We start from the raw sequence: 54,974 nt of genomic DNA, 5'->3' as shown, positions 1-54,974 counted from the left end.
GACGATGTCGGGCGACAGGCCCGCTTTCGCCGCGAGCGGCGCATGGGCGTACCACTCCACCTGCGAGCGCCATTGCCGCCCGATGATCAGGATCGCGAACTCGTTGAGTTTTGTCGGGACCGAGGTCTCCCAGCGCAGATAGTGGAATAGGTCGAACAGGCGCTGGCCGAGCACCGGGCTGCGGATCATCGGATTGTAGGGACCGCCGATGCCGACGCTCGAGACCTTCATGATCTGCTCGCCGAGGGGCTTCTGCTTGGCGTCGAGCTGGTCCATGGTGAGCTGAGGAAAGCGCGGCTCCCTGCTGGTGGCGCGACCGGCAAACATCGTGGTGGCGAGCCAGCCGCCTGCGGCGGCAAGCGTGAGCGACGGCAGCCAGAGTGGCGTTGAGTTCATGTTCTCCTCCCGGTTTTTCTTGACCCGGGGGATGCTAGTCGAGCGGCGCCAGCGCGGTATCGCTAGATAGCGCCGATCTCGGCAAGGCAGGCTTGCGTCAGCGGCATGCGCTCTCCGACCAGGCGCGGCTCCTTGCAGTCCATGTTGAGCGCGAACACGGTGTGCGCTTCGCCCTTCTCGGCCCAGCCCACCATCCAGCCAAGCGATGGCTCGCCGCGCTCGGCGCCAAGCAGCCCGGACTTGGCGCGAATGACGCTATCGCCGACCTTGGTCACCGGCAGGATGTCAGCGACGAGATCCTGGCTGCGTTTCGAGATCGGCAGTGCGCGGCGGCGCAGCCGGTCGATGAAATCGACCTGCTCGACCGGATCGATGCGCAAGGCGCCGGTGAGCCAGAACTGATCGATGCCGCCGCCGATGTCGCGATTGCCATAGTCGAACAGATCGACGTACTTTTGCATGCGTTCTTGCCCGATCCGGCGCGCGATCTCCTGATAGACCGGCACCGCGCTGACGAGAATCGCGCTGCGCAGCGTGTGGTCCTTGTTCCAGGCCTCGATCGGACGCTTCACGCCGTCCCAGGGAAATACGTCCTTGTCGGGGTCAGTGACCACGCCGGTTTCGAGCGCAATCAACGAGTTCGGAATCTTGAAGGTCGAAGCCGGCAGCTTCGCCTCGCCCGAACGTTCCTTGTCGCTGGCGACGACCAGATAGTCCTCGACCTTGTAGCCGACGAACGTCCCCGCCGTGCCGAGGTCAGTGAAGCGCTTTGCGAGGCTGTCACGGATTTCATTTCGCGGTGGCGCGACGTGAGCGAATGCACGCGATGGCAGGATCGCGGTTGCGGCGAGAAGGCCGAGAGTGGAACGGCGGGTAAGCACTGGCGATGTCCGTTACGCGATGAAGATGGCCGCGACCATGCAGCCGCTAACGTGGTGAAACGATGACAGCTACCGCCTGCCCGACAGCCGCAGCACGAACACCAGCACCTCGGCGACGGCCTTGTAGAGGTCCGGCGGGATCTCCTCGCCGAGTTCGACCTTGGAGAGCGCACCGGCCAGGATCTCGTTCTCCTCGATCGGGATGTCGTTGGCCTTGGCGATCTCGACGATTTTTTCGCCGATCGTGCCCTTGCCCTTGGCGACGACGACCGGCGCGTTGCTGCCCCTCTCGTAATGCAGCGCAATCGCAAGCTTCGACGGGTCGCTCATGTAGCGCGATCCAGAAAGTGGCCGGCGCGGGCCGGTGCGGGCTGTGGCGGCGTGCCATCGCGGACCAGGATGTCGCCGGGCTTGAGCTCGGCCCTGGTCAGTGCCTGGTTGAGCTCGCCGATTCCGGCGCGAAGCTGCTGTGCGGTCGTCGGCCGCTCCGCCCACATCCGCACGAAGGTCTTGTCACCGTTGAGCGTAATCAAAGCGTGCACGGGGCCGGCCGGCTCGACATTCAGCGTGAAGCGCGCGCGCCAGGCGCGCCTGGCGGGATCGGCGGATTCATTGCCGCCGTCGCGCGAGATCTCGAACTGCGCCATTGCCGTGCCCTGCGGCGTTGCGAATGGAATCTCGAAATTCCACTGCGGCACGCTCGGATCAATCTTGTGACCGCTGGCGTCGGTGCGATCGGGGAGCGAAGCAACCTGGAGCAACGTCTGGCGCGCGAGAGCGGCATCGGTGTCATCGAGCAGGCGATGCACGGTCGCAGCGAGCGGCGTATCCGGTACGAGTGACGGCGAGGCAATGAATTGCGGCGACGGCAGCGCGCCGCGAACCGGTGGTGGCGTCGCGCGCGCGGCGGCTTCGAAAATATGTCCGTCGGGTACGGCCTTGTTCGAGCCCGGCACGTTTCCCGTCATTCGCGGCAGACCTTGCGTGATCTCTTGCAGGAGGGTCGCGGCAAGGCCTGCGGTCATGGCCCGCGGCACCGCGGCCTGCGGAGCACCGCCAGCGATGTCCGACAACACAGAGGCTGCGATATTGACGCTGCGCGGCATTTGCGGTGATTGGGCGATCTCGGGTTCGGTTGCCGGCAATGCGGCCTGCGTCTCCGCGGCAGTGAGCTGCGGTGTCGCCACGGTACCAGCCGGAAGGGCGGCACCTTGCGCCTGTGGCGCAATCGCCTCGAGCGTCGTCAGCGTTTGGCGCAGCACCAGCAATGCCGCCTTCAGGTCTGGCATCGTGCCGGAGGACGGCGTCGCGCCCTCGGCGAGCGAGGCTTCGAGGAATAGGCCGGATTTTTGGAATGCGGATTCAATGTCGCCGCCATCGAGCCCGGTGTTGAGCGGCGTCTGCTGCGCCAGCACGCCCAGCATCGCCTGCTTCAGCCCCGCCGGAAGATCGCTACCGGTGACGACCGCGGCCAGATTGGCGAACAGCGGCGCCTGGCTGCCCTGCTTTGTGACCGCCTCGACCGAAGCTGCGGTAACGGCGACCTGCTCCGATGGCGTCAGCACGTTGCGTCCCGCGCTCGCCGACGGAGCAATCGGCGGGCTGTCAACCAGCGAGGCCGCAGCCGGCGTCAGCGTGACCTGATCGGCGGTCGCCTCGCCTCCCCCGCCCATGACGGCGAGCCGGATGGTGCCGCCGTTCTGCGACACCGCAAGCTGGAGATTCTGGCCTGGTGCCAGCGCCACCTCGGACATCACATCCATCGACAGGTTGGCGATCGCGATCCGCACCAGATTATCGGCGAGCACGCTGACGACTCTTGCGTCGACGATGCTGCCGGCCTGCAGCACAAGATCGGGCGTCACCGCGTCAGCAACAGGGCTGGCGGCACTGACGGGAACGATCGAGCTTATCGGCGTCGGCATGGCGAGGGGCCCGGGGAGCGTAGGCCCTACCCTAAGGCCGCCCTCGTAAACCTCTCGTTAAGGACCTTTGGCCGCCGGCGGGTTCACAGCGGCCAAAACCGTCACGGCGGCCTGAAAGTCCCTGAGGCGGGCGGCGCGGCGGCCGGCCGCTTCCTCGTCCACGCCCCATTTCTCCTCGTTCCAGTCCTCATCGACATAAGCCGCCGCCCAGACCTGGCCGGCATCGCGCACGCCATGGGCCAGCGCCAGCGCCAGCAGGGCCGAGCCGGTCAGGGTGGTGATCACGTGGAGGGCGGCGACCGACCAGGCATCCCCCGGCAGCGCCGCACGCGCGGCCTGGACGGCCGCCTCCGGCTGCGTCACAGGCATGACGCCTTCCGACAGGATGAAATGCGCTCCCAGCGTCTCCGCGGCCCAGAACAACACGGGGTCCCAATGCGCGGCCTCGCGGGCGACGAGCCCCTCGGGATGGCCGGCGCGATAGAACAGCAGATCGGACTGGAGATACTTTGCGAGGTCGTCGCTGACGAGATCGACGCAGTCGACGACGCCCTCGACCACGCTATTGGCGATCCGCGTCAGCGGCATCGTCATGGGATTGATCGTCTCTTTCTGATCCGCCCACTCGGCAGCCACTGCGTCGGCTAGCACGCGCGCAGGGATGATCACCTGGCGGCCGGACGGCGTGCGGATCGCCTTGCCGTCAAGCGTGATGGCAAAGCCGCCCTCAGCCTCAGCGACCCCCACCTCCTTGTAGAAGCGCTTGCGCAGCGGCACGCGCGAGGCCTGGCGGACCAACTCCTGCGGATCAAGCGGGGATCGCCCCGCAGCTTCATCGAACAATTCGCGCATCTGGTTTTCGGCCCTGATCACTCAATGCTAGGCTTGTAAGGTAAGAGCGACGACCGATAAAGCGAGCGGCAGGTATGAGGGAACTTGCGGGCATTGTGGCTCTGGTCGCCGGGTTTTGGCCGGCCGCGGCGCAGGGCGGCTTTCGGACTCCGGAATCGGTGGTCCGCAACGTCTACGCTCATTACGGCCAGGGCGCGCCGGAGCTCTCAAAAGGCCTGCCGCAGGATGGCGCCACCGCCCGGCAATTCTTCGCCCCCTCTTTGCGCAAGGTGTGGTCCGCGCCGCGGGTCGAGCCCTACGATTTCCTGGTGCAGAGCCCGAGCTGGAAGCTCGGCCCGGTCGCGATCGCGGTCATTCGCAGGCAATACGACAAGACCTATGTCGCGGCGAATTTCGACAACCGCGGCCGGCCGGTGACTCTGAACTTCATCCTGGTCAGCGGGCCCGAGGGCTGGTTGATCACGGATGTCGAGAGCCCGCACGATAGCCTGCGGACGTTTCTAGATCAGTTTCGGAATTGAGCGGGCTTCATTATTCGGAGCGCAGCGAAGCAACCCGATTGCAAACTCAATTACTCTTCCGGCGCGTTCTCGATCGGATCAAACCGGCTCGCATCGAGCCCGAGCAGGTTCCATGACTGCTGCATGTGCTGCGGCAGCGGCGCGGTCGCATCAATGAAGCCGCCGCGGGGATGCGGGATGACAATGCGGCGCGCCAGCAGGTGCAGCCGGTTTTGCAGGCCGCCCGGCAGTTGCCAGTTCTCGATGTTGAAATATTTGGGATCGCCGACGATGGGGTGGCCGATATGTTCCATGTGGGCGCGCAGCTGGTGGGTGCGCCCCGTCACCGGCTTCAGCGACACCCAGGTCAGCTTGTTGCCGGCGGTCTCGACCACCGCATAGTACGTGACAGCGTGGCTTGCGCCCTCGTCGCCATGCTGGGCGATGCGCATGATGGTGTCGTCCTCGCTCTCCTCCTTGGCAAGGAATGTCGAGATGCGGCCCTGCTTCGGCTTCGGTAGCCCGGGCACCAGCGCCCAATAGGTTTTTCGCGCCGAACGCGACCGGAACGCGCCGGTCAGATGCGAGGCGGCAAAGCGGGTCTTGGCGACCAGGAGACAGCCCGACGTCTCCCTGTCGATGCGGTGCACGAGGCGCGGCTTCTGGCCCTTCGAATCGCGCATCACCTCCAGCATCTGGTCGATGTGTCGGGTCATGCCCGAACCGCCCTGCACGGCAAGTCCGGCCGGCTTGTTCAGCACGAGAACGTCGTCGTCCTCGTAAATCGTCATCTCCTTCAGCGCCGCAAGTGTCTTTTGCGCCGCCTCCGACTGCGGATTGGGTGCCTTCGGCGTGTCGAGCTTCAGCGGCGGAATCCGGACGCTCTGGCCCTCCTCCAGCCGATCCTTGCTGTCGACGCGCTTGCCGTCGACGCGCAGCTCGCCTTTGCGAACGACGCGCTGAATGTGGGAGAACGACAGGCCGGGAAAGTGCGCTTCAAGGAAGCGATCGACGCGCATGTTGTTCTCGTCGGCCGTCACCTTGACGGTCTGCACCTTGGTCGGCAGCAATGCCTCGACGGGCTTTGCCGGTGCAGCCTTTTCTGGTTCAGCTTTGGGCGCGCGCCGCTCGACGCGCTCGCTCGCAAAGCGCGGCGCCTTCGCGCCCGGCTTGCCGCCCGGCCGCAGCCCAGCAGGCTTCGCGCTGCGCGCCTTGAACGGGCGCGCCTCCTTGCGCTCGTCGCGCGAACGGGGCTTTGGATCGGTTCTTTTGATGCGGCGGCTCATGGTGCCTGCCTAGCTCAAAACCGGCCTCACGTCACGGCGAAATGGCGATTTTGGCTTCAGCCACCCCGCTCCTTGCGCAACTTGGCCCAATAATCCAGCCGCTTCCTGATCTCCCGCTCGAACCCGCGATCGGGCGGGTCGTAGAAGGTCTGGCGGCCCAGGGCTTCCGGGAAATAATCCTGGCCGGAGAAGGCGTCGGGCGTGTCGTGGTCGTATTCGTAAGATGCGCCGTAGCCTTCCGACTTCATCAGCTTGGTCGGCGAGTTGAGGATATGTTTCGGCGGCAGCAGCGAGCCGGCCTGCTTTGCGACCTGCATTGCCTTGCCGAAGGCGGTGTAGACGGCGTTCGATTTTGGCGCGGTGGCGAGATAGACCACCGCCTGCGCGATCGCGAGCTCGCCCTCGGGATGACCGAGGAAGTCGAAAGCGTCCTTGGCTGCGTTGGCGATGACGAGCGCCTGCGGATCGGCAAGCCCGATATCCTCGACCGCCATGCGCACGACGCGGCGGGCCAGAAACAGCGGATCCTCGCCGGCATCGAGCATGCGCGCGAGATAATACAGCGCGGCATCGGGATCGGAGCCCCGCACTGACTTATGCAGCGCCGAGATCAAATTGTAATGGCCGTCTGCCGACTTGTCGTAGATCGGCGCGCGGCGCTGCAATATCTCCTGCAATTGCGCGGCGTCGAAAATCTCGTCCTTGCGCGCGGCGCGCCAGACTTCCTCGACGAGCGTCAGCGACGCGCGGCCGTCGCCATCGGCCATGCGCACCAGCACGGCGCGCGCTACCTCGTCGAGCGGCAGCTTGCGGCCCTCGACCTCCTCGGCATGCGCAAACAGCTTTTCGATCGCGGCCGCGTCGAGCGAGCGAAACACCAGCACACGCGCGCGGGACAGAAGCGCCGCGTTGAGCTCGAAGGACGGATTTTCGGTGGTGGCGCCGACCATCACCACCGTGCCGTCTTCCATGACGGGCAGAAAGGAATCCTGCTGGGCGCGGTTGAAGCGATGCACCTCGTCGACGAACAGCAGCGTGCCCTTGCCCATCTCGCGGCGTGCACGCGCGGCCTCAAAGGCCTTCTTCAAATCGGCGACGCCGGAGAACACCGCGGAGATCTGCTCGAAATGCAAATCCGTGGCGTCCGCGAGCAGCCGCGCGACCGTGGTCTTGCCGGTGCCGGGCGGGCCCCAGAACACCAGCGAGCCTAGCGTGCGCGTCTCCAGCATGCGCGTCAGCGCGCCGTCGGGACCCAGGATGTGATCCTGGCCGACGACCTCCGAGAGCGCGCGCGGCCGCAGCCGATCCGGCAGCGGATGCGGAGCCTCGTGATCGAGCCCCGCCGCGGCGAAGAGAGTTGGCGTCCCCTGTGGTCGTTTCGGACTCATCCGCCCAGCGTGACGTTGATCTGCTGGCCGCCGCGCACCAGCGTGATGCGCCAGATCCGCTGGCGCTCGGCCGCCGCTTTTTCGAGGTCGCTGGTCTTGCTGATCTTTTGGTTGTTGACCGCCAGGATAACGTCGCCCTTCTGGAAGCCGACATTGGCCGCCGCGCTGTCGCCCCCGAGATCGGTGACCACGACGCCTTCGGTATCGGCGTCCAGATGCAGCTCGTCGGCGAGCGCGGGGGTGATGGTCGAGACCTTCGCACCTTGGAGAGGCGAGCGCGCGGTGATGACGAGCTCGTTGCGGCCGGTATCGGGCGCGGCGTCCAGCGCCACCGTCAGCTTGACCGGCTTGCCGCCGCGCTGCACGTCGATCTGCGCCGTGCCGCCGAGCGGCCGTGTGGCGAAGCGATAGTCGAAGGCGTTGGGATCATCCACCGTCTGGCCGTCGATCGAGACGATCAGGTCGGAGGATTTCAGCCCGGCCTTGGCCGCCGGTCCGTTCGGAACGACGCTTGCGACCAGCGCACCGGTCGGCGAACGCAGCCCGAGGCTCTCGGCGATCTCCGGCGTCACCGCCTGCAATTTCGCCCCTAACCAGGGCCGCTTCACCGCTTTGCCGCCGCCCTTGGCGGAGGCGACGACGACGCGCACCATGTTGGCGGGGATCGCGAAGCCGATGCCCTGCGAGCCGCCGGAGCGCGAATAGATCGCGGTGTTGATGCCCGCGAGCCTGCCGTTCATGTCGACCAGCGCGCCGCCGGAATTGCCGGGATTGATCGCCGCGTCGGTCTGGATGAAGAACTGGTAGTCGGTGATGCCGACCTGCGTGCGCGCCAAGGCCGAGATGATGCCGTGGGTGACGGTCTGGCCCACGCCGAAGGGATTGCCGATCGCCATCACGACGTCGCCGACCATCAGCTCGTCTGAATTGGTGAATTCGAGTGCCGGAAACTTCTCCTTGGTGTCCTTCAGACGCAGCACCGCGAGATCGCTGCGAGAGTCCTTCAGCACGATCTCGGCCTCGAACTCGCGCTTGTCCGACAGCGACACCTTGACCTGGTCGGCGCCTTCAATGACGTGGACGTTGGTGACGACGAGCCCGGACGCATCGACGATCACGCCCGAACCAAGCGAGCGCTGCACCTGCTCCTGCTGCTGGCCGGGCACGCCGAAGAAGCGGCGGAAGATCGGGTCGTCGAGCAGGGGGTTGCGGTTCTGCACCACCTTGGCAGCATAGACGTTGACGACCGCCGGCTGCACCCGCTGCACGATCGGCGCATAGGACAGCCGCAGTTCGGCGGGCGAGGACGGCACGCGGCGGTCTTGCGCGGCGGCCGGATTGAAGTTGGCCGAAAAGGCTATGCACAGTGCCGTGACGACGGCGGTCCAGGTCGATCGAAACATTCCTACCTCTTGGAAAAGACGCCGGAATATAGGCGCGTTCGCCCCCCAATAGAAGGGCGCCCGGCGGCCTATTCGACCCCCTTTTTGGTGTGTCCAGCCTGCAAGCTCTGCGTGCGAAATGGCAATTTGCCGGGGCTGCCGATTGGCATGATGTGCGTCATCTTGCATGGTGGTGCAACGCGGATTCGGTTGCGGCGAATTTACACCAGTGGGAACCGCACAACCGGACGCGGCGTCGCGGGGTAGTCATCGATCACACCTAGGCTCTCCGCCAGCGACTTTGGGGAAGTTCGTCAAACGATGGAGTCATGACGTGAGCAGGACAAGAATTGCAGCCACGGCGATTGGTCTCGCCGCCGCACTGGCGGCCCCGCATGCCCAGGCCCAATCGGCCAGCAGCAGCGAGCAGGAGATCGCGCTCCTGAAGCAGCAGTTGAAAATGCTGGAGCAGAAGCTCGACAAGCTCCAGAGCCAGACCGCAGCGAATACCGCGGCCACGGCGAAGGCCAGGCTTGAGGCGAAAGCTGAGGCGCGGTCCGAAGCGAAGGCCGTCGTCGCCAACGCCAACGCGGCGATCCCGCTCAAGGGACCGGCGCCTGCCTCCGGCGTTGTCGTGACGATGCCGAACAACCGGCCGACCATCTGCACTGCCGATGGGGTAAACTGCGTCGGGATCACAGGTCGCGTGCATTGGGACGTCGGCGGCTACGACTATCGGCCCAACACGGCCGCAACCGTGCCGCAGAAACTCGATAGCGGCGAGAATGTCCGCCGCGCGCGCATCGGTCTCGCCGGCAAGTTCTTCAACGACTGGAATTTCGCGCTGGTCTACGACTTCGGCGGCTCCTCCGATGGGTTTGGCGGCGCAGCTCCGGGTTCGCTGCCCGGCGGCGGCGTCTCCGGCGTCGAGAACGCCTATCTCAGCTATACCGGCCTGAAACCGTTCGGCGGTAAGATGGCCATCGAAGGCGGCATCATGGACCTGCCCTACACTCTCGATGAAGCCACGAGCTCCAACGACATCATGTTCATGGAGCGCGCCTCGGCCGGCATCGTCGCCACCAGCATCGCCGCGGGCGACTTCCGCTCGGCTGTCGGCACGCGCTGGTACAACGACCAGCTCTGGATCGGCGGCTATGTCACGGGGCCCTCGACCGGCGCGATCCATTCGGCGTCGAGCGCAGCACCGAACGGTGCCTCCGAGCAGTATGGCGCCGTCGCCCGCGTTGCGGGCCAGGCCGTCAGCGGCAAGGATTACTCGCTGCATCTTGGCGGCAATGCCGAATGGCTGATCCAGCCGTCGCGCAACATGGTGACGGGTGCGCAGACGGTGACGCTTAACGATCGTCCGGAACTGCGCATCGATCCGACGGCACTGGCCACGACCGGCGCAATCGCCAATGCCTCCGGCGCGCAGGTCTACAGCGTCGAAGCGGCCGCCACCTATGGGCCATTGATCCTGCAAGGCGAGTATTTCTGGTACAACATCGATCGCAGCGCCAATACCGGCCTGCCGCCGCTGGGTGCGCCGAGCCTCAAATTCCAGGGCGGCTACGCGCAGGCCGGTTACGTGCTGACGGGCGAGGGTCGCAGCTACAATGCGGCGAATGCGGCCTATGGCGGCGTCAAGCCGGCGCACCCGTTCTCGCTCGAGGGCGGCGGCTGGGGCGCGTGGGAAGTCGCGGGACGCTTCTCCACGATCGACCTCAACGATCAGCTCGGGACCGCCACCGGCATCGCGGGCGGCCGGCAGACCGTCTACACCGCGGCGCTGAACTGGTACGTCAACGGCAACGTCCGTTTCATGCTGGACTATCTGCATGGCACGGTATCGAGGCAGGCCTCGCCGGTCTCGACCGCCGATGTCGGCTCGAAGTTCGATGCGGTCGCGATGCGGACGCAGTTCGCGTTCTAGGTCTCGCCTGTCGTCCCGGGGGCGCGCAAAAAACGCGAACCCGGGACCCAGCACCTGCAACACTATCGAAGGAGACAAGCCATGAAGGCCGTCGGCTACAAGAAATCGCTTCCGATCGAGGATCAGGACGCGCTGTTCGATTTCGAGACCGCCAAGCCCGAACCCAAGGGCCGTGATATCCGTGTCGCCGTAAAGGCGATCTCGGCCAACCCGGTCGACTACAAGGTGCGCAAGCGCGCCGCTCCGCCCGAGGGCGAGACGAAGATTCTGGGCTATGACGCGGCCGGCGTGGTCGACGCCGTCGGTCCCGACGTCACGCTGTTCAAGCCGGGCGACGAGGTATTTTACGCCGGCTCGATCCTGCGCCAGGGCACCAATTCAGAATTCCACCTTGTCGACGAGCGCATCGTCGGCAACAAGCCGAAGAGCCTGTCGTTCGCGCAGGCCGCGGCTCTTCCCCTCACCTCCATCACCGCCTGGGAGCTGTTGTTCGATCGGCTTGGTGCGGTGCCCGGCAAGATTGTCGATCCGCGCACGCTCTTGATCACCGGCGGCGCCGGCGGTGTCGGCTCGATCCTGATCCAGCTCGCCCGCCGCCTCACCGGGCTGACGGTGGTCGCGACCGCGACGCGGCCGGAGTCGCAAAAATGGTGCCTCGATCTCGGCGCCCATGCGGTGATCGACCACGGCCAACCGATGAAGGAGCAGATCGAGAAGCTCAAGCTGCCGCCGGTCGCGCTGGTGGCGAGCCTCACCTTCACCGACCAGCACTACAAGAGCATTGCCGACTTCATGGCGCCGCAGGGCAAGTTCGGCCTGATCGACGATCCCCCGGAATTCACTGTGAGCGCGTTCAAGGGCAAGGCAATCTCGGTGCATTGGGAATCGATGTTCACGCGCTCCTCGTTCCAGACCGCCGACATGATCGCGCAGCATCATCTGCTCAACGATGTCGCCGACCTCATCGACAAGGGCGTCTTGCGCACGACGCTCGACCAGACCTTTGGCACAATCAGCGCGACCAATCTCAAGCGCGCGCACGCGCTCTTGGAGAGCGGCAAGTCGCGCGGTAAGATCGTGCTGGAGGGGTGGTAGGCCGAAGGCTCAAGAGGGCGCCGCATTCGTCTGAGGCGGACGCGTCGCCCGCTCGATAAAGCCCTTCGCGAGCGCGTGGTAGATCCCTTCCTCGCAGATCATCCGCGATGTGGCATGTGCAATCAGGGCGGCGGCCATCAACGGCACCACCATGGCGTGGTTGTCGGTCATCTCGGTCACGATGACGAAAGCGGTGATCGGCGCCTGCACCACACCGGCAAAATAGGAGACCATGCCGAGCAACATGATCGCACCGAGCGGAGCGTCGTGGAAGAAGGACGCGATATTGCTGCCGAGGCCGGCTCCAACGGCGAGTGACGGCGAAAAAATTCCGCCGGGTATGCCACTGATTGCCGCGAAGGTGGTGGCGAGAAGCTTGAGGATGCCGAAGTCCTGCGGCAGTGGTGCGCCCTGCTCCAGGGCCGTCTTTACCTGCTGGTAGCCTGTGCCATAGATCGTATCGCCGGAGACAATGCCGCAGATCGCGACTGCGAAGCCGCACACGAGCGCAAACCACAAGGGGTGGCCCTTGACCGAACGCCCTAGCGGATGGGCGAAGCCGCGCGCCATCACGATGACGATACGGCTGAAGATGCCGCCAGCCAAACCGCCGACCACGCCGCACACCGGAACCGCCAGCCAGTCGACGCCGGGGGCCAGCGCCGTCGCACTGCTGCCGAAATAGGCGTAGTTGCCCATCAGCGCGAGCGAGGTCAGGCCGGCCGCTATCACCGCCGCGATAATGAGACTGCTGGTGCGCGTCTCGAAAGCACGGCTCATCTCCTCGATGCCGAAGACGATCCCCGCCAGCGGTGTGTTGAAGGCGGCCGCGACGCCGGCGGCCGCGCCGGCCAGGATTAATCCGGGCTGGCGGCGTGGCGAGACGCGGCCGAGCGCGAACATGATGGAAGCGCCGACTTGAACGCTCGGTCCTTCCCGGCCGACGGAGCCGCCGCACAGCAGGCCGAACAAGGTGAGGATCACCTTTCCGATCGCGATTCGGATCGAGACCAGGCTCTCGCGCGCCGCCTGGTCGGTCAGATGCCGCGCAGCGATCGCTTGGGGAATGCCGCTGCCCTGTGCATTCGGGAACAGCCGGATGGTCAGATACGCCGAGAGCATGAAGCCGAGAGGTGTCACCGCGAGCACGGCGTAGCGCGACTTGGCCAACAGCAGCGTGAAGGCGTGCTGGGCGAGATCGGCGAGTTGCGCCAGCCCCACCGCCGCGGCGCCAACCCCGATCCCACCGAGCACGAAGATCGCCCGCCGCTGCCATCGCGCGGATGTCAGCCTGAACAGGCGTTTGTGGCGGGTCGACAGGGGCCAGAGCATAAAATCGAGGTTTAGCCGGTCCCGCCGCGAATTGAAGGGGCTATCGAGCAGACCAGCTAGACTGGAACCACGCCCTCGACGAACATCAACCGTCGCTCCAGCGCCGCCTGCCGCAGCTTCAGCGCTTCGGCATATTCCGCCGACGCGTACCATTCCTGCGCCCGCGCCATCGATGGGAACTCCACGATGATGATGGTCTTGGGCCGCGGGCCGCCCTCCACCACCTCAGTGGCGCCACCACGCACGAGATAGCGGCCGCCATATTGAGCGATGGTTGCCGCGGCCAGCTCGCGATAGGCTTCCATCGTGGCTTGATCGCGCGCCTCGACCTCCGAAATCACATAGGCCGGCATGAGTTGATCCTTTATTTTGAGCATGATCTTTTCGGAAAACCGCGTCACACTTTTCCGGATCATGCTCTAGGCAATCGTGTTGACGATGCCGCCCTCCGCGCGCAGCGCCGCACCGTTGGTCGCGGACGCTTCCTTCGAAGCCGCATAAACCACCATGTTGGCGATCTCATCGACGCTGGCGAAGCGCTGGAGCAGCGAGCTTGGGCGATGTTGTTTGACGAAATTGGCCGCGGCCTCATCGACCGACTGGCCGTTCTGCTTGGCAAGATCCTTCACGAACGTCTCGACGCCCTCCGACATTGTCGGGCCCGGCAGCACGGAATTGACGGTGACGCCGGTGCCCCGTGTGAGCTGCGCCAGGCCCCGCGCGACCGAGAGCTGCGCCGTCTTGCTCATGCCGTAGTGGATCATCTCGACGGGAATGTTGAGCCCGGACTCCGAGGAGATGAAGACGATTCGGCCCCAGTTGCGCTTGAGCATGCCTTTCATATACGCACGCGAGAGACGCACGCCGCTCATCACGTTGACCTCGAAAAAGCGGCTCCAGTCCTCGTCCGGAATGTCGAAAAAGTCCCTCGGCTCGAAGATGCCGGCATTGTTGATGAGGATGTCGACGTCTGGCAGCGCCGCGGCCAGCGCCTTGCAGCCCGCCGCGGTCGAGACGTCGGCGGCGATGCCGCGGACCTTTCCGCCCGCCCCTTCCAGCTTGCGCACGGCCGCATCGACCTTGTCCTGGCCGCGTCCGTTGATCACGACGCTCGCACCCGAGCCGGCAAGGCCCTTGGCGATGGCATGGCCGATGCCGGCAGTCGAGCCGGTGACGAGAGCGGTCTTTCCGGATAGGTCGATGTTCATGCGTGATCTCCGTTGATGCTTGCGGAGATATTGGGCGCTGCCGGCACGATAGCAATCGGCACTCACCGACGCGTGAGGAGCGGGACGTAACCAACAGGACGGCCAATAAAAAAGCGGCGCCCGAAGGCGCCGCTTTCTGAAAACTCTCTGCCGGTCGGCTTACGCCGCCTCGGCTTCCTTTTCCTGCACCGGACCGGAATCCAGGCCCTTGGCATCGACATCACGATCGACAAACTCGATCACGGCCATCGGGGCGTTGTCGCCGTAGCGGAAGCCGGCCTTGATGATGCGGGTGTAGCCACCCTGGCGATCCTTGTAGCGGGGCGCGAGCGTGTCGAACAGCTTCCTGACCTGATCCTTGTCACGCATCTCCGAGATGGCCTGACGGCGCATGGCCAGCCCGCCCTTCTTGCCGAGGGTAATCAGCTTCTCGACGATCGGACGCAATTCCTTCGCCTTCGGCAGCGTGGTGACGATCTGCTCGTGCTTGATCAGCGCGGCGCACATGTTGGCGAACATCGCGCGGCGATGCTCAGCGGTGCGGTTGAGCTTGCGATGAACCTTGCCGTGACGCATTTATCTATTCCTTGAATTTCATTCGTCGCGACGGTTCGTCGGACCAGTTGCTCAGGTGGGCTGCCTGCGTTCGCCCGCTAAGGCGCGATGAATTCGCGCCTCAGCCTGTTGTCGTTCGGATCAGTAGTGATCCTCGAAGCGCTTGGCGAGCTCGTCGATGTTCTCCGGCGGCCAGCCCGGCACTTCCATGCCGAGGTGCAGACCCATTTGGGCCAGCACTTCCTTGATCTCGTTCAGAGACTTGCGGCCGAAGTTCGGAGTGCGGAGCATTTCCGCTTCGCTCTTCTGCACGAGGTCGCCGATGTAGACGATGTTGTCGTTCTTCAAGCAATTGGCCGAGCGCACCGACAGCTCGAGCTCGTCCACCTTCTTGAGGAAGGCCGGGTTGAAGGCGAGGTCCGGGATGATCTCCTGGGCGACTTCCTTGCGCGGCTCTTCGAAGTTGACGAACACGTTGAGCTGATCCTGCAGGATGCGCGCCGCGTAGGCCACGGAATCATCCGGCGTCAGTGCGCCGTTGGTCTCGATCGTCATGGTCAGCTTGTCGTAGTCGAGGATCTGGCCCTCGCGGGTGTTCTCGACCTTGTAGGAGACCTTGCGGACCGGCGAGTACAGGCTGTCGACCGGGATCAGGCCGATCGGTGCGTCCTCGGGGCGGTTGCGCTCGGCGGGAACGTAGCCCTTGCCGGTTGCGACCGTGAACTCCATGCGGATCTCGGCGCCCTCATCGAGCGTGCAGATCTGCAGGTCGGGATTGAGCACGACGACGTCGCCCACGGTCTGGATGTCGCCGGCGGTGACGACGCCCGGTCCGGACTTCTTGACGACCATGCGCTTGGGGCCTTCGCCCTGCATCTTGATCGAGATGTCCTTGATGTTGAGCACGATGTCGGTGACGTCCTCACGGACGCCCGCGATCGAGGAGAACTCGTGCAGCACGCCGTCGATGTGCACCGACTGCACTGCCGCGCCCTGGAGCGAGGACAGCAGGATGCGGCGTAGCGCGTTGCCGAGCGTCTGGCCGAAGCCGCGCTCGAGCGGTTCGGCGACGATGGTCGCGAAACGGGTCGGATCGCTGCCGGGCTGTACCTGCAGCTTGTTCGGCCGAATCAGTTCTTGCCAATTTTTCTGGATCGTCACTGTTTCACCCATACAGGCCAGTCAGACTGCTGTTGCAGGCACTGGCGTTGGAGAAAGGCCGCAGATCATTTCCACGGCTTTGCAAAAAATCATCGCGGGCGCCAATGCGCCCGCAATCTGGTATCAAACGCGCCGACGCTTACGGGGACGGCAACCGTTGTGCGGGATCGTGGTCACGTCGCGGATCGAGGTGACGGTGAAGCCCGCGGCCTGCAGCGCCCGGAGCGCCGATTCGCGGCCCGAACCGGGACCGGCGACTTCGACTTCCAGCGTGCGCATGCCGTGCTCCTGCGCCTTCTTCGACACGTCCTCGGCGGCAACCTGTGCGGCATACGGGGTCGACTTGCGCGAGCCCTTGAAGCCCATCGTGCCGGCGGAGGACCAGGCAATCGTGTTGCCCTGCGCGTCGGTGATGGTGATGGTCGTGTTGTTGAACGACGAGTTCACGTGCGCGACGCCGGAGGCGATGTTCTTGCGCTCACGACGACGAACGCGGGTGGCTTCCTTGCCCATAGACTACCTTTCCTGAAGATCTCAACGCCGCCGTAATGCCAGCGGCTACACCTGTGGAACGAAAGGCGCGTGGCGAAAGGGTCATCCCCGGGTCGCCACACGCCGTGATTGGATGCGAAAACTTACTTCTTCTTGCCGGCGATGGCCTTGGCCGGACCCTTGCGCGTACGCGCGTTGGTGTGGGTACGCTGGCCACGCACCGGCAGACCGCGACGATGGCGCAGGCCGCGATAGCAGCCGAGGTCCATCAGACGCTTGATGTTGATGCCGACCTCACGACGCAAATCGCCCTCGACCATATAGTCGCGGTCGATCACTTCGCGGATCTGGAGCACTTCGGCGTCGCTGAGCTGATTGACGCGACGATCCACCGGGATCTTCACCTTCTCCAGAATCTCACCGGCGATCTTCTGACCGATGCCATGGATGTACTGGAGCGCGATCAGCACGCGCTTGTTGGTCGGGATGTTCACGCCGGCAATACGGGCCACGGCCTTCTCTCCTGTCGCCAATCCCTCGTCAGGAATCGGGCTTTAAGTGCTTGGTTTCTCGGGCAGGTGTTCACAAACGCGAACACGACGCCCACCCCTGGTCTTCCTGGGGCCCGGCATCGTTTGAAACTATCCGACTTGGATGCGGGGCTTATTAGGGGATTCAGGGGGCTTTCGTCAACCGCTGCTAGCGCTTAGCTCGCCTTTTCGTGACCTTTTTTGCGGCCTTTTTGGCACCTTTCTTGACAGCCTTCCTGGCGGTCTTTTTGGCTGCCTTCTTCTTCCCCGCCTTCTTGGCGGCTTTCTTGACGATTCTCCTGCCTGCCGTCGTAGCCTTCTTGGCCGCCTTCCTGGATTTGGCAGCCTTTTTGGCCGCTTTCGCAGGCTTTTTGGCCGATTTCTTCGCCGCCTTGGCCTTTCTGGCCGGGGCCGCCTTCGTCGCACTCCGGGCGTGCGTCTTGCCATGCGTCTTGGGCTCGACCGCCCCGAGCGCCAGGAGCTGGCGATGGATGGCGCGGGTGACCTCATCGATGGCCATCATGCCGTCGATGGTCGAGAGCTTGCGCCGCTCGGAATAGTAGTGAATCAGCGGTTCCGTCTGGCTGCGGTAGCTGGCGAGTCGCTTGGTCAGGACCTCCGGGGTGTCATCGAGCCGGACCTCTTCCCCGCGCTCGCGCATCTGGGCGACGCGAGTCTCGACGCGATTCAGGAGCGCGCTTTCGTTGACGCGGAGCTCGATCACGGCATCGAGCTTGAGGTGCTTGTGCTTGAGCAGCTCATCCAGCGCCTCGGCCTGCGGCACGGTCCGCGGGAAACCGTCAAGGATGAAACCGTTTTTGGCATCCGGCTGATCGATCCGATCGGAGATGATCCCCACCACGACATCGTCTGGCACGAGACCGCCGCTGGCCATGATCTCCTTGGCCTTGAGCCCGACCGGCGTTCCGGCCGCCACCGCTGCACGCAACATCTCGCCGGTCGAGAGCTGGACGATGCCATAGCGCTGCACCAGCAGCTGCGCCTGGGTGCCCTTGCCCGATCCCGGTGGCCCCAGAAGTATAATTCTCATCGGCGTACGCCCCCCGATTGGTGCGCGATACGTCGCGCGCCCGTGTTTTGAAGTCCAGTTACAGTGCAAATCATAATCAGCGCCGCACCGCTACCCATATCATAGGGGAGCAAATGGCCGGACGCCAAGAAGCCTTTGAGATCAATGCTTGCACGACAGGAAGAGCGACTCTGCCGAGGCGACCGAATGGCCGGCTCGCCGTCCGCGCGCATTGCACGCGCGGCGAATCGGCGGCGCAATCGCGCCGCCCGAGGGACGCCGCGCTTAACGGCGGCGGCCGCGCAGCTTCGACTTCCGGATCAGGCCTTCGTACTGATGTGCCAGGAGATAGCCCTGCACCTGCGCCACCGTATCCATGGTGACGCTGACGACGATCAGCAGCGAAGTGCCGCCAAAGTAGAACGGCACCGACGCGTAGGAGATCAGGATTTCCGGAATCAAGCAGACGATCGCCAGATACACCGCGCCGAGCACGGTGATCCGCGACAGCACGTAGTCGATATATTCCGCGGTACGCTCGCCGGGACGGATACCCGGAATGAAGCCGCCGTGCTTCTTCAGATTGTCCGCGGTCTCGGTCGGATTGAACACGATCGCGGTGTAGAAGAAGGCGAAGAACACGATCAGCGCCAGATACATGATCAGGAACAGCGGACGGCCGTGGCCGAGCTGGGTGTTGATCCACTGGAACCATTCCGGCCCGCTGCCCGCGTTGAAGTTCGCAACCGTGGTCGGCAGCAGCAGCAGCGAGGACGCGAAGATCGGCGGGATCACGCCCGAGGTGTTGAGCTTAAGCGGCAGATGCGAGGACTGCCCCTCGAACATCTTGTTGCCGACCTGGCGCTTCGGATACTGGATCAAGAGCCGGCGCTGGGCGCGCTCCACGAACACGATGAAGGCGATCACGGCCACCGCCATGATGATGACCACCAGAATCAGGCCGGTCGACATCGCACCCTGACGGCCGAGCTCGAGCATGTTGGCGAGCGCCGCGGGCAGCTCGGCGACGATGCCGGAGAGAATGATCAGGGAGATGCCGTTGCCGATGCCGCGCGACGTGATCTGCTCGCCCAGCCACATCAGGAACATGGTGCCGCCGGTCAGCGTGATCGCCGTGGACAGGCGGAAGAACATGCCGGGGTCGCTGACGACGTTGCCGGCGCCTTCGAGGCCCACCGCAATGCCGTAGGACTGGAACGCGGCCAGGATCACCGTGAGATAACGGGTGTACTGGTTGAGCAGCTTGCGGCCGGACTCGCCTTCCTTCTTCAGCGCCTCGAGCTGCGGCGAGACGGTGGTCAGGAGCTGGATGATGATGGACGCCGAGATGTACGGCATGATGTTCAGCGCAAAGATCGCCATGCGGTGAATGCCGCCGCCGGCGAACATGTTGAACATGCCGAGGATGCCGCCCGCCTGGGAGCGGAACACCTGCTCCCAGATGTTGGGATCGATGCCGGGCAACGGGATGTAGGTCCCGAGCCGATAAACGAGCAGCGCGCCCAGGGTGAACCAGATGCGCTTCTTCAGTTCGTCGGCCTTGGCAAACGCACCGAAATTGAGATTGGCTGCCAGTTGTTCCGCTGCAGAGGCCATCTTGGACTTTCTCCCGCCGCTTATTGCGCCGTTATGCCCGCGGCCGGGCTACATTATACCGGACACCGGACATTATCTGGGGCTACGGCTTCGATAAGTCCATCGTCCCGCGTGCGTAAAGGCCCGCGAGCCGCGGGCCGATGACGCAGTTGTTACGCCGCCTCGCCTTCTTCCTTGGCAGGCGCGAGGATCTTCACCGAGCCGCCGGCCTTCTCGACTGCCGCGATCGCGGTCTTCGAGGCGCCGTGCACTTCAATGTTGAGCTTGGCCTTGAACTCGCCGCGGCCGAGCAGCCGCAGGCCACCCTTGGCGCGGCGCAGCACGCCGGCCTTGACCAGGGATTCGACGTTCACGACGCTGCCGGCGTCGATCTTCTTGGCATCGACCGCATCCTGGAGCCGGTCGAGATTGATCTCGGCGAACTCCACGCGGAAGATGTTGTTGAAGCCGCGCTTGGGCAGACGGCGATGCAAGGGCATCTGGCCGCCTTCGAAACCCTTGATGCGCACGCCCGAACGCGCGGTCTGGCCCTTGCCACCGCGGCCGGCCTGCTTGCCCTTGCCCGAACCAATGCCGCGGCCGACGCGCATACGCTTCTTGCGCGAGCCGGCATTGTCGGCGATATCGCTGAGCTTCATCGCCCTGCTCCTTGTTTCTTGCGCATGACCTTCACCGAAAACGGGTCCCGCTTCGGGATCGTGCGCCTTTGCTTACTTCTCGTCGACAATGCGAACGAGATGGTGAACTTTCAAGATCATGCCGCGGACCGCCGGGGTGTCCGGCAGTTCGCTGATGCGGCCGATCTTGTTGAGCTTGAGCCCGATCAGCGTCGAACGCTGCGAGTGATGGCGGCGGATCGCGCTGCCGGTCTGCTCGAGCTTGATCGTCTTTGCGGTCGTAACGGCACTCTTGGCCATAGGCGTCTACTCCGAAAAGCTTCCGTTATTCGGCAACCGCCTCGGCGTCACCACCGATACGGCGGGACTGGAGGGTGGACACCTTGATGTTGCGGCGGGCAGCGACCGAGCGCGGCGAATCCTGATGCTTCAGCGCATCGAAGGTCGCGCGAACCATGTTGTACGGGTTCGACGAGCCGATCGACTTCGCAACCACGTCCTGGACGCCGAGCGTCTCGAACACGGCGCGCATCGGACCGCCGGCGATGATGCCGGTACCGGCCGGAGCTGCGCGCAGGTAAACACGGCCCGCGCCATGACGGCCGGCGATGTCGTGATGCAGCGTGCGGCCCTCGCGCAACGACACGCGGGTCAGGTTGCGCTTGGCGGATTCGGTTGCCTTGCGGATCGCCTCGGGCACTTCGCGCGCCTTGCCGTGACCGAAGCCGGCGCGGCCCTTCTGGTCGCCGATCACGACCAGCGCTGCGAAACCGAAGCGCTTGCCGCCCTTGACGACCTTGGCGACGCGATTGATGTGGACGAGCTTGTCAACGAACTCGCTGTCGCGCTCTTCCCTGCGTTCACGTCCGCCGCCGCGTTGATCGCGTCCACCACGTTGTTCGCGTTCTGCCATGGTTTTTCCAGTCCTTCAGAGGCTTACGCCTCAATCCTCAAATTCTGTTAGAAGCTCAGCCCGCTTTCACGCGCCGCGTCGGCAAGAGCCTTGACGCGCCCGTGATAGAGATAGCTGCCGCGATCGAACACGACTTCCTTGACACCCTTCTCGGCGGCGCGCTCGGCCAGCAGCTTGCCGACCGCCTTCGCCGCATCGATGTCGGCGCCGGTCTTGCCGCCATCGCGCATCGACTTCTCGAGCGACGAGGCAGAGGCCAGCGTCTCGCCCTTCAGGTCGTCGATGACCTGGGCGTAGATGTGCTTGGACGAGCGGAACACCGACAGGCGCGGACGGCCGCCACCCGAGCGGCGCAGCTTCAGACGTACACTGCGCTTGCGCCGGGCATTCGTAACCTTGGCTTTCGACATGACCGGCTCCGTTACTTCTTCTTGCCTTCCTTGCGGAAGATGAATTCGCCAACATACTTCACGCCCTTGCCCTTGTAGGGCTCCGGCGGACGATAGGAGCGAATCTCGGCGGCGACCTGGCCGACGCGCTGAATGTCGCTGCCCGTCACCGTGATCTCGGTCGGCTTCGGCACGGTGATCGTGATCCCTTCCGGGATCGCGTAGACCACATCGTGGCTGTAGCCGAGCGCGAGCTGCAGGTTCTTGCCCTGCAGCGCGGCGCGGTAACCGACGCCGGTGATTTCGAGCTTCTTCTCGAAACCCTTGGTGACACCCTCGACCAGATTCGCGACCTGGGCGCGAGCGGTCCCGTACAGGGCCCGCGCGCGGTTGGTCTCGACCCGCGGGTTCACCCTGACCTGGCCGTTGTCGAGCTTCACCTCGACGTCGTTATGGACGACGAACTGAAGCTGGCCCTTCGGCCCCTTCATCTTGACGGTCTGCCCGTCGACGGTCGCGGTCACACCCGACGGCACCGCTACCGGTCTTTTGCCAACACGTGACATGGATCAAAAATCCTTCTCAGAACACCGTGAAGAGAACTTCGCCGCCCACGTTCGCTTCACGCGCACTGTGGTCAGCCATGATTCCCTTCGGCGTCGACAACACCGAAATGCCGAGTCCGTTATTGACCCGCGGCAGGTTCTTCACCGAGGCGTACACGCGCCGCCCGGGTTTGGAAACACGCTCGATCTCGCGGATAACGGGCTCGCCGTCGAAATACTTCAGCTCGATCTCGATCTCGCTGCGGCCCGAGGAGTGCTCGAGCGTGGCGTAACCGCGGATGTAGCCTTCGCTCTTCAGCACCTCGAGAACGTTCTCGCGCATCTTCGAGCCAGGCGTGGAGACCTTGTTCTTGGAGCGCATCTGCGCGTTACGGATGCGGGTGATCAGATCGCTGATTGGATCGTGCGTAGACATTTAAACGACCCTCCTTACCAGCTGGACTTCACGAGGCCCGGGACCATGCCCTTGGAGCCAAGGTCCCGCATTGCGATGCGGGACAGTTTGGTCAAGCGATAGTTCGAGCGCGAACGGCCCGACAGCTCGCAACGCAGACGGATGCGGGTCGCCGACGAGTTGCGCGGCATTTCCGCCAGCTTCAGGGTCGCGGCAAACCGCTCCTCCATCGGCAGCGTCTTGTCGGCGATAATCGCCTTCAACCGCTCGCGCTTCGGGGCGGCGTTCTTCGTCATCCGCTTGCGCCGGTTGTTCTTCTCGATTGAACTCTTCTTTGCCATGCTTGGCTCCTGGGTATCCGCGTTTGAGAGGCTTTAGGTCAGCGTCTCACTGCCGGAACGGGAAATTGAATGCGGTCAACAAGGCCCTCGCCTCGTCGTCGGTCTTGGCCGTGGTGCAGACGGTGATGTCCATGCCGCGGGATTCCGTGACCTTGTCGAAGTCGATCTCGGGGAAAATGATGTGTTCCTTGAGGCCGAGCGAGTAGTTGCCGCGGCCGTCGAAGCTCTTCGGGTTCAAGCCGCGGAAGTCGCGGACGCGCGGCAGCGCAACCGTCACCAGACGATCGATGAACTCGTACATGCGGGCCTTGCGCAGCGTGACCTTGCAGCCGATCGGCTGGTTCTCACGCAACTTGAAGGTCGCGATCGCGATCCGCGAATAGGTCACGATCGCCTTCTGGCCGGCGATCTGGGTCAATTCCGCAGCGGCGTTCTCGGCCTTCTTGCGGTCGTTGACGGAATCGCCAACGCCCATGTTCAGCACGACCTTGTCCAGGCGCGGAACCTGCATGACGTTCTCATAACCGAACTTCTCGGTCATTTCCGTCCGGATCTTCGCGTCGTATTCCGCGCGCAGGCGCGGTGTGTAAGCGGCCTCAGCCATCGATCTCAGCTCCCGAGCTCTTGGCGATGCGGACCTTCTTGCCGTCCGCCAGAATCTTGAATCCGACGCGGGTCGGCTTCCCGTCCTTGCCGACATACGCGATGTTGGACAGTTGGATCGGCGACTCTTTCGAGATGATGCCGCCCTCCTGGGCCTGCGTCTGCTTCTGGTGACGCTTGACCATGTTGATGCCGCGAACCAGCGCCGTACCGGCGTCGGGACGCACTTCGAACACCTCGCCGGTGCGGCCCTTGTCGCGGCCGGTCAGCACGACGACCTTGTCGCCCTTGCGGATCTTCGCAGCCATCACAGCACCTCCGGCGCGAGCGAGATGATCTTCATGTGGTTCTTGGCGCGCAGCTCGCGCGGCACGGGCCCGAAGATACGGGTACCGACCGGCTCGGACTGATTGTTGATCAGAACGGCGGCGTTGCGGTCGAAGCGGATGACCGAACCGTCGGCGCGGCGGATGTCCTTGCGGACGCGCACCACAACGGCCTTCATCACGTCGCCCTTCTTCACCTTGCCACGCGGAATCGCTTCCTTGATCGAGACAACGATGATGTCGCCGATCGTGGCGTAGCGGCGCTTGGAGCCCCCGAGCACCTTGATACACATGACACGGCGTGCGCCAGAATTATCGGCCACGTCGAGGTTGGTCTGCATCTGAATCATTGATGCACCTCGTCCTCTTCTATTTGCGCCAGCCCAGCCGGCGCTCAACATTTACCTGAAGTCAGTCGGCTAAAGCCGACAGATCAGGCGCTTTTCTTGTGTTCGCCCCGGATCACGACCCAGCGCTTCAACTTCGAAATCGGCTTCGATTCCTCGATCCACACCATGTCGCCCGGCTTGAACTCGTTGCTCTCGTCGTGCGCGTGGTAGTTCTTCGAACGGCGGATCGTCTTCTTGTAGATCGGGTGCGTAAAGCGGCGATCGACGCGCACCACGATGGTCTTGGCTTGCTTGTCGCTGACGACCACGCCCTGCAAAGTACGTTTCGGCATCTTCGTAAGCCTCTTACTTCTTCTTCGCGCGCGTCTGCGCGGCGACGGTCTTGATCCGGGCGATGTCACGGCGGGCTTCGCGCAGGCGCGAGGTGTTCTCGAGCTGCCCGGTGGCGCGCTGGAAGCGCAGGTTGAAGCGCTCCTTCTTCAGGTTCAGGATGGCGTCGTCCTGCTGATCGGGGCTCAACGCGCGGATGTCTTCGATTTTCATCTGGGCCATGGCCATTACTCCGCAATGCGCTCGACGAAGCGCGTCTTGATCGGCAGCTTGGCTGCCGCCAGGGTCAGCGCTTCACGCGCCGTCTGGGTGTTGACGCCGTCGATCTCGAACAGCACCCGGCCCGGCTTGACGCGCGCGACCCACAATTCCGGCGCGCCCTTGCCGGAACCCATGCGGACTTCGGCAGGCTTCTTCGACACGGGAACGTCGGGGAATATGCGGATCCAGACGCGGCCGGCGCGCTTCATGTGGCGGGTCAGCGCGCGGCGAGCGGCTTCGATCTGGCGCGCGGTGACGCGCTCAGGCTCGGTCGCCTTCAGACCGAACTGGCCGAACGCCAACGTCGCGCCCGAAGACGCAACGCCGTGGATACGGCCCTTATGCGCCTTCCGGAACTTCGTTTTCTTAGGTTGCATCATGGCTTCAAGCCCTCAAATTCTCTGTGCTGGCGTCAGGCTGCAGCGTTGTCCCGGCGCTGCCGGCCGCCGCGATCGCCGCCGCCACCAGTCTCACCTTCGGCCATTCTCTTGTCCTGGGCCATCGGATCGTGCTCGAGGATCTCGCCCTTGAAGATCCAGACCTTGACACCGCAGGTGCCGAAGGTCGTGAACGCGGTCGCAACCCCGTAGTCGATGTCTGCGCGCAGCGTGTGCAGCGGCACGCGACCTTCGCGGTACCACTCCATGCGCGCGATTTCCGCGCCGCCCAGACGTCCCGAGCAGTTGATGCGGATGCCTTCCGCACCGAGACGCATTGCCGACTGGACGGCGCGCTTCATGGCGCGGCGGAACGCCACGCGGCGCTCCAGCTGCTGCGCGATCGACTCCGCCACCAGCGTCGCATCGAGCTCCGGCTTGCGGATTTCGACGATGTTGATGACGACGTCGGACGCGGTGATGTCCGCGACCTTCTTGCGCAGCTTGTCGATGTCGGCGCCCTTCTTGCCGATCACCACGCCCGGACGAGCCGAGTGGATGGTGACGCGGCACTTCTTGTGCGGACGCTCGATCACGATGCGGGCAACGGCCGCCTGCTTGAGCTCCTTGTGCAGGATCTCACGGATCTTGACGTCCTCGTGCAGCAGCTTGCCGTATTCCTGTTTGCCGGCGTACCAGCGGGAATCCCAAGTCCGGTTGATGCCGAGACGCAGACCGATCGGATTGATCTTTTGACCCATCGTGTTCTCCTGCGTCCCTTAAGCCGCTGCTGCGGCTTCGACCTGACGAACGATGATCGTCAGCTGTGAAAATGGTTTGTAGACACGGCCCGAGCGGCCACGGCCGCGGGCGGCAAAGCGCTTCATCACGAGGCCGTTGCCGACGAAGGCCTGCGCCACGACGAGATCGTCGACGTCGAGGTCGTGGTTGTTCTCGGCGTTGGCAATAGCTGATTCCAGGCACTTCTTCACGTCAACCGCGATCCGCTTGCGCGAAAACTGCAGGTCGGCGAGCGCAGCAGCCGCCTTCCGGCCGCGAATGAGCTGGGCGACCAGGTTGAGCTTCTGCGGGCTCACCCGCAGCATCCGGGCGACCGCCTTGGCCTCGTTCTCGGCGAGGCTCCGTTCGCGCTTAGGTTTGCTCATCGTTTAATCCTCAAGCCTTCTTGGCTTTCTTGTCCCCGGAGTGGCCATGGAAGGTGCGGGTCGGCGAGAACTCGCCGAACTTGTGACCGACCATTTCCTCGTTGACGGCCACCGGCACGTGCTTCTGACCGTTGTAGACGCCGAAGGTCAGGCCGACGAATTGCGGCAGGATCGTCGAGCGACGGCTCCAGATCTTGATGACGTCGTGACGGCCGGACGAGCGCGCGGCATCTGCCTTCTTGAGCAGAGAACCCTCGACGAACGGGCCTTTCCAGACTGAACGAACCATGTCCGGCGTTCCTTACTTCTTCCGCTTGTGGCGGCTTAGGAGAATGAATTTGTTGGTCGACTTGTTGGAGCGGGTCTTCTTGCCCTTGGTCGGCTTGCCCCACGGAGTAACCGGGTGGCGGCCGCCCGAGGTACGACCTTCACCACCGCCGTGCGGATGGTCGATCGGGTTCATCGAAACGCCGCGGTTGTGCGGCTTGCGGCCCAGCCAACGGTTGCGGCCGGCCTTGCCGATCGACGTGTTCATGTGATCCGGGTTCGACACCGCGCCGATCGTGCCGCGGCAACGGCCGTGCACCAGGCGCTGTTCGCCCGAGTTCAGGCGGATGATCACGTAGTCCTGGTCGCGACCGACGAGCTGGGCATAGGTGCCCGCGGAACGGGCGAGCTGGCCGCCCTTCCCGATCTTGACCTCGATGTTGTGGATGATCGTGCCGACCGGCATGTTGCCGAGCGGCATGACATTGCCCGGCTTCACGTCGACATAGTTGCCGGCGACGACGGAATCACCGACGGCCAAACGCTGCGGCGCCAGGATATAGGCCTGGGTGCCGTCTTCGTACTTGACCAACGCGATGAATGCGGTGCGGTTCGGATCGTACTCCAGCCGCTCGACCGTCGCGGGCGCATCGACCTTGTCGCGCTTGAAATCGACGGTACGCAACGTTCGCTTATGACCACCGCCGCGGAAGCGCACGGTGATGCGACCGGTGTTGTTACGGCCGCCGGAGGAGTGCTTGCCTTCGGTGAGCGCCTTGACCGGCTTGCCCTTGTAGAGGGCCGAACGATCGACCATGACCAGCTGGCGCTGGCCCGGCGTCGTGGGATTGAATGTCTTCAGTGCCATCGTCGTACGACCTTACAGACCGGTGGTCACGTCGATCCGGTGACCCTCTTCGAGAGTCACGATCGCGCGCTTGGAGTTCGACTGCGAGCCGAGATTGCCGCGGAAGATCTTGGTCTTGCCCTTGCGGACCAGCGTGTTGACACTCTTGACCTTGACGTCGAACAGCTTCTCGATCGCTTCCTTGATCTGCGGCTTGGTTGCCTTGGCGGCCACCTTGAACAGCACCTTGTTGTGCTCCGAGGCGATCGTGGCCTTTTCGGTCACGACCGGCGATAGGATCACGTCGTAGTGGCGAGGCTCGATGTTCTTCGTCATTTGAAGCGCGCCTCCAGCGCATCGATGGCGGCCTTGGTCAGAACAAGCTTCCGACGGCGCAGGATGTCATAGACGTTGATGCCCTGGATCGGCAGCACGTCCATGTTCGGGATGTTGCGGGCCGCAGCGGCGAAGCCGTTGTTGAGCTCGGCGCCGTCGATGATCAGCGCGTTGGTCAAACCCAGACCGGAGAAATGACCGAGCAGCGCCTTGGTCTTGGCAGCTTCCAGCGCGGCCTTGTCGATCACGATGAGATCGCCGTCCTTGGCCTTGGCCGAGAGCGCATGCTTGAGGGCGAGCGCACGGACCTTCTTCGGCAGGTCGGTGGCGTGCGAACGCACCACCGGACCGAAGGCACGGCCACCTCCGCGGAACTGCGGCACCCGGGCCGAGCCGTGACGAGCACCACCGGTACCCTTCTGCTTGTACATCTTCTTGCCGGTGCGCCAGATCTCGGCGCGGCCCTTGGCCTTGTGCGTACCGGCCTGGCGCTTGTTGAGCTGCCACTGCACGCAACGTGCAATGATGTCCTGGCGCGGCTCGAGGCCGAAAATGGTGTCGGAAAGCTGGACCGAGCCGGCTTCCTTACCTTCGAGGGTCGTGACCTTCAATTCCATCTCACGCCTCCTGCGCAGCCGGAGCAGCGTCCGCTTCGCCAGCAACCTTGAACTTGCCGGGCTTCGGAGCTTCCTTAGGCAGCGGCTTCTTGACGGCGTCGCGCACGCGGATCCAGCCGCCCTTGGAGCCGGGAACGGCGCCTTCGACGAGGATCAGACCGCGTTCGACATCGAGCTGGACGACCCGAAGGTTGAGCGTGGTGATGCGGTCGACGCCCATGTGACCGGGCATCTTCTTGTTCTTCCAGGTCTTGCCCGGGTCCTGACGGCCACCGGTCGAACCGATCGAACGGTGCGAGACCGAGACGCCGTGAGTGGCGCGCAGACCGCCGAAGTTCCAGCGCTTCATACCGCCGGCAAAACCCTTACCGACCGAAGTACCGGTGACGTCGACGAACTGACCGACGACAAAGTGGTCGGCCAGGATCTCGGCACCGACGGGGATCATCTGATCCGCGGAGACGCGGAATTCCTCGACCTGCCGCTTCGGCTCGACCTTGGCGACCGCGAACTGGCCGCGCTCCGCCTTGGGCATGTACACGGTCTTGCGGCTGCCAGAACCAAGCTGGAGCGCGACATAACCGTTTTTCTCTTCGGTGCGGTGGCCTACGACCTGGCAATTGCCGAGCTTCAGCACGGTCACGGGGATATGTTCGCCGGCCTCTGTAAAGACCCGCGTCATCCCGACCTTTTGTGCGATCACTCCGGAGCGCATCGGCGTGCTTCCTGTTCTTTCTGTCCGCTAGTGGCGAACGTGATCCAAAAATCTTAGAGCTTGATCTCGACGTCGACACCGGCGGCCAAGTCGAGCTTCATCAAAGCATCGACGGTCTGCGGGGTCGGATCGACGATGTCGAGCAGGCGCTTGTGAGTGCGCATCTCGAACTGCTCGCGGCTCTTCTTGTCGACGTGCGGCGAACGGTTGACGGTGAACTTCTCGATGCGGGTGGGCAGCGGAATGGGTCCGCGGACCTGCGCGCCGGTGCGCTTCGCCGTGTTCACGATCTCGCGGGTCGACGTATCGAGGATACGATGGTCGAACGCCTTGAGACGGATGCGAATGTTTTGGCCGTTCATTGCCGTGGTCTTTCTTCAATGGGGTGGCGAATAGCGAATAGCGAATGTCACATTCGCTATTCGCCGATCCCTATTCTCGTAATTACTCGATGATCGAGGCGACGACGCCGGCGCCGACGGTGCGGCCACCTTCGCGGATCGCGAAGCGGAGCTTCTCTTCCATCGCGATCGGCACGATCAGGTGCACTTCCATCGCGATGTTGTCGCCCGGCATCACCATCTCGGTGCCTTCCGGCAGATGCACGACACCGGTCACGTCGGTGGTGCGGAAGTAGAACTGCGGACGGTAGTTGGTGAAGAAGGGAGTGTGGCGGCCGCCCTCTTCCTTGGTGAGGATGTAGGCCTCAGCCTTGAACTTGGTGTGCGGCTTGACCGAACCCGGCTTGCACAGCACCTGGCCGCGCTCGACGTCCTCGCGCTTGGTACCGCGAAGCAGCGCACCGATGTTGTCGCCGGCCTGGCCTTGATCCAGCAGCTTGCGGAACATTTCGACACCGGTGACCGTGGTCTTCTGCGTGGCGCGCAGACCGACGATCTCGATTTCCTCGCCGACCTTGACGATACCGCGCTCGACACGGCCGGTCACGACGGTGCCGCGGCCCGAGATCGAGAACACGTCTTCAACCGGCATCAGGAACGGCAGATCGACCGGACGCTCCGGCTGCGGAATGTAAGCGTCGACCTGCTTCATCAGCTCGAGGATGGCGTCATGGCCGAGCGTCTTATCGGAATCTTCGAGGGCGGCAAGCGCCGAGCCCTTGATGATCGGGATGGTGTCGCCCGGGAATTCGTACTTCGAGAGCAGCTCGCGGACCTCGAGCTCGACGAGCTCGAGCAGTTCCGGATCGTCGACCATGTCGCACTTGTTGAGGAACACGACGAGCGCGGGAACGCCGACCTGGCGGGCGAGCAGGATGTGCTCGCGGGTCTGCGGCATCGGACCGTCGGCGGCCGACACGACCAGGATCGCACCGTCCATCTGGGCGGCGCCGGTGATCATGTTCTTCACGTAATCGGCGTGGCCGGGGCAGTCGACGTGCGCGTAGTGGCGGTTCTTGGTCTCGTATTCGACGTGCGCCGTCGAGATCGTGATGCCGCGCGCCTTCTCTTCCGGCGCCTTGTCGATCTGGTCGTACGCGGTGAACGTCGCGCCGCCGGCTTCGGCGAGGACCTTGGTGATCGCCGCGGTCAGCGACGTCTTGCCATGGTCGACGTGACCGATGGTGCCGATGTTGCAGTGCGGCTTGTTACGTTCAAACTTTGCTTTGGCCATTTGACTCTCCGTTCAATCGTCAGTTCGAGACCGACGACAATCAGGCAAACTTCTTCTGGACTTCTGCCGACACGTTGGCCGGCGCTTCTGCGTAGTGGTCGAACTGCATGGTGAAGGTTGCGCGACCCTGGCTCATCGAGCGCAGGTTATTCACGTAACCGAACATGTTCATGAGCGGCACCATCGCGTTGATGACGTTGGCGTTGCCGCGCATGTCCTGACCCTGGATCTGACCGCGCCGCGAATTCAGGTCGCCGATGACGGAGCCGGTGTAATCTTCCGGGGTCACCACTTCGACCTTCATGATCGGCTCGAGCAGGACGGACTTGCCCTTCTGCAAGGCTTCGCGGAATGCAGCACGCGATGCGATTTCGAAGGCGAGCGCCGACGAATCGACGTCGTGATACTTGCCGTCGACGAGCTGAACCTTGACGTCGACCACGGGGAAGCCCGCGACCACGCCGGAACTCAGCACGCTGTTGATGCCCTTCTCGACGCCGGGGATGTATTCCTTCGGCACCGCACCGCCGACGACCTTGGACTCGAACTCGTAGCCCTTGCCGGGCTCGTTCGGCTCCACGATGATCGACACTTCCGCGAACTGTCCGGTACCGCCGGTCTGCTTCTTGTGGGTGTACTTGACTTCGGACCTCTTGGTGACGCGCTCACGGAACGCCACCTGCGGCGCGCCGATGTTGGCATCGACCTTGTAGGTGCGGCGGAGAATGTCGACCTTGATGTCGAGATGGAGCTCGCCCATGCCCTTGAGGATGGTCTGGCCGGACTCCTGATCGGTCGACACGCGGAAGGACGGATCCTCCGCGGCGAGCTTCGCCAGCGCCACGCCCAGCTTTTCCTGGTCGGCCTTGGACTTGGGCTCGATCGCGATCTCGATGACGGGCTCGGGGAATTCCATCTTTTCGAGGATCACCGCCTTGTCGGGATCGCACAGCGTGTCACCGGTGCGCGCTTCCTTCAGGCCAGCCAGTGCGACGATGTCGCCGGCATAGGCTTCCTTGATGTCTTCGCGGTTGTTCGCATGCATCAGCAACATGCGGCCGATGCGCTCCTTGCGGTCGCGCGTCGAATTGATCACGCCGGTGCCCGACAGCAGCGTGCCGGAATAGATGCGGCAGAAGGTGATGGTGCCGACGAACGGGTCGTCCATGATCTTGAAGGCCAACAGAGCCAGCGGCTCCTTGTCGTCCGGCAGGCGAACGACCTCGTTGCCGTCTTCATCGACGCCCTTGATGGCGGGCACGTCAACCGGCGACGGCAGATAATCCACGACCGCGTCGAGCAGAGGCTGCACGCCCTTGTTCTTGAACGCCGAGCCGCACAATACCGGGAAGAACGCGCCAGTCAGCACGGCCTTGCGGATCAAGCGCTTCAACGTCGGCTCATCGGGCTCCTTGCCGTCGAGGTAAGCGGCGAGAACTTCGTCGTCGAGCTCGACGGCGGCTTCCAACAACTTCTCGCGATATTCCTTGGCCTTCTCGACCATGTCCTCGGGAATATCGATGTCCACGAACTTGGCGTCGAGCTTCTCTTCTTCCCAGACCACGCCCTTCATGCGAACGAGGTCGACCAGGCCCTTGAAGTTGTTCTCGGAGCCGATCGGAAGCTGGATCGCGATCGGCTTTGCGCCGAGGCGGTCGACGATGTCCTGCATGCACTTGTAGAAGTCAGCGCCGGTCTTATCCATCTTGTTGGCGAAGACGATGCGCGGAACTTTGTACTTGTCGCCCTGGCGCCAAACCGTCTCGGTCTGGGGCTCGACGCCCTGGTTCGAGTCGAGCACGCACACGGCGCCGTCGAGCACGCGCAGGCTGCGCTCGACTTCGATGGTGAAGTCGACGTGGCCGGGAGTGTCGATGATGTTGAGACGCTTGCCTTCCCAGAACGCGGTGGTCGCGGCCGACGTAATCGTAATGCCGCGCTCCTGCTCCTGCTCCATCCAGTCCATCGTCGCGGCACCTTCGTGCACTTCGCCGATTTTGTGGCTCTTGCCGGTGTAATAGAGGATGCGCTCGGTGGTCGTGGTCTTGCCGGCATCGATATGCGCCATGATACCGAAGTTGCGGTAATTCTCTATGGCATGAACGCGGGGCATGGAGTGTTCCTTAGATTCCGTGTGTCGCCGTTACCAGCGATAGTGCGAGAAGGCGCGGTTGGCTTCCGCCATCCGGTGCACGTCTTCGCGCTTCTTGACGGCGTTACCCCGGTTGTTCGACGCATCCAGGAGCTCCGCAGAGAGCCGCTCGGTCATCGTCTTCTCGTTGCGATCGCGCGCAGCCGAGATCAGCCAGCGAATGCCCAGCGCCTGACGGCGCACCGAGCGAACTTCGACCGGAACCTGATAGGTCGCGCCGCCGACGCGGCGGGAGCGCACTTCGATCGTCGGCATGACGTTCTCGAGTGCCTGCTCGAACACGCCGAGCGGGTTCTGCTTGGTCTTGCTTTCGATGAGGCCGAACGCGCCGTAGACGATGCCTTCGGCGACCGACTTCTTTCCGGCGTACATCACCGAATTCATGAACTTCGTGACGATGATATTCCCGAACTTCGGATCGGGAAGGACTTCGCGCTTTTCGGCAGAATGGCGACGAGACATGGACCTGGTTCCCGCTTACTTCGGACGCTTGGCGCCGTACTTCGAACGGCGCTGCTTACGGTTCTTGACGCCCTGGGTATCCAGAACGCCGCGGAGGATGTGGTAGCGCACGCCGGGCAAGTCCTTGACGCGACCGCCGCGGATCATGACCACCGAGTGCTCCTGGAGGTTATGGCCCTCACCGGGGATGTAGCCGATCACCTCGAAGCCGTTGGTCAGGCGCACCTTGGCAACCTTACGAAGCGCCGAGTTCGGCTTCTTCGGGGTCGTGGTGTAAACGCGCGTGCAAACACCGCGCTTCTGCGGCGACTGCTGCAGCGCCGGCACCTTCTTGCGCGACTTCTGCACTTCCCGCGGTTGAGCGATCAGCTGGTTGATCGTCGGCATCCTGGCATTACCCTTTGTGTTCTGCCGCGGCCCGTCACCGGGTCCGCAAATTCTTTCGAGCTACCCGCCCGACGAGGCCGCCTTCCGCGGAACAATCCGCACAAAGCGAAATCGCGCCAACCACCCATCAACGGGCGGAAAGCGCTTCGACGCCACAGAGGACCGCAGTAGTTGAACCGGTCAGCTTGAAGCTGCGGCCCGCGCACCGAGGTCATGCATCCGAATTCGATCTCGAGAGAACATGCTCAAGAGAACTAAAATCGCACTGGCATTGCCTAGCTATGATCGACAGCGTTTGAGCGGCATTCGTCGAGGTTGGTGCCTGTCTTGGTGATCCCAGGGGATCAAACAGGTGGCCCGTTCCGACGTTGGCGATGCTCACCGCCTGTCGTTAAGTGAGGGGGTTCTATAAGTGGGAGTCGGTCAAGTCAAGGCGAAACGTCAGTCAGAAGCGCTTCCCGCACCTGCCGAAATCGCTTCTTGGGCCGCTCGCTGCGCCTTCGTGAGATGGAAACGAAGAGCGCGTCGCGCCACCTCGAAACCTATTTATACCCGGGCTAAATATACTTTTATAACCATTGGCTAAGGCTTTCTTTCCTGTTGGAGCGCCAATGTGCCGCCTTGGGCAGAGATTAGCGCCATGCGGTACACCGACATTGCCATTATCGGCGGGGGATTGTCCGGCTCGAGCGCCGCCGCGATGCTCGGCCGTAGCGGCATTTCGACCATCCTGATCGATCCGCATGAGAGCTATTCGGCGGACTTTCGGGTCGAAAAACTCAGCGGTCACGTGCAGGTCGGGCGATTCCTGCAGACGGGAATCGCCGAATCGGTGTTGCACCGCGCGACCTTTGTGGGTGAGAACTGGATCGCGCGCTTCGGCCGCCTTCTCGACAAGGCGCCGAGCCGGCAGTTCAACATCCTCTACGATTCCCTCGTCAACGCTGTCCGCGACGAAATTCCTGCCGGCGTCGAGCGCATCTGCGCCAAGGCTGTCTCGGTCGAGACGAGTGCGGAGCGGCAGAAGGTCACTCTCTCCAACGACGCGATGGTCTCCGCCCGGCTGGTCGTGCTCGCCAACGGACTCAATGTCGGCCTGCGCCACCAGCTGGGAATCGCCCGAAAAGTCGTCAGTGCCTGCCATTCGATTTCGATCGGGTTCGACGTGGTGCCGGCGGGACGGGACTCGTTCGACTTCCCTGCGCTGACCTATTTCTCGGAACGGCCGAGCGACCGCATCCCCTACCTCACTCTTTTTCCGATCGGGACGCGGATGCGCGCCAATCTGTTCGTCTATCGCAGCTTCGACGATCCCTGGCTGCGTGAGCTGCGCCGCGCGCCGGCCGAGACGTTGAACGCTGCGCTGCCACGGCTCAAGCACATCACCGGACCATTCGACATTCCCGGTGAGCTGAAAATCCGTCCGGTCGATCTCTATGTGAACGATGCCAGCGGCCAGCCGGGTCTCGTGCTGGTGGGCGATGCTTTCTCGACCTCCTGCCCGGCCGCCGGCACCGGGTGCGACAAGGTCTTCACCGACGTCGAGCGGCTCTGCAACGTCTATATCCCGCAGTGGCTGGCCTCCGACGGGATGGATACAAGCAAGATCGCCGCCTTCTACGCAGACCCGGTCAAGCGGGAGTGCGACGATTGGTCGGCCGCGAAGGCCTTCGATTTCCGCTCAGTCTCCATTGCGACAAGCCCTTATTGGACGGCGCAGCGCTGGGCACGCTTCATTGCCTGGTCGGTTCAGGGACTATTGCGGCCGCTTGGAGCAGCCTTCGATCTGGAGCCGAACTTCCTCGGTCACTCCTCCTCATCGTCCTCGTCGAGGTCGTCTTCATCCTCGTCGTCATCGTCGCTGTCCTCGTCGACGTGAGCCGGCGCGCCATGCGGTTGGTGGGTCTGGTCGTTCCACAGCTTGCGATAGGTGCCGTTCTTGGCGAGCAGCTCGGCATGCGGGCCGCGCTCGATCGCCCTGCCCCCTGAAATCACGATGATCTCGTCCATCTCGACCACCGAGGTCAGGCGGTGGGTCGACCAGATCATGGTGCGGCCCTTGGCGACCTTCAGCAGCGTGCGGTTGATCGCAGCTTCCGTGGTCTGGTCGAGCGCCGAAGTGGCTTCGTCGAGCAGCAGCACGGAAGGATTGCGGATGACCGCGCGCGCGATCGCGATGCGCTGGCGCTGGCCGCCCGACAAGGTATCGCCGCGCTCGCCCACCGGCGTGTCGTAGCGCTGCGGCAGGCTCATGATGTAACGGTGGATCTCGGCTTTCTTGGCCGCCTCCTCCACCTCCTCATCGGTCGCGCCCTCCTTGCCGAGCCGAATGTTCTCCCGGATCGACATGTTGAACAGCATATTCTCCTGGAACACCACCGCCATGCTCCGGCGCAGGGAGTCCAGCGTCACCTTGCGGACGTCGACGCCGTCGATGGTGACGCGCCCCTCGTCCGGCACATAGAGCCGCAGGATCAGATTCAGCAGCGTGCTCTTGCCGGAGCCTGAGGGACCGACGATGGCAATGCGCTTGCCGACATTGAGCTTGAGGCTGAGATTGTCCAGCACCGGCGTCTGGCTGCCTTCGTACTGGAACGTCACGTGGTCGAAGGTGATGTCGTTGGTGATGCGGGGCAGATCGGGCGCGCCGGCACGATCGGCGCTGCGCGTGGGCTCGTCGAGCAACTCCTGCATATGACGGATCGCGGCTGCCGCGGAGATCGACACGGGGATGAAATGCATCACATGGGCGATGTTGTAGGACACCTCCCAGAACGCACTCTCGAAGGTGACGAAGGTGCCGATGGTAATCTGCCCCTTCGTCGCCAGATATGCGCCGATCGCGAGCACGACGAGATGCAAGAGCAGCACCGAGATGGTGACCGTCCGCTCCACCATGGTCGACAGGAACGCCGCCGAGGCCATCCTGTTTCGCGTCTCGTCGTTGCGGAATTTGAAGAAGCCGAACATCCGGCGTTGCAGGCTGAACGCCTTGATCACGGCCTGCGCCGCCACGTTCTCCTGCACCATGCCGAGCAGCGCAGATTCATTGAGCTTCTGCTCGTAATTCGCCTGGACAGCCTTCGGCGTCAGCATGCGGGGACCGATCAGCGTGATCGGAAACACCAGCAGCGCAACCGCCGCGAGCTGCCAGTTCAGGAACACCATCAGGATGATGCCCGCGATCAGCTCCAGGAACGGCAATGCCGCGCTGTTGGCGAAGGTCTTGACCGAACCCTCGAAGGCCGCGAGGTCGACTGAGAAGCGCGACAGGATCTCGCCGCGCTTGGTGCGGCCGAAATAGGCCGCCGGCAGGTCCTGGACGTGCTCGAACAGCCGTTTGCGGACGTCGGAAATGATGCACGCCGCGAGCCGCGCATCCCAGCGCTCGTACCAGACCGCGACGATCGAGGTGAATATGCCCGCGACCGCGAGCACGCCGAGGATCTTGTACAGCGCCTGAAAATCCTCCTCGCCGAGCGCGTCGTCGATCAGGTACTTCAGGCTGAGCGGCATGATGACGTTGAAGAGCGTCTCGACGAAGACGCCGAACGCCACGAAGGACAGCATCTGCTTGTAGTTGAACAGGAAGGGTTTGACGAAACCCAGGATGGTCGCGAGCGCGCCGGCGGCCTCGCGCGCGGTAAAGACGACGAGGTCCTCGTCCTCATCGTCGTCATCGAGCTCCAGCCCGCCATCCTCCTCGTCTTCATCGTCCTCGTCGTCTTCAAGGTCCGGCTTGGCGGTAGGGACAAGCTTGTCGTCGAGCTCGGCCGCCTCTTCCGCGGCGAGCTTCTGTTTGTCGGGCGGGAGGGGCTTGGACGCCATGAAACCAACCGATGCTGACGGCCGGCATGACCGCAGAGAAAGCAGGAAATAGCGCCAACCGCTACTGCATCGATTCTATGCGATCAAGATGAATTCGGCAAAACAATTGGCGAAGGCGCCCGCTTCAGGCGGCTAGTCGTCTTCCTCATCCTCGACCTTGTCGAAAAAGGAATAGCGCAAGGAATCGGCGTCGGCGTACCACTGGCCCGGTCCCTTGTTGGCGGCGAGCGTCGTCTCCCAGAGCGCGTCCGTGCAGTCCTTGCGGTGCATCGACAGCTCGAAGCCGTTGCCGAAGAACAGTTCGGACCATTCCCACCAGGTGCCGAGCTTCTTGACGCCGCGCAGAAGGTCGTAGCGGTCGATCAGTGCCGGCGGCATGTCCGAGGTGATCGAGCCGAACACGAGCCCGGTCTTGACCACACGGTTCAGCTCCCTGATCGCACGGACCACCTGCTTCGGGGAAACATGGCAGAGGCTGGTCTCGAACACGAAGTCGAACGCACCGTCCTTGAACGGCATGTCGGTGATCGAACCGAGCTTGTTGTACTTCCTCAGCGCCTTCGGCGTTCTGGCGTGAATGGTGCGGTTGTTCTCGATACCGAAGGCATCGATGCCGCGATCACGTAGCGCGCCGACAAGCTCGCCGCTGGCCGAGCCCGCGATCAAGAGCTTCGTGCCTTTGGCCTTGCCCCAGACGATGCCGATCAGTTTTGTGAGATAGTCGGGATCCGTGAAGTGTTGCCACACCTCGCTGTAGGGGCCCTGGCCGCGATAATTGTCAAAATAGGCACGATCGATCTTGTCCGAGAGCGGCTTGTCGTCCTGCGAACGCTCGCGGCGCAAGCGCATCATCTCGGTCAAGATGATGTCGGTCGCCGCGTCCGAGGAATCGAGCAGGCCGTTCAGCGTCGAGTCGAACAGATAGTCGCCGACCACCACGATTCCGGGATGTTCCTTCGGCTCGGGCCGGTGGTTGGTCATGACGTCGCGCACGGGCAAGCCGCCCGGAATCGCGTTCACCGAGGACAGCCAGCGGTGGATCTTGCCTTCCATGAAATGCGCGCGTGCATCGCCGAGCGATGCCGGAAGCGATTTCAGCGCGGCATCGATCAGCTCCCGGTCGGAGAGATTCGCAAAGGCCAGCGCATCGGAGCCCGGAATCAGCCAGTTCAGCACGCCGTGCTTGCCCACATCATGGCGGGCGCCCTCGTTATAGACGCAGCAACCGCCAAAGGCTTCCGACATGAACCAGGCGCCGGCGATCTTGTCGCCCCAGAACGGCGTGTCGAACAGGATCGAGACACGCAAATAGTGCGCAGGACGGTCGAAGTACGCGACGTGCTTGACCATCGACTTGCGGAGCTGTTCGCCTTCCCAGCCGACGGTCCCAAGCCAGGAATGCGGCAGACAGACCAGCACAAGGTCGAAGTCGCGCGTCTCCGGCCCCTTGCCGTTCATCATCTTGAGTTGATAGCGGCCGGTCGGCGCCTTGCCGACCGTGAGGATTCGGTGATTGAGCTGGATGTCGGCATTGACCTCCGACTGGAGGCACTCGATGAGCTGCTCGTTGCCGTTCTGGATGGAATAGAGGCCGATATAGCCGTCGACATCCATCAGGTAGTTCTTGAGCGCGTTGAGCCCGTTGGTGTTGTGGCTCTCGGTCGCGAGGTCCGAGCGCGCCATCACCTTGAAGAATCGCTTTGCGGTCTCGTCCTCGACCTCCTCGTCGAGCACCTGTTCGGCGGTCTTGTAGGCCCAGGGATTCTCGTTGTCGTGCGCGCCGACACCCTCGTAGTACTCGATCGGCGTCATCGCCTCGGCGCAGCGCTTACGGAACGCCTCGATTGCGGCTGCGGTCTTGGCACCGTATTTGCGGCGCATGCCCGCGACGTCGTTGAGGAGCTCACCGCCGAACTGCACCTGCTCGGCATCCATCGGAATGGTCTGCAGGCCGAAATGCTGGATCAACTCGCGCAACGGATCCGGCCCGGTCATCGAGTAGTCGTAGATCTCGGCAACGCCGGCCTCGTACATCGCGGGCGCGGAATCGAATTTGCGCGTGACGATCTTGCCGCCGAGCCGGTCGGATGCCTCGTAGATGGTGACGCGGCAGAGGTCGCCAAGCTTGCGCTTCAGATACCAAGCGCTCATCAGCCCGCCGGGGCCGCCGCCTACGATTGCGAGATCAAGCATGAGAATTCCGTGGTCTCCGGCCCGCCCCCTTCACGGGACCACCGGTCTAAGCTCTCCTAGCAGAAGCGCTTTTGCGCCTGAAGGAAAGATGAACAAAGGTTGATCCTGCACCGCAACAGGGAAACAAAGCAGCAAAAAGGCCGGCTTTCGCCGGCCTTTTCAGTGTCCTCGGTATTCCTACGGATGAACGATCATTCCGCAGGTGGCAGCGCCATCGGCTCCACTTCCGGCGCCGGCGGCACGACCGCCGCCTGCTTCTCGCGCTCGTCGAGGATCATCTTGTCGCGCTTCACAGCGACTTCGCGGATCTTCGCCATGGAGGCGCCGGTGCCTGCCGGAATCAGCCGGCCGACGATGACGTTCTCCTTGAGGCCTTCGAGCGGATCGACCTTGCCGTTGACCGCCGCTTCCGTGAGGACGCGGGTGGTCTCCTGGAACGAGGCCGCCGAGAAGAAGGAGCGGGTCTGAAGGCTCGCCTTGGTGATGCCGAGCAGAACCGGGGTCCCCGTGGCGATCTTCTTGCCCTCTTCCTTGGCCTTCGCGTTGATCTGGTCGAACTCGATCTTGTCGATCTGCTCGCCCGAGATCATGTCCGTGTCGCCCTGGTCGGTGACTTCCACCTTCTGGAGCATCTGACGGACGATCACCTCGATGTGCTTGTCGTTGATGAGCACGCCCTGGAGCCGATAGACCTCCTGGATCTCGTTGACCAGATAGGCCGCGAGTTCCTCGATGCCCTTGACCGCCAGAATGTCGTGCGGCGCCGGGTTGCCTTCCACGATGAAGTCGCCCTTTTCGACGACGTCGCCGTCCTGAAGGTGGATGTGCTTGCCCTTCGGGATCAGGTACTCGCGCGCCTCTTCGGTCTTGTCCATCGGCTCGATCGAGATACGACGCTTGTTCTTATAGTCGCGCCCAAACCGGATGGTGCCCGCGATTTCGGCGATGATCGCCGCATCCTTCGGACGCCGAGCCTCGAACAGTTCCGCCACCCGCGGCAGACCGCCGGTGATGTCGCGCGTCTTGGCGCTTTCGGTCGAGACACGGGCGAGAATGTCGCCCGCCTGGACCTTGGCGCCGACATCGACCGACAGAATGGCATCGACCGACAGCATGTAGCGGGCATCGCCGCCACGGGCGAGCTTGAGCACCTTGCCGTCCTTGCCCTTGATCACGATGGCGGGACGCAGGTCCCCGCCGCCGCGCATCGAGCGCCAGTCGATGACCACGCGCTTGGCAATACCGGTGGCCTCGTCGAGCGTTTCCGAGATCGACTGTCCCTCGACCAGATCCTCGAAGCCGATAGTACCTTCGACCTCGGTGAGGAGCGGACGGGTGTAGGGATCCCATTCCACGATACGCTGGCCACGCTTGACCATGTCGCCCTCGTCGACGTGCAGGCGCGAACCGTACTGAATACGGTGCGTCGCACGCTCGGTGCCGTCGGCATCGACGATCGCGATCACCATGTTGCGAACCATCGCGACCAGGTGGCCTTCGCTATTGCGGGCGATGGCCTTGTTCCTGATCACGATCTTGCCGTCGAAGTTTGATTCGACGAAAGATTGCTCGTTCAGCTGCGCCGCACCGCCGATGTGGAAGGTGCGCATGGTGAGCTGGGTGCCCGGCTCGCCGATCGACTGGGCCGCGATGACCCCGACCGCTTCGCCGTGGTTGACCGGCGTGCCGCGAGCGAGATCGCGGCCGTAGCACTTGCCGCAGATGCCGTTGACGAGCTCGCAGGTCAGCGCCGAGCGGATCTTTACCTCCTGGACGCCGCCCTGATGGATGGCATCCAGATGGCTCTCTTCCATCAGCGTACCGCGTTTGAAGATCACCTTGCCCGTGCTGTCACGCACGTCTTCGCAGGCCGTGCGTCCGAGGATGCGCGAGCCGAGCGAAGCGACCACGGTGCCGGCATCGACGATGGCGCGCATCTTGATGCCGAGCTTGGTGCCGCAATCGTCCTGCGTGATGATGCAATCCTGCGCGACGTCGACGAGACGACGGGTCAGATAGCCGGAGTTCGCAGTCTTCAACGCGGTGTCCGCGAGGCCCTTGCGGGCGCCGTGGGTCGAGTTGAAGTACTCGAGCACCGAGAGGCCTTCCTTGAAGTTCGAGATGATCGGCGTCTCGATGATCTCGCCCGACGGCTTGGCCATCAGGCCGCGCATGCCGGCGAGCTGGCGCATCTGGGCCGGCGAACCGCGGGCACCGGAGTGAGCCATCATGTAGATCGAGTTGATGTCGGCATCCGCCCCACTTGCCGTCTTCTTGGTCGAGGAGATCTCCTTCATCATCGCCTTGGCGATTTCTTCCGTTGCCTTCGACCAGGCGTCGACGACCTTGTTGTACTTCTCGCCATGGGTGATCAGACCGTCGTTGTACTGCTGCTCGAAATCCTTCGCCAGCGTACGGGTAGCGTCGACGATCTTCCACTTGGAGTGCGGCACGACCATGTCGTCCTTGCCGAACGAGATGCCGGCCTTGAACGCGTTGTAGAAGCCGAGCGCCATGATGCGGTCGCAGAAGATCACCGTCTCCTTCTGGCCGCAGTGGCGGTAGACCTGGTCGATGACGCCGGAGATCTCGCGCTTGGTCATCAGCTTGTTGATGATCTCGTACGGAACGCGCGGGTTCTTCGGCAGCAAATTGCCCAGCATGACGCGGCCGGCGGTGGTCTCGATCCAGCGCCTGGAGATCTTGCCGGTCTCGTCGATGCCTTCCCACCGGTACTTGATCTTGGTGTGGAGGTGGATGACCTTCGCGTGCAACGCGTGCTCGAGCTCCGCCATCTCGCCGAAGATCTTGCCCTCGCCGGGCAGGCCTTCGCGCATGATGGAGACGTAGTAGAGACCGAGCACGATGTCCTGCGACGGCACGATGATCGGCTGGCCGTTCGCCGGATGCAGGATGTTGTTGGTCGACATCATCAGGACGCGCGCTTCCAGCTGCGCTTCCAGCGACAGCGGAACGTGCACGGCCATCTGGTCGCCGTCGAAGTCGGCGTTGAACGCGGCGCAGACCAGCGGGTGGAGTTGGATCGCCTTGCCCTCGATCAGCACGGGCTCGAACGCCTGGATGCCGAGGCGATGCAGCGTCGGTGCGCGGTTGAGCAGCACGGGATGCTCGCGGATGACCTCGTCCAGGATGTCCCAGACCTCGGGCCGCTCCTTCTCAACCAGCTTCTTGGCCTGCTTCACGGTGGTTGACAGGCCCTTGGCGTCAAGCCGCGAGTAGATGAACGGCTTGAACAGTTCGAGGGCCATCTTCTTCGGCAGACCGCACTGATGCAGGCGCAGCTCGGGACCGACCACGATCACCGAACGGCCCGAATAGTCGACGCGCTTGCCGAGCAGGTTCTGACGGAACCGGCCCTGCTTGCCCTTGAGCATGTCGGCGAGCGACTTCAGCGGACGCTTGTTGGCACCGGTGATGACGCGGCCGCGGCGGCCGTTGTCGAACAGCGCGTCGACGGCCTCCTGAAGCATGCGCTTCTCGTTGCGGATGATGATGTCCGGCGCGCGCAACTCCATCAGCCGCTTCAGGCGGTTGTTGCGGTTGATGACGCGGCGGTAGAGATCGTTGAGGTCCGAGGTCGCGAAGCGGCCGCCATCCAGCGGCACCAGCGGACGCAGGTCCGGCGGAATCACCGGAACCACCGTCATGATCATCCATTCCGGCTTGTTGCCGGAGTGGCGGAACGCTTCCACGATCTTCAGGCGCTTGGCGAGCTTCTTGTGCTTGATGTCGGAGTCGGTCTCCTGCATCTCCGCACGCAAGGTCAGCTCGAGCTTCTCGAGGTCCATGCCCTTGAGCAGCTCGCGGATCGCTTCCGCGCCGATCATGGCGGTGAAGGAATCCTGGCCGTATTCGTCCTGCGCCTTCAGATACTCGTCTTCCGACAAGAGCTGACGGTCCTTCAGCGCGGTGAGGCCCGGCTCGAGCACAACGTAATATTCGAAGTAGAGGATCCGCTCGAGATCCTTCAGCGTCATGTCGAGCAGGAGGCCGATGCGCGAGGGCAGCGACTTCAGGAACCAGATGTGCGCGACGGGGGCCGCGAGCTCGATATGGCCCATGCGCTCGCGCCGGACGCGCGACAGCGTGACCTCGACCGAGCACTTCTCGCAGATGATGCCCTTGTACTTCATGCGCTTGTACTTGCCGCACAAGCACTCGTAGTCCTTGATCGGCCCGAAGATGCGGGCGCAGAACAGGCCATCGCGCTCGGGCTTGAAGGTACGGTAGTTGATGGTTTCCGGCTTCTTGATCTCGCCGTACGACCAGGACAGAATCTTCTCGGGGCTCGCGATCGAGATCCGGATCTGGTCGAAGACCTGAGCCGGCGTCGTCGGATTAAAGAGATTCATAATTTCTTGGTTCATCGTCTTCTCCTCGCGTGCCGGTCGCCTCCGGCAGCAAATTCGAAAATCACTATGCGGGGCGCCCTGCCCTCGATTCGAGGACTGGGCGCCGATGCCCGGCCATTCAGGCCGGGCATGAGGGTCGTATTACTCGGCCGCTTCCGCCGTCCCCGGTCCGACCTTGGAATTGTGCAAGTCGACGTTGAGGCCGAGCGAGCGCATTTCCTTGACCAGCACGTTGAACGATTCCGGAATACCGGCCTCGAAGGTGTCGTCGCCACGCACGATCGCCTCGTACACCTTGGTACGGCCGGCGACGTCGTCCGACTTCACGGTCAGCATCTCCTGGAGCGTGTACGCCGCGCCGTAAGCCTCGAGCGCCCACACTTCCATTTCGCCGAAGCGCTGACCGCCGAACTGCGCCTTGCCGCCCAGCGGCTGCTGGGTAACGAGCGAGTACGGACCGATCGAACGCGCGTGGATCTTGTCGTCGACGAGATGGTGCAGCTTGAGCATGTAGATGTAGCCCACCGTCACCTTGCGGTCGAAGGCGTCGCCGGTGCGGCCGTCATAGACGGTCGACTGGCCCGAAGCGTCCAGACCGGCAAGCTTCAGCATCTCCTCGATGTCGGCTTCCTTGGCGCCGTCGAACACCGGCGTCGCGATCGGAACGCCGCGGCTCAGATTGTGGCCGAGCTCGATCAACTCGTTGTCGTTGAGCGACTTGATCGTCTCGTCCTCGCCGTAGACCTTCTTCAAGGTTTCCTTCAGCGGCCGGATGTCCTGCTTCGACAAATAGGCATCGACCGTCTGGCCGATACGCTTGCCGAGGCCGGCACAGGCCCAGCCGAGATGGGTCTCTAGGATCTGTCCGACGTTCATGCGCGATGGCACGCCGAGCGGATTGAGCACGATGTCGGCATGCGTACCGTCTTCGAGGAACGGCATGTCCTCGATCGGCACGATCTTCGACACCACGCCCTTGTTGCCGTGGCGGCCGGCCATCTTGTCGCCGGGCTGGATCTTGCGCTTCACCGCGACGAAGACCTTGACCATCTTCATCACGCCGGGCGGCAATTCGTCACCGCGCTGAAGCTTTTCGACCTTGTCGAGGAAGCGCTGTTCCAGCCCCTTCTTCGACTCGTCGTACTGCTTCCGCATGGCCTCGATCTCGGCCATCAGCTTGTCGTTCGGCGAAGCGAACAGCCACCACTGCGACTTCGGGTACTCCTCGAGCACCGCACGGGTGATCTTGGTGTCCTTCTTGAAGCCCTTCGGACCGGCGATGCCCTGCCGTCCTTCGAGCAGCTCGGCAAGACGGTTGTAGACGTTGCGGTCCAGGATCGCCTGCTCGTCGTCGCGGTCCTTGGCCAGACGCTCGATCTCTTCCCGCTCGATCGCCAGCGCACGCTCGTCCTTGTCGACGCCGTGCCGGTTGAACACGCGCACTTCGACGATGGTGCCCTGCACGCCCGGAGGAACGCGCAGCGAGGTGTCGCGGACGTCGGAAGCCTTCTCGCCGAAGATGGCGCGCAGGAGCTTTTCTTCCGGCGTCATCGGGCTTTCGCCCTTCGGCGTGATCTTGCCGACCAGGATGTCACCGGCGCGTACTTCCGCGCCGATGTACACGATGCCGGCTTCGTCGAGGTTCTTCAGCGCTTCTTCCGAGACGTTCGGAATGTCGCGGGTGATTTCCTCGGGTCCGAGCTTGGTGTCGCGGGCCATTACCTCGAATTCTTCGATATGAATTGAGGTAAACACGTCTTCCTTCACGATCCGCTCGGAGAGCAGGATCGAGTCTTCGAAGTTGTAGCCGTTCCACGGCATGAACGCGACGAGCACGTTCCGGCCGAGCGCGAGCTCGCCGAGATCGGTCGACGGACCGTCGGCGATGATGTCGCCCTTCTTGACAATGTCGCCGACCTTCACCAGCGGACGCTGGTTGATGCAGGTCGACTGGTTGGAGCGCTGGTACTTCATCAGCCGGTAGATATCGACGCCCGACTTGGTCGGATCGAGATCTTCCGTGGCGCGGATCACGACGCGGGTGGCGTCGATCTGGTCGATCACGCCCGAACGGCGCGCCGCGATCGCAGCACCCGAGTCACGCGCAACCACGCCTTCCATGCCGGTGCCGACGAACGGCGCTTCGGCGCGAACCAGCGGCACCGCCTGGCGCTGCATGTTCGAGCCCATCAGCGCGCGGTTGGCGTCGTCGTTCTCGAGGAACGGGATCAGCGCGGCCGCGACCGAAACGAGCTGCTTCGGCGACACGTCCATGTAGTCGACCTTGTCCGGGGTGACCGGCAAGACTTCGCCGGCGTGACGGCAGACCACGAGATCTTCGGTGAAGCGGCCCTTCGGATCGAGCGGCACGTTGGCCTGCGCGACCGTGTAGCGGCCCTCTTCCATCGCCGAGAGGTACACGACCTCGTCGGTGACGCGGCCGTCCTTGACCTTGCGGTAAGGCGTCTCGACGAAGCCGTACTTGTTCACGCGCGCGAAGGTCGCGAGCGAGTTGATCAGGCCGATGTTCGGACCTTCCGGCGTCTCGATCGGGCAGATGCGGCCGTAATGCGTCGGATGCACGTCGCGGACCTCGAAGCCGGCGCGCTCGCGGGTCAGACCGCCCGGTCCAAGTGCCGACAGGCGGCGCTTGTGGGTGATCTCCGACAGCGGGTTGGTCTGGTCCATGAACTGCGAGAGCTGCGAGGAGCCGAAGAACTCGCGCACGGCGGCGGCCGCCGGCTTGGCGTTGATCAGGTCCTGCGGCATGACCGTGTCGATGTCGACCGAAGACATGCGCTCCTTGATCGCGCGCTCCATGCGGAGCAAGCCGATGCGGTACTGGTTCTCCATGAGCTCGCCGACCGAACGCACACGGCGGTTGCCGAGATGGTCGATGTCGTCGATCTCGCCCTTGCCGTCGCGCAAATCCACCAGCGTCTTGATGACGGAGAGGATGTCTTCCTTGCGGAGCGTGCGTTGGGTGTCGGGCGCATCGAGGTCGAGGCGCATGTTCATCTTGACGCGACCGACCGCCGAGAGGTCGTAGCGCTCGGCGTCGAAGAACAGTGACTGGAACATTGCCTGCGCCGAATCCAGCGTCGGCGGCTCGCCGGGACGCATCACGCGGTAGATGTCGAACAGCGCGTCCTCGCGCGTCATGTTCTTGTCGGCCGCGAGGGTGTTGCGGATGTAGGCGCCGACATTGACGTGGTCGATGTCGAGCAGCGGCAGCTCCTTGTAGCCGTGCTCGTTGAGAACCTTGATCGACTTGTCGGTGATCTCTTCACCGGCTTCCGCGTGGATCTCGCCGGTCTTGGGATTGACGAGGTCCTCGGCGATGTAGTTGCCGACGAGCTCAGCATCCGAGAGGCGCAGCGCCTTCAGCCCCTTCTCCTGCATCTGACGCGCACCGCGCACGGTGAGCTTCTTGCCGGCTTCGAGCACGACCTTGCCGGTATCGGCGTCGATCAGGTCGTTGATGGTCGAGTAGCCGCGGAAACGATTGGCGTCGAACGGAACGCGCCAGCCTTCCTTGATCCGCTTGTACTGGATCTTCTTGTAGAAGGTGCTGAGGATCGCCTCGCCGTCGAGACCAAGCGCGAACATCAGCGACGTCACCGGAAGCTTGCGGCGACGGTCGATACGCGCATAGACGATGTCCTTGGCGTCGAACTCGATGTCGAGCCAGGAGCCGCGATATGGGATCACGCGAGCGGCGAACAGCAGCTTGCCCGACGAATGGGTCTTGCCCTTGTCGTGGTCGAAGAACACGCCCGGCGAACGGTGCATCTGCGAGACGATGACGCGCTCGGTGCCGTTGACGATGAAGGTGCCGTTCATCGTCATGAGCGGGATGTCGCCCATGTAGACGTCCTGCTCCTTGATGTCCTTGACCGACTTCGCGCCGGTTTCCTCGTCGATATCGAACACGATGAGGCGTAGCGTCACCTTGAGGGGGGCCGCGAAGGTCATGCCGCGCTGGCGGCACTCGTCGACGTCGTATTTCGGCGGCTCGAACTCGTAGCGGACGAATTCCAGCATCGAGGTGCCCGAGAAGTCGGAGATCGGGAACACCGAGCGGAACACCGCCTGCAAGCCCTCGTCCGATCGACCGCCCTGGGGCTCGTCGACCATCAGGAACTGGTCATAGGACGCCTTCTGAACCTCGATGAGGTTCGGCATCTCGGCGACTTCCTTGATGTGTCCGAAGAACTTGCGAACGCGTTTGCGACCGGTGAATGTCTGCTGCGCCATCGTGGCCTCTCATTTTCGTCGCCCGATTTGGGCGCGCCCTCCGGAACGCGGCGACCGCCGCTCCCCGGGTTGAATTTTTCGAACCCGTCTTGGGGGCCGGAGACTCAGTTTCAGGCAGGAATGTCCTGAATCTGTTCTTCAGACCTTCAAAACGCAAAACGACGCGCGGGGCGCAGGAGCGCGCCCGCCCGTCACAACCAACCTCTTCACGGACTGCAAAAGCCCGAAATAGCTTGCTCTCCCAACGGCTTACAGGGAATGCGGCATCCCTGCCCACCGCGCTTTCGTGCTGCCGACCCGATATGGGGCGACATTAGTGCAGATTCGAGGGACAAACCCTCAAATCCCCACACTTTTTCGTGTTCGGCCTGCGTCGGGTCGTTCCGTCGCACGCCTTTTGCATCTGGCCCGCCGTTTCGGAGAGCGGACCGAGATCCCGGTTGCGATGATGCTGACCGGGATCTCGTGCCAGTAAGCGCTGCTTACTTGAGCTCGACCTTCGCGCCAGCCTTCTCGAGCTGGGCCTTGAGCTTCTCGGCTTCGTCCTTGTTCACGCCTTCCTTGACAGGCTTCGGCGCGCCCTCGACGAGGTCCTTTGCTTCCTTCAGGCCCAGGCCGGTGATGGCGCGGACTTCCTTGATGACCTCGATCTTCTTGTCGCCGGCGGCGGCAAGAACGACCGTGAACTCGGTCTTCTCTTCGGCCGGAGCGGCGGCGGCGCCACCACCAGCCGGGCCAGCCACGGCGACAGCCGCGGCAGCCGAAACGCCCCACTTCTCTTCGAGGAGCTTCGCGAGTTCGGCAGCTTCGAGCACGGTGAGGCTCGAGAGGTCGTCGACGATCTTCTGCAGGTCAGCCATTGTTCAGTTTCCTTGAATGTAAGTCTGGTTCGGGTTTGAGTTTTGCGAAGGGCGTCAGGCCGCTTCGCCCTTTGAGGCATAAGCCTGGATGACGCGCGCGAGCTTGCCCGCGGGCGCGTTGGCGAGCTGAGCGATCTTGGTCGCCGGGGCCACAAGCAGGCCGACGATCTTGGCGCGCAGTTCGTCAAGCGACGGCAGCGAGGCAAGTGCCTTCACGCCGTCGACATTCAGGACGGTCGTTCCCATCGAGCCGCCAATGATGACGAACTTTTCGTTCGCCTTGGCGAATTCGACGGCGACCTTTGGCGCCGCTACCGGATCGTCCGAAGTGGCGATCACGGTCGGTCCCTTCAGCATGGGGCCGATGGCAACGACGTCAGTGCCTTCAAGAGCAATTTTGGCGAGACGGTTCTTCGAGACCTTCACCGAGGCGCCAGCCTGCTTCATCTGCGAGCGCAGCTTCTGCATCTGGGCAACGGTCAGGCCGGAATATTGGGCAACGACCGCGACGCTCGTGGTCTTGAAGACCCCATTGAGCTGTTCGACCGCTTCCTTTTTTGCCGCTCGTTCCACAGCAAGCTCTTTCCGGTTGGCGGTCATCGCGAAAGCGGGACCGCCGGGTTGCACCCATCGTCCCGCCCAAACCTGAACCTCAGGGCCAAACCCATCGGACACGCCGGGCAAGACGACAATTCAAAGCCTGCCCTCCGAGAGCCCATTAGAGCCCACGGCGTGTCGAGGTCCGAACCAAACCCATTCCGCAACCGACCCTAAGGTGGCCACGAAGTGAAATCCGGTCTTCACCCGTCTATGCAGGCCATGCGATTAAGCCGTTGAGAAATCGGAATTCCCCGCGGGCGCCTGCAGTCTTGGACAGGACAAGGTCAGCCGGCGAACCGCCCGACCTCTGCCCGCACCCCACACCCGACGGTTTTCCCTCCCTTTCCAGCAAATCCTCACGGACGCCCTGAAAAGGAATGATCTCCATCGCTTGTTTTCGGAATGCGTGCACGAACGCGCCAGCCGAGGCCGGCACGTCCGGAAGCGGTTCTTTAACCGCTCGGGGCCTGCTTGCCAAGAGCAAAATTCACACCAGTTCCAATCCGTTGCCGCTCGCGCTTAACCATGGCCGAAAAGGGCCGGTTTCCGCTCATTTGACCGCGTAAGGCAACTTCTTGCCCTCGAAAAACGCGGTCAGGTTCGCCAGCACGCAGTTCTGCATGGCGACGTGCGATTCCAGGGTGTGGCCGCCAATATGGGGGGAGAACACGACGTTGGGCAGTGCCGTCAGCGCGTCAGGAGCGTGCGGTTCCTTGTCATAGACATCGAGACCGGCTCCGGCGATGGTCTTCTCGGTAAGCGCCAGCACCAGGGCTTTCTCATCGATCACCGAGCCGCGGGAGATGTTGACGACATAGCCGTCCGCCCCGAGGCGCCTGAGGATATCGGCGCTGACGGCATGCTGGGTCTCGGCTCCTGCCCGGACCGCGATCATCAGCACGCTGCACCAGTCGGCCAGCGCCTCCAAGGTCGGGAAATATTGATAGGGCAGATCGTACCTGCTGCGGCTGAAATAGCCGATCTCGCTCTCGAAGGACGCGCAGCGCGCTGCGATCTTGCGGCCGATCTCGCCCATGCCGTAGACGCCGATGCGGCGGCCCGGCATCCCGGCCTGCGGGCGCATCATCGGCGAGGGCTTTGACGCGGCCCAATCGCCGCTTCGGACGTACTGGTCGGCCACCAGGATTCGCCGCGTCGCCGCGAGCATCAGGGTCATCGCGATGTCGGCGACGGAGGCCGCATTGGCACCCGGGCTATGTCCGACCGCAATATTGCGGGCAGCAGCGGCCTTCAGGTCAACACCGTCATAGCCGGTGCCGTAGCAGACGATGGCACCGAGCTTGGGAAACAGGTCCATCGCCTCCGCGCCCAGCGGCGTGCCGCCGGCGGTGAGCACTGCACGGATATCGCCGAGCGCGTCGGCCGAAAACATCTCCCGCGCCGGCTTGCCGCCGGTGTCGAGCAGCTCGAACCGCTCGGCGAAGCGCGCCATCATCGTCTTGGGAAAGCGCGAGTAGATCAGGACCTTGTCAGTCATTGTTCTTGTTTCCGGTGAACGCCGTCACAAACGACGAGGGGCGGAATCGGTTGCCCAATTCCGCCCCTCGCCTCATGTCATTTGCAAACCTTAGCCGAGAATGGTGCCCGGCTCGACCTTCACGCCGGGGCCCATCGACGAGGACACCGCAACGCGCTGGATGTAGGTGCCCTTGGAACCGGCCGGCTTGGCCTTGGAGACAGCGTCAGCCAAGGCCTTGATGTTTTCGACCAGTTTTTCCTCGGTGAACGAGGCCTTGCCGACGCCAGCCTGCAGGATGCCGGCCTTCTCGACGCGGAACTCGACCGAGCCGCCCTTGGCGCCCTTCACGGCGCCGGTGACGTCCATGGTCACGGTGCCGATCTTCGGGTTCGGCATCAGGCCGCGCGGGCCCAGCACCTTACCGAGACGACCGACCAGCGGCATCATGTCGGGGGTCGCAATACAACGATCGAAATCGATCGTGCCGTTCTGCACCTTCTCGACCAGGTCCTCGGCGCCGACGACATCGGCTCCGGCAGCCTTGGCCTCGTCGGCCTTGGCGCCGCGGGCGAACACGCCGACGCGGAGCGTACGGCCGGTGCCGTTCGGCAGGGTCACAACGCCGCGGACCATCTGGTCGGCGTGACGCGGATCGACGCCGAGATTGATCGCGACCTCGATGGTCTCGTCGAACTTCGCTTTCGCGCGTTCCTTGACCATCTTGATGGCGTCTGCGAGCGGGTAAAGCTTTTCGCGATCAATACCTTCGCGGGCTTTGTTCAAACGTTTTCCGATTGCCATGACCGCTTACCCTGCCACTTCCAGACCCATCGAGCGGGCAGAGCCCTCGACCATCTTCATGGCCGCTTCGATGGAATCGCAATTGAGATCCTTCATCTTCTTCTCGGCGATCTCGCGCACCTGGGCCTTGGTCACCGCACCCGCCTTGTCACGGCCCGGCGCCTTGGAGCCGGACTGGATCTTGGCAGCCTGCTTGAGGAAGAAGGACATCGGCGGCGTCTTCATCTCGAACGTGAACGAACGATCGGCGTAGATCGTAATCACGACGGGAATCGGGGTGTTTTTCTCTTCCTTCTGGGTCTGGGCGTTGAACGCCTTGCAGAACTCCATGATGTTGAGACCGCGCTGACCGAGCGCGGGACCGATCGGGGGCGAAGGATTCGCCGCACCGGCCGGGACCTGAAGCTTCAGGTATCCGGTCACTTTCTTTGCCATGTATCACTCCTGTTGGGCCGGCCTGGGCCGGCGGTTTCAGGTTCGTGGTCTGGGTCGGATGCGGCTGGCAACCGCCCTCTCCCTCCCACGGCCTCTTGTTGCGCGAGACCGAAGCCTCACGCCTACCCGATCAGACCTTCTCGACCTGACCGAATTCCAGTTCGACCGGCGTGGCGCGGCCGAAGATCGACACCGCGACCTTCACGCGCGAGCGCGCCTCGTCGATTTCCTCGACCACACCCGAGAACGAGGCAAACGGGCCGTCGGCCACGCGCACGTTCTCGCCGATTTCGAACGACACCGACGCCTTCGGCCGCTCCACGCCCTCCTGCACCTGGTGCAGAATGCGCATGGCCTCGGCTTCCGAGATCGGCATCGGCTTGTTTTCCGCGCCGAGGAAGCCGGTCACCTTCGGCGTGTTCTTGATCAGATGAAACGCCTCGTCGGTCAGCTTCATCTTCACCAGCACGTAGCCCGGGAAGAACTTGCGCTCGGCGTCGATCTTGCGGCCGCGGCGCACTTCCGTGACCTTTTCGGTCGGGACCAACACCAGCTCGAACAGTTCCTCGAGCCCGCGCTGCTTGGCCTGCTCGCGGATCGATTCGGCGACCTTCTTCTCGAAGTTCGAATAGGCGTGGACGATGTACCAGCGCTTGTCAGACAATTGAGCCGTTGCTGTTGCCATCAGTGAATGCCCAGAAGGAAGGTGATGAGGACGCGGATGATCTGGTCGGCGGCGAAGAAGAAGATCGAGGCCACGGCGACCATCACGAACACCATGATGGTGGTGATCGTGGTCTCGCGGCGGGTCGGCCAGGTGACCTTGGCGGTCTCCGAGCGGACTTCCTGCAAGAACTTGAACGGGCTGACTGCCATCGTTTGATGTCCAACGTCCGTCGACAGACGCGAATGAATTTCAGGGATCCGAACAGCCGCCGTTGGCCCAGCCCTCTGTCTCGAAGGATGAGCCGGAAACCGGACTCGATTGTTCGGGGATTTCAAAGCCGCGCCGGAGATCCGCGTCTAACGGGCCGGCTGCGAGTGCGCGGTATCTACTGCGGATGGGGCCAAAGGTCAAGATAGCGAGGGCCGGCGTGGGCAAAACGGCCTCCACGGGCGACGGACCAGAGATCAGGCCGATCAAGGGTTTATCTGCCGCCTGCAATGCGCCGTCCCAAGGTCGCAGCCCAACGCGTTCGAGCTGGGCGCGCTGACCATCGAATTGCCCCCGCCTTTGCCGAGCAGGAGGCAGAGGTCGTTCTCCATCAGCAAGGACAACCCACTGAATTGTCGCGCGGCAAGAGTTGGGCGTTTCGGCGTCAGGCCGAGGCATTCGTCGCCGATATCGTGGAGCAGAGGACGCCGTGGCTTCCGGCGCAGATTCCGTGGCCGAGATCGCCCTTGCAGAGGCGATCTGGAAACGGCAGGTCAGCGGCTAGGATTCACGCCGTCCGGCAGCAATATCCGGCCGATGGCTGATCGCCCACGTTCTAGCTAAGTGTTTGATTTCACTGGCAGGAGTGGCAGGGCTCGAACCTGCGACCCCCGGTTTTGGAGTACGGGTCGGTTTTTGCCGTCCCGTACCTGCCGATACCGCCCAGTCGTTATATCAAGACGTTATCCCCAAGTGTTAGTCGACCCCGTCGGGATAGTACTGGCCAGACCCGGCCGGTTTGGGTCCTCAATTGGGTCCAAAGGTGTCGCGAGCCCTGCTCTTGTCTTTCACAAGGTGCAAGACAAATCGCGATGGGGCGGGCTCGTGACCCCGAGGCATTTTGAGAAAGCCTACGTCATCACTGCACCGATCCAAGGATCGGTAGTTTTGTTCGATGATGTTGCACCAGCGGCGGGCACCCAATTGGCGCCTAAACGTCCAAGTTGCCAGCTCGATAAGCGTCCCGGAGAGAGATGAACCGAAAGCCTAGTTGCCTCCAGCGAGGACCAACAGCTTAATCATCCGATGCGTCTGAGTTTGTGCAGCGATTAGCGCGTTGTCACCGCAATAGTCATGCATGAGAACGATACCCCGTCGTGCGCGTGCGTGGCGATTAGTGGCTTCTTCCAGTGCATCTGGGTCGTGAGCACTCTTCGCGACGCTCCAGAAGGAATAATCCTCGCCGCTGAAATCCCGCGAGATGGGTCCGGCATACAAGTCGCCCAGCCGCTCGCCCTTAGACGTACGTATATCGTTTAGCTCTGGCATCGTCGGCCAAAAGCCGTATGGCGGTCGGAAAAAGAGTGGCTTTTCGAGGCTCGTAGCGAAATGCCTAAGAGCACGGTGGCGATCTCTGAGCCGGCCGGAAAAGGCGGCGATGTCAGGCACGGATGATGTCCGTGTGATTGCCGATCTCGTGGCCGTCATCGATGAGCTGCTGAACTGTGCCGCGGTTTGCCGAAACGAATTTGCCGATCAGAAAGAACGTGGCGGCTACACCGTCGTCACCAAGGCGACTAAGGAGTTCATCGACGCCTCCGGCCGCCGCAAGGTCAAGGGCAACATGGACATCGAGCTCGCCGTGAACGCCATGGA

At 63.3% G+C, this 54,974-nt stretch carries 57 protein-coding genes and 2 pseudogenes (1 of these 59 running past the window's edge); 5 read left to right on the top strand and 54 right to left on the bottom strand.

Annotated features, from left to right (window positions below):
- The 5 genes from AC0L3B_RS29880 to AC0L3B_RS29860 all read right to left on the bottom strand — a co-directional run.
- Positions 1-396: the 5' portion of a carboxymuconolactone decarboxylase family protein gene (locus tag AC0L3B_RS29880; protein WP_473381505.1), read on the bottom strand. 261 nt of this gene lie to the left of the window's left edge; 396 of the gene's 657 nt are visible here — the first part of the coding sequence; the start codon lies at positions 394-396; its stop codon lies beyond the left edge, outside the window.
- A 62-nt stretch (positions 397-458) separates the two neighbouring features.
- Complete coding sequence (locus AC0L3B_RS29875; RefSeq protein ID WP_085364670.1) at positions 459-1,277, bottom strand: penicillin-binding transpeptidase domain-containing protein; 819 nt, start codon at positions 1,275-1,277, stop codon at positions 459-461.
- Positions 1,278-1,346: 69 nt separating this feature from the next.
- Positions 1,347-1,607, bottom strand: a complete 261-nt coding sequence (locus tag AC0L3B_RS29870; protein WP_085351295.1) for an EscU/YscU/HrcU family type III secretion system export apparatus switch protein — start codon at positions 1,605-1,607, stop codon at positions 1,347-1,349.
- Complete coding sequence (gene fliK, locus AC0L3B_RS29865) at positions 1,604-3,202, bottom strand: flagellar hook-length control protein FliK (RefSeq protein ID WP_473381504.1); 1,599 nt, start codon at positions 3,200-3,202, stop codon at positions 1,604-1,606. The genes AC0L3B_RS29870 and fliK overlap by 4 nt, the downstream gene beginning before the upstream one ends.
- 57 nt (positions 3,203-3,259) lie before the next feature.
- The gene (locus AC0L3B_RS29860) at positions 3,260-4,054 is read right to left on the bottom strand and encodes an ATP12 family chaperone protein (RefSeq protein WP_473381503.1); all 795 of its coding nucleotides are present in this window, start codon (positions 4,052-4,054) and stop codon (positions 3,260-3,262) included.
- A 74-nt stretch (positions 4,055-4,128) separates the two neighbouring features.
- Here AC0L3B_RS29860 and AC0L3B_RS29855 point away from each other — a divergent pair, with 74 nt between their 5' ends.
- Positions 4,129-4,575, top strand: a complete 447-nt coding sequence (locus AC0L3B_RS29855) for a hypothetical protein (RefSeq protein WP_473381502.1) — start codon at positions 4,129-4,131, stop codon at positions 4,573-4,575.
- Between the two features lie 50 nt (positions 4,576-4,625).
- Here the strand turns inward: AC0L3B_RS29855 and AC0L3B_RS29850 are convergent, their stop codons facing one another.
- From AC0L3B_RS29850 to AC0L3B_RS29840, 3 genes are read right to left on the bottom strand one after another with little or no spacing between them, the layout of a single operon-like run.
- On the bottom strand, positions 4,626-5,840 hold the full coding sequence (locus AC0L3B_RS29850; RefSeq protein ID WP_085351292.1) for an RluA family pseudouridine synthase: 1,215 nt from the start codon (positions 5,838-5,840) through the stop codon (positions 4,626-4,628).
- Positions 5,841-5,896: 56 nt separating this feature from the next.
- Positions 5,897-7,228 (bottom strand): replication-associated recombination protein A, encoded by a 1,332-nt coding sequence (locus AC0L3B_RS29845; protein ID WP_473381501.1) that lies wholly within the window; start codon positions 7,226-7,228, stop codon positions 5,897-5,899.
- Complete coding sequence (locus tag AC0L3B_RS29840; RefSeq protein ID WP_162496373.1) at positions 7,225-8,631, bottom strand: DegQ family serine endoprotease; 1,407 nt, start codon at positions 8,629-8,631, stop codon at positions 7,225-7,227. Before AC0L3B_RS29840 ends, AC0L3B_RS29845 begins: the two co-directional genes overlap by 4 nt.
- Positions 8,632-8,944: 313 nt before the next feature.
- Here AC0L3B_RS29840 and AC0L3B_RS29835 point away from each other — a divergent pair, with 313 nt between their 5' ends.
- Positions 8,945-10,546 (top strand): OprO/OprP family phosphate-selective porin, encoded by a 1,602-nt coding sequence (locus tag AC0L3B_RS29835; RefSeq protein ID WP_085360811.1) that lies wholly within the window; start codon positions 8,945-8,947, stop codon positions 10,544-10,546.
- 81 nt (positions 10,547-10,627) lie between these two features.
- On the top strand, positions 10,628-11,641 hold the full coding sequence (locus AC0L3B_RS29830; RefSeq protein ID WP_085360809.1) for a zinc-binding alcohol dehydrogenase family protein: 1,014 nt from the start codon (positions 10,628-10,630) through the stop codon (positions 11,639-11,641).
- Between the two features lie 9 nt (positions 11,642-11,650).
- On the opposite strand, the gene AC0L3B_RS29825 is transcribed toward AC0L3B_RS29830, so the two are convergent.
- The 34 genes from AC0L3B_RS29825 to rpsL form a co-directional block, all read right to left on the bottom strand.
- On the bottom strand, positions 11,651-12,973 hold the full coding sequence (locus tag AC0L3B_RS29825) for a chloride channel protein (RefSeq protein ID WP_473381500.1): 1,323 nt from the start codon (positions 12,971-12,973) through the stop codon (positions 11,651-11,653).
- A 56-nt stretch (positions 12,974-13,029) separates the two neighbouring features.
- Positions 13,030-13,326, bottom strand: coding sequence for a DUF1330 domain-containing protein (locus AC0L3B_RS29820; protein ID WP_085351287.1), 297 nt, complete (start codon positions 13,324-13,326; stop codon positions 13,030-13,032).
- Positions 13,327-13,392: 66 nt separating this feature from the next.
- The gene (locus AC0L3B_RS29815; RefSeq protein WP_085351286.1) at positions 13,393-14,181 is read right to left on the bottom strand and encodes an SDR family NAD(P)-dependent oxidoreductase; all 789 of its coding nucleotides are present in this window, start codon (positions 14,179-14,181) and stop codon (positions 13,393-13,395) included.
- Positions 14,182-14,340: 159 nt separating this feature from the next.
- Positions 14,341-14,757 carry a 50S ribosomal protein L17 gene (gene rplQ, locus AC0L3B_RS29810; RefSeq protein WP_018456461.1) on the bottom strand — a complete coding sequence of 139 codons (417 nt, stop codon included), beginning with the start codon at positions 14,755-14,757 and terminating at the stop codon, positions 14,341-14,343.
- Positions 14,758-14,877: 120 nt separating this feature from the next.
- Complete coding sequence (locus tag AC0L3B_RS29805) at positions 14,878-15,909, bottom strand: DNA-directed RNA polymerase subunit alpha (RefSeq protein WP_007603046.1); 1,032 nt, start codon at positions 15,907-15,909, stop codon at positions 14,878-14,880.
- 111 nt (positions 15,910-16,020) lie between these two features.
- The gene (gene rpsK, locus AC0L3B_RS29800) at positions 16,021-16,410 is read right to left on the bottom strand and encodes a 30S ribosomal protein S11 (protein WP_007603045.1); all 390 of its coding nucleotides are present in this window, start codon (positions 16,408-16,410) and stop codon (positions 16,021-16,023) included.
- A gap of 122 nt (positions 16,411-16,532) precedes the next feature.
- The gene (gene rpsM / locus AC0L3B_RS29795) at positions 16,533-16,901 is read right to left on the bottom strand and encodes a 30S ribosomal protein S13 (protein WP_018456460.1); all 369 of its coding nucleotides are present in this window, start codon (positions 16,899-16,901) and stop codon (positions 16,533-16,535) included.
- Between the two features lie 187 nt (positions 16,902-17,088).
- Positions 17,089-17,970 (bottom strand): adenylate kinase, encoded by an 882-nt coding sequence (locus AC0L3B_RS29790; RefSeq protein ID WP_085351285.1) that lies wholly within the window; start codon positions 17,968-17,970, stop codon positions 17,089-17,091.
- Between the two features lie 264 nt (positions 17,971-18,234).
- Positions 18,235-19,566 (bottom strand): preprotein translocase subunit SecY, encoded by a 1,332-nt coding sequence (gene secY, locus AC0L3B_RS29785; protein ID WP_007611601.1) that lies wholly within the window; start codon positions 19,564-19,566, stop codon positions 18,235-18,237.
- A gap of 152 nt (positions 19,567-19,718) precedes the next feature.
- A complete protein-coding gene (gene rplO / locus AC0L3B_RS29780) occupies positions 19,719-20,204 on the bottom strand; it encodes a 50S ribosomal protein L15 (RefSeq protein WP_027518586.1) in 486 nt (161 codons plus the stop codon).
- Between the two features lie 72 nt (positions 20,205-20,276).
- Entirely contained in the window at positions 20,277-20,483 is a 207-nt protein-coding gene (gene rpmD, locus AC0L3B_RS29775) for a 50S ribosomal protein L30 (protein WP_018456457.1), read from the bottom strand.
- Between the two features lie 25 nt (positions 20,484-20,508).
- Positions 20,509-21,096 (bottom strand): 30S ribosomal protein S5, encoded by a 588-nt coding sequence (rpsE, locus tag AC0L3B_RS29770; RefSeq protein WP_007603037.1) that lies wholly within the window; start codon positions 21,094-21,096, stop codon positions 20,509-20,511.
- Positions 21,097-21,143: 47 nt separating this feature from the next.
- A complete protein-coding gene (gene rplR / locus AC0L3B_RS29765) occupies positions 21,144-21,506 on the bottom strand; it encodes a 50S ribosomal protein L18 (RefSeq protein ID WP_007603036.1) in 363 nt (120 codons plus the stop codon).
- 11 nt (positions 21,507-21,517) lie between these two features.
- Positions 21,518-22,051, bottom strand: a complete 534-nt coding sequence (rplF, locus tag AC0L3B_RS29760) for a 50S ribosomal protein L6 (protein ID WP_473381499.1) — start codon at positions 22,049-22,051, stop codon at positions 21,518-21,520.
- Between the two features lie 16 nt (positions 22,052-22,067).
- A complete protein-coding gene (rpsH, locus tag AC0L3B_RS29755; RefSeq protein ID WP_007603034.1) occupies positions 22,068-22,466 on the bottom strand; it encodes a 30S ribosomal protein S8 in 399 nt (132 codons plus the stop codon).
- Positions 22,467-22,480: 14 nt separating this feature from the next.
- Positions 22,481-22,786: a 30S ribosomal protein S14 gene (rpsN, locus tag AC0L3B_RS29750; protein WP_007611604.1), complete on the bottom strand. Its 306-nt coding sequence runs from the start codon at positions 22,784-22,786 to the stop codon at positions 22,481-22,483.
- Between the two features lie 46 nt (positions 22,787-22,832).
- Positions 22,833-23,390 carry a 50S ribosomal protein L5 gene (gene rplE / locus AC0L3B_RS29745; protein WP_007603032.1) on the bottom strand — a complete coding sequence of 186 codons (558 nt, stop codon included), beginning with the start codon at positions 23,388-23,390 and terminating at the stop codon, positions 22,833-22,835.
- Positions 23,383-23,697: a 50S ribosomal protein L24 gene (rplX, locus tag AC0L3B_RS29740; protein WP_007603031.1), complete on the bottom strand. Its 315-nt coding sequence runs from the start codon at positions 23,695-23,697 to the stop codon at positions 23,383-23,385. Before rplX ends, rplE begins: the two co-directional genes overlap by 8 nt.
- Positions 23,697-24,065, bottom strand: coding sequence for a 50S ribosomal protein L14 (gene rplN / locus AC0L3B_RS29735; RefSeq protein WP_007603030.1), 369 nt, complete (start codon positions 24,063-24,065; stop codon positions 23,697-23,699). The genes rplX and rplN overlap by 1 nt, the downstream gene beginning before the upstream one ends.
- An 83-nt stretch (positions 24,066-24,148) precedes the next feature.
- A complete protein-coding gene (rpsQ, locus tag AC0L3B_RS29730; protein ID WP_007603028.1) occupies positions 24,149-24,397 on the bottom strand; it encodes a 30S ribosomal protein S17 in 249 nt (82 codons plus the stop codon).
- Positions 24,398-24,410: 13 nt separating this feature from the next.
- Positions 24,411-24,617 (bottom strand): 50S ribosomal protein L29, encoded by a 207-nt coding sequence (gene rpmC, locus AC0L3B_RS29725; RefSeq protein ID WP_007603026.1) that lies wholly within the window; start codon positions 24,615-24,617, stop codon positions 24,411-24,413.
- Positions 24,618-24,622: 5 nt separating this feature from the next.
- Positions 24,623-25,036: a 50S ribosomal protein L16 gene (rplP, locus tag AC0L3B_RS29720; protein ID WP_007603024.1), complete on the bottom strand. Its 414-nt coding sequence runs from the start codon at positions 25,034-25,036 to the stop codon at positions 24,623-24,625.
- Between the two features lie 32 nt (positions 25,037-25,068).
- Positions 25,069-25,794, bottom strand: a complete 726-nt coding sequence (gene rpsC / locus AC0L3B_RS29715) for a 30S ribosomal protein S3 (RefSeq protein ID WP_007603023.1) — start codon at positions 25,792-25,794, stop codon at positions 25,069-25,071.
- Positions 25,795-25,812: 18 nt separating this feature from the next.
- A complete protein-coding gene (gene rplV, locus AC0L3B_RS29710; protein WP_007603022.1) occupies positions 25,813-26,199 on the bottom strand; it encodes a 50S ribosomal protein L22 in 387 nt (128 codons plus the stop codon).
- 10 nt (positions 26,200-26,209) lie between these two features.
- Positions 26,210-26,488: a 30S ribosomal protein S19 gene (rpsS, locus tag AC0L3B_RS29705; RefSeq protein WP_007603021.1), complete on the bottom strand. Its 279-nt coding sequence runs from the start codon at positions 26,486-26,488 to the stop codon at positions 26,210-26,212.
- A gap of 12 nt (positions 26,489-26,500) precedes the next feature.
- The gene (gene rplB, locus AC0L3B_RS29700; RefSeq protein ID WP_007611609.1) at positions 26,501-27,334 is read right to left on the bottom strand and encodes a 50S ribosomal protein L2; all 834 of its coding nucleotides are present in this window, start codon (positions 27,332-27,334) and stop codon (positions 26,501-26,503) included.
- A 12-nt stretch (positions 27,335-27,346) separates the two neighbouring features.
- Positions 27,347-27,649 (bottom strand): 50S ribosomal protein L23, encoded by a 303-nt coding sequence (locus AC0L3B_RS29695; RefSeq protein ID WP_007603019.1) that lies wholly within the window; start codon positions 27,647-27,649, stop codon positions 27,347-27,349.
- A complete protein-coding gene (gene rplD, locus AC0L3B_RS29690) occupies positions 27,646-28,266 on the bottom strand; it encodes a 50S ribosomal protein L4 (RefSeq protein WP_007603018.1) in 621 nt (206 codons plus the stop codon). The genes AC0L3B_RS29695 and rplD overlap by 4 nt, the downstream gene beginning before the upstream one ends.
- Position 28,267: 1 nt before the next feature.
- Positions 28,268-28,981, bottom strand: a complete 714-nt coding sequence (gene rplC, locus AC0L3B_RS29685) for a 50S ribosomal protein L3 (RefSeq protein WP_007603016.1) — start codon at positions 28,979-28,981, stop codon at positions 28,268-28,270.
- A 53-nt stretch (positions 28,982-29,034) separates the two neighbouring features.
- Entirely contained in the window at positions 29,035-29,343 is a 309-nt protein-coding gene (gene rpsJ / locus AC0L3B_RS29680; RefSeq protein ID WP_002712302.1) for a 30S ribosomal protein S10, read from the bottom strand.
- A gap of 82 nt (positions 29,344-29,425) precedes the next feature.
- Positions 29,426-30,616, bottom strand: coding sequence for an elongation factor Tu (tuf, locus tag AC0L3B_RS29675; protein ID WP_018456453.1), 1,191 nt, complete (start codon positions 30,614-30,616; stop codon positions 29,426-29,428).
- A gap of 40 nt (positions 30,617-30,656) precedes the next feature.
- On the bottom strand, positions 30,657-32,729 hold the full coding sequence (fusA, locus tag AC0L3B_RS29670; RefSeq protein ID WP_026233180.1) for an elongation factor G: 2,073 nt from the start codon (positions 32,727-32,729) through the stop codon (positions 30,657-30,659).
- 30 nt (positions 32,730-32,759) lie between these two features.
- Entirely contained in the window at positions 32,760-33,230 is a 471-nt protein-coding gene (rpsG, locus tag AC0L3B_RS29665) for a 30S ribosomal protein S7 (RefSeq protein WP_007603009.1), read from the bottom strand.
- A gap of 15 nt (positions 33,231-33,245) precedes the next feature.
- On the bottom strand, positions 33,246-33,617 hold the full coding sequence (gene rpsL / locus AC0L3B_RS29660) for a 30S ribosomal protein S12 (protein ID WP_007603006.1): 372 nt from the start codon (positions 33,615-33,617) through the stop codon (positions 33,246-33,248).
- A 640-nt stretch (positions 33,618-34,257) separates the two neighbouring features.
- On the opposite strand from rpsL, the gene AC0L3B_RS29655 reads away from it, so the two are divergent.
- A complete protein-coding gene (locus tag AC0L3B_RS29655) occupies positions 34,258-35,496 on the top strand; it encodes an FAD-dependent oxidoreductase (RefSeq protein WP_473381498.1) in 1,239 nt (412 codons plus the stop codon).
- Here AC0L3B_RS29655 and AC0L3B_RS29650 read toward each other — a convergent pair.
- From AC0L3B_RS29650 to AC0L3B_RS29595, 12 genes and pseudogenes are all read right to left on the bottom strand, one after another.
- Complete coding sequence (locus AC0L3B_RS29650) at positions 35,424-37,445, bottom strand: ABC transporter ATP-binding protein (RefSeq protein WP_473381497.1); 2,022 nt, start codon at positions 37,443-37,445, stop codon at positions 35,424-35,426. The genes AC0L3B_RS29655 and AC0L3B_RS29650 overlap by 73 nt on opposite strands.
- Before the next feature lie 132 nt (positions 37,446-37,577).
- Complete coding sequence (locus AC0L3B_RS29645; protein WP_473381496.1) at positions 37,578-39,638, bottom strand: FAD-dependent oxidoreductase; 2,061 nt, start codon at positions 39,636-39,638, stop codon at positions 37,578-37,580.
- A 191-nt stretch (positions 39,639-39,829) separates the two neighbouring features.
- Positions 39,830-44,026, bottom strand: coding sequence for a DNA-directed RNA polymerase subunit beta' (rpoC, locus tag AC0L3B_RS29640; protein WP_026233179.1), 4,197 nt, complete (start codon positions 44,024-44,026; stop codon positions 39,830-39,832).
- Between the two features lie 126 nt (positions 44,027-44,152).
- Positions 44,153-48,268 (bottom strand): DNA-directed RNA polymerase subunit beta, encoded by a 4,116-nt coding sequence (rpoB, locus tag AC0L3B_RS29635; protein WP_018456447.1) that lies wholly within the window; start codon positions 48,266-48,268, stop codon positions 44,153-44,155.
- A gap of 482 nt (positions 48,269-48,750) precedes the next feature.
- On the bottom strand, positions 48,751-49,128 hold the full coding sequence (gene rplL / locus AC0L3B_RS29630) for a 50S ribosomal protein L7/L12 (protein ID WP_007602994.1): 378 nt from the start codon (positions 49,126-49,128) through the stop codon (positions 48,751-48,753).
- Between the two features lie 54 nt (positions 49,129-49,182).
- Positions 49,183-49,701 carry a 50S ribosomal protein L10 gene (gene rplJ, locus AC0L3B_RS29625; protein ID WP_027567495.1) on the bottom strand — a complete coding sequence of 173 codons (519 nt, stop codon included), beginning with the start codon at positions 49,699-49,701 and terminating at the stop codon, positions 49,183-49,185.
- Between the two features lie 577 nt (positions 49,702-50,278).
- Positions 50,279-51,226 (bottom strand): 2-hydroxyacid dehydrogenase, encoded by a 948-nt coding sequence (locus AC0L3B_RS29620; RefSeq protein WP_085351281.1) that lies wholly within the window; start codon positions 51,224-51,226, stop codon positions 50,279-50,281.
- A gap of 90 nt (positions 51,227-51,316) precedes the next feature.
- Positions 51,317-52,009, bottom strand: a complete 693-nt coding sequence (gene rplA, locus AC0L3B_RS29615) for a 50S ribosomal protein L1 (RefSeq protein ID WP_007602988.1) — start codon at positions 52,007-52,009, stop codon at positions 51,317-51,319.
- Between the two features lie 6 nt (positions 52,010-52,015).
- Positions 52,016-52,444 (bottom strand): 50S ribosomal protein L11, encoded by a 429-nt coding sequence (gene rplK / locus AC0L3B_RS29610; protein WP_018456444.1) that lies wholly within the window; start codon positions 52,442-52,444, stop codon positions 52,016-52,018.
- 130 nt (positions 52,445-52,574) lie between these two features.
- Entirely contained in the window at positions 52,575-53,129 is a 555-nt protein-coding gene (gene nusG / locus AC0L3B_RS29605; RefSeq protein WP_007602985.1) for a transcription termination/antitermination protein NusG, read from the bottom strand.
- A complete protein-coding gene (secE, locus tag AC0L3B_RS29600; protein WP_007602984.1) occupies positions 53,129-53,320 on the bottom strand; it encodes a preprotein translocase subunit SecE in 192 nt (63 codons plus the stop codon). The genes nusG and secE overlap by 1 nt, the downstream gene beginning before the upstream one ends.
- Before the next feature lie 1,439 nt (positions 53,321-54,759).
- Positions 54,760-54,864 (bottom strand): annotated as a pseudogene (locus tag AC0L3B_RS29595) (polysaccharide deacetylase family protein); the annotation flags it as partial.
- Positions 54,865-54,867: 3 nt separating this feature from the next.
- On the opposite strand from AC0L3B_RS29595, the pseudogene AC0L3B_RS29590 reads away from it, so the two are divergent.
- A pseudogene (locus AC0L3B_RS29590) lies at positions 54,868-54,974 on the top strand (LabA-like NYN domain-containing protein); the annotation flags it as partial.

Source organism: Bradyrhizobium sp. Kon56 (genome assembly GCF_055807635.1).
This window is presented reverse-complemented; position numbering and strand designations above follow the sequence as displayed.

Bases quoted from the DNA above. Each gene is read 5' to 3' on its own strand.
- rpsH (WP_007603034.1), bottom strand. From the start codon at position 22,466: ATGTCTACGCACGATCCAATCAGCGATCTGATCACCCGCATCCGTAAC.
- rplV (WP_007603022.1), bottom strand. From the start codon at position 26,199: ATGAGCAAACCTAAGCGCGAACGGAGCCTCGCCGAGAACGAGGCCAAG.
- rplR (WP_007603036.1), bottom strand. From the start codon at position 21,506: ATGTCGAAAGCCAAGGTTACGAATGCCCGGCGCAAGCGCAGTGTACGT.
- AC0L3B_RS29850 (WP_085351292.1), bottom strand. From the start codon at position 5,840: ATGAGCCGCCGCATCAAAAGAACCGATCCAAAGCCCCGTTCGCGCGAC.
- rpsL (WP_007603006.1), bottom strand. From the start codon at position 33,617: ATGCCGACGATCAACCAGCTGATCGCTCAACCGCGGGAAGTGCAGAAG.
- rplF (WP_473381499.1), bottom strand. From the start codon at position 22,051: ATGTCACGTGTTGGCAAAAGACCGGTAGCGGTGCCGTCGGGTGTGACC.
- rplN (WP_007603030.1), bottom strand. From the start codon at position 24,065: ATGATTCAGATGCAGACCAACCTCGACGTGGCCGATAATTCTGGCGCA.
- AC0L3B_RS29790 (WP_085351285.1), bottom strand. From the start codon at position 17,970: ATGAGAATTATACTTCTGGGGCCACCGGGATCGGGCAAGGGCACCCAG.
- AC0L3B_RS29830 (WP_085360809.1), top strand. From the start codon at position 10,628: ATGAAGGCCGTCGGCTACAAGAAATCGCTTCCGATCGAGGATCAGGAC.
- AC0L3B_RS29845 (WP_473381501.1), bottom strand. From the start codon at position 7,228: ATGAGTCCGAAACGACCACAGGGGACGCCAACTCTCTTCGCCGCGGCG.
- rplB (WP_007611609.1), bottom strand. From the start codon at position 27,334: ATGGCACTGAAGACATTCAATCCCACGACGCCGGGCCAGCGCCAGCTG.
- rplE (WP_007603032.1), bottom strand. From the start codon at position 23,390: ATGGCTGAGGCCGCTTACACACCGCGCCTGCGCGCGGAATACGACGCG.
- rplC (WP_007603016.1), bottom strand. From the start codon at position 28,981: ATGCGCTCCGGAGTGATCGCACAAAAGGTCGGGATGACGCGGGTCTTT.
- nusG (WP_007602985.1), bottom strand. From the start codon at position 53,129: ATGGCAACAGCAACGGCTCAATTGTCTGACAAGCGCTGGTACATCGTC.
- rplK (WP_018456444.1), bottom strand. From the start codon at position 52,444: ATGGCAAAGAAAGTGACCGGATACCTGAAGCTTCAGGTCCCGGCCGGT.
- rpsS (WP_007603021.1), bottom strand. From the start codon at position 26,488: ATGGTTCGTTCAGTCTGGAAAGGCCCGTTCGTCGAGGGTTCTCTGCTC.
- rplD (WP_007603018.1), bottom strand. From the start codon at position 28,266: ATGGAATTGAAGGTCACGACCCTCGAAGGTAAGGAAGCCGGCTCGGTC.
- rpsE (WP_007603037.1), bottom strand. From the start codon at position 21,096: ATGGCAGAACGCGAACAACGTGGTGGACGCGATCAACGCGGCGGCGGA.
- rpmD (WP_018456457.1), bottom strand. From the start codon at position 20,483: ATGGCCAAGAGTGCCGTTACGACCGCAAAGACGATCAAGCTCGAGCAG.
- AC0L3B_RS29815 (WP_085351286.1), bottom strand. From the start codon at position 14,181: ATGAACATCGACCTATCCGGAAAGACCGCTCTCGTCACCGGCTCGACT.
- rpsK (WP_007603045.1), bottom strand. From the start codon at position 16,410: ATGGGCAAGGAAGCCACCCGCGTTCGTCGTCGTGAGCGCAAGAACATC.
- rpmC (WP_007603026.1), bottom strand. From the start codon at position 24,617: ATGGCCCAGATGAAAATCGAAGACATCCGCGCGTTGAGCCCCGATCAG.
- rplQ (WP_018456461.1), bottom strand. From the start codon at position 14,757: ATGCGTCACGGCAAGGTTCATCGCAAGCTCAACCGCACCGCTGAGCAT.
- rpsJ (WP_002712302.1), bottom strand. From the start codon at position 29,343: ATGAACGGCCAAAACATTCGCATCCGTCTCAAGGCGTTCGACCATCGT.
- rplA (WP_007602988.1), bottom strand. From the start codon at position 52,009: ATGGCAATCGGAAAACGTTTGAACAAAGCCCGCGAAGGTATTGATCGC.
- AC0L3B_RS29840 (WP_162496373.1), bottom strand. From the start codon at position 8,631: ATGTTTCGATCGACCTGGACCGCCGTCGTCACGGCACTGTGCATAGCC.
- rplO (WP_027518586.1), bottom strand. From the start codon at position 20,204: ATGAAGCTCAGCGATATCGCCGACAATGCCGGCTCGCGCAAGAAGCGT.
- AC0L3B_RS29650 (WP_473381497.1), bottom strand. From the start codon at position 37,445: ATGGCGTCCAAGCCCCTCCCGCCCGACAAACAGAAGCTCGCCGCGGAA.
- tuf (WP_018456453.1), bottom strand. From the start codon at position 30,616: ATGGCCAAAGCAAAGTTTGAACGTAACAAGCCGCACTGCAACATCGGC.
- AC0L3B_RS29860 (WP_473381503.1), bottom strand. From the start codon at position 4,054: ATGCGCGAATTGTTCGATGAAGCTGCGGGGCGATCCCCGCTTGATCCG.
- rpsC (WP_007603023.1), bottom strand. From the start codon at position 25,794: ATGGGTCAAAAGATCAATCCGATCGGTCTGCGTCTCGGCATCAACCGG.
- rpsN (WP_007611604.1), bottom strand. From the start codon at position 22,786: ATGGCAAAGAAGAGTTCAATCGAGAAGAACAACCGGCGCAAGCGGATG.
- rpoC (WP_026233179.1), bottom strand. From the start codon at position 44,026: ATGAACCAAGAAATTATGAATCTCTTTAATCCGACGACGCCGGCTCAG.
- AC0L3B_RS29825 (WP_473381500.1), bottom strand. From the start codon at position 12,973: ATGCTCTGGCCCCTGTCGACCCGCCACAAACGCCTGTTCAGGCTGACA.
- fusA (WP_026233180.1), bottom strand. From the start codon at position 32,729: ATGCCCCGCGTTCATGCCATAGAGAATTACCGCAACTTCGGTATCATG.
- fliK (WP_473381504.1), bottom strand. From the start codon at position 3,202: ATGCCGACGCCGATAAGCTCGATCGTTCCCGTCAGTGCCGCCAGCCCT.
- rpsG (WP_007603009.1), bottom strand. From the start codon at position 33,230: ATGTCTCGTCGCCATTCTGCCGAAAAGCGCGAAGTCCTTCCCGATCCG.
- AC0L3B_RS29855 (WP_473381502.1), top strand. From the start codon at position 4,129: ATGAGGGAACTTGCGGGCATTGTGGCTCTGGTCGCCGGGTTTTGGCCG.
- AC0L3B_RS29655 (WP_473381498.1), top strand. From the start codon at position 34,258: ATGCGGTACACCGACATTGCCATTATCGGCGGGGGATTGTCCGGCTCG.
- AC0L3B_RS29645 (WP_473381496.1), bottom strand. From the start codon at position 39,638: ATGCTTGATCTCGCAATCGTAGGCGGCGGCCCCGGCGGGCTGATGAGC.
- AC0L3B_RS29695 (WP_007603019.1), bottom strand. From the start codon at position 27,649: ATGACGAAGAACATCGAGCCTCGCCACTACGACGTGATCCTATCGCCG.
- rplL (WP_007602994.1), bottom strand. From the start codon at position 49,128: ATGGCTGACCTGCAGAAGATCGTCGACGACCTCTCGAGCCTCACCGTG.
- AC0L3B_RS29805 (WP_007603046.1), bottom strand. From the start codon at position 15,909: ATGGGTGAAACAGTGACGATCCAGAAAAATTGGCAAGAACTGATTCGG.
- AC0L3B_RS29620 (WP_085351281.1), bottom strand. From the start codon at position 51,226: ATGACTGACAAGGTCCTGATCTACTCGCGCTTTCCCAAGACGATGATG.
- rpsQ (WP_007603028.1), bottom strand. From the start codon at position 24,397: ATGCCGAAACGTACTTTGCAGGGCGTGGTCGTCAGCGACAAGCAAGCC.
- rplP (WP_007603024.1), bottom strand. From the start codon at position 25,036: ATGATGCAACCTAAGAAAACGAAGTTCCGGAAGGCGCATAAGGGCCGT.
- rpoB (WP_018456447.1), bottom strand. From the start codon at position 48,268: ATGGCGCAGCAGACATTCACCGGTCGCAAACGCGTTCGCAAGTTCTTC.
- AC0L3B_RS29820 (WP_085351287.1), bottom strand. From the start codon at position 13,326: ATGCCGGCCTATGTGATTTCGGAGGTCGAGGCGCGCGATCAAGCCACG.
- secY (WP_007611601.1), bottom strand. From the start codon at position 19,566: ATGGCCTCTGCAGCGGAACAACTGGCAGCCAATCTCAATTTCGGTGCG.
- AC0L3B_RS29870 (WP_085351295.1), bottom strand. From the start codon at position 1,607: ATGAGCGACCCGTCGAAGCTTGCGATTGCGCTGCATTACGAGAGGGGC.
- rplX (WP_007603031.1), bottom strand. From the start codon at position 23,697: ATGGCTGCGAAGATCCGCAAGGGCGACAAGGTCGTCGTGCTGACCGGC.
- secE (WP_007602984.1), bottom strand. From the start codon at position 53,320: ATGGCAGTCAGCCCGTTCAAGTTCTTGCAGGAAGTCCGCTCGGAGACC.